Raw genomic sequence first — 43693 nt, 5'->3', positions numbered from 1 at the left:
TGCGGGACTTATCGCCTATCAATTGAAAGACAATAAGCCACAACTGAACATCACTAACGCAGAGTTTAATGCTATTGCAGTTATGGCTTGTTAAACCGATCTCAGGTTAATCAGCATTGGCTCAGTGTGCGCCTATATCGCTGGGCTGCAGGTTATGGCGCCAATGGTATCAGCCAAGAATTTGTGAGTTTCTCCCTTACCGACGGCAAACCTTTCCACCCGTGGCAGTGGTTTCTCGCCGATACTCAACCACAAAGTATGCTCGTGGGTATGAGTCATCCTTTACCCCCAGCATTAAGAGACAAATTGTTTACTGGCAAAGCACCGGACGCAGAATGCCCCACATCAGACGGCTCGGGATATTACCAGCTCACCCTTGAGCCAAAGGGGATCAAATTCTGGGAAACGCCCCGCGGCGATGGCTGTGAAAATGAGTTTATCCTCAGCCCGCAAGAAGCCATGCCCTATGCCACCCAATGGGGACAAACACAGCTTAAGCTGTTGGAATAGCAAGATTAGGATAATGAATATGACACAAGCCCCCAATATCAAAACCAGTGCCAGTATTAGAGCCAGAGTCAGTGCCAGAGAAAGCACACCCGAAGCACTGGTTCAAGCTCAGCTTGAAGCCTATAACCAGCGCGATCTCGCCACTTTTGTCGCCCAGTTTAGTGATGAAGTGTGCATCTATCGCCCACCCGCAACTGAGCCCGTCATTCAAGGTAAAGCCGCTTTTAGCGATTTCTATCAGAATGAACGCTTTAACCTGCCCAACTTACATGCCGAAATCGTTAGCCGCATGGTGGTGGGCAATAAAGTCGTCGACCACGAACGGATCAGCGGCATTAAGGAGCACCCCTTTGAGGTAATGATGGTGTTTGAGGTTTCTGACGGGTTAATTCAAAATATGTGGAGTTTTGCAACTAGCTGATTGATTATTAAGCTTAGCTTGATGAACGATTAAAGAGTTATTCCTACTCTCATCTTTTGTGCATACAATTAATCACTTTCATTCCAGTGACACGCCATAAACTCATCCCTGAGGGCTCGACGACGGCATCCATGCCGCCAACGGTCACTTACATGCAAGTGCTTAATTTCGTCAACACTTGAGTATGTCTGTAGCTAAATGACTCACTGTCACCATAAAGCCCTTAGTAACCAGTCTCATATCGCCTAACGGCTCAGATGGCACATCTATGTGCCCCCGAGCCTGCGCCATCATCCGTGATGTCGCCACGACATTTTTATCTCCGTATTTCGACAACTTCGCAGGGAGTAGGAGTATTACTTTAGCTTTGGTGTTGGCTGTTCATCTGAAAAGAGTTATGTCCCATCTTTTGTCAGTATCAGCATCTAACTTTCATAATAGATTCATAACATTGTCAATTTTTATGTAGGGATAGAGGATAATTGCTTGACTGCAAGCTCACAGGATTTCATCTGACTTAAGTTCTTTTCCCAATCCGAAGCATTCACCTTCATTAACGAGCTCGAAAGGAAAGTTGAGTAAACAACTAGGTTTGTATCAACGACAGAAAAGCCTAAAGATGTCACTTTTCTAGCTATATCTGAACATGCGATGTTCATGTCTTGTATTTTTGATGTGTCTTTATTCGTAAATGCTGATCTATAGCTACCATCAGCGAGTCTTTGTACGCTAGGAAGCTCAGCAATCATGCTGCTAATTGATACTTTTTGACTATCATTTAACTGATAAAGCGAAGTATCTAGGATTCGATAGTAGTCTTTGTTTTTCTTAAACTCTTGATATACCGAAACCTCTGCTTCAACATAGTTCTTGAAGCAATAAGAACTACTTATTCTATTGGTCACTTGAGGATTAGCACCACAGACGTGATATGGATAGAAAGCACTAATTTTAGGTGCTTCAAATGTGATAAGCCATTGACCAACAGTTGATAATTTTTCAGGTTTTGACTCCCAGTCAGTTTTATTTTGCGGCATTTGCATACTTAAAAAGTAAACATCTTTTGCTGACCAGCTATCGAGCCTGAGACTTAATTCAATTGTCTCGAGCAGACTTTCAGAGAAAGCATTCGCAATTGCACTATCGATAGCTTTAGATTTATCTGATACCGACTGCCTATTTAACGAAGTAAGTAAACTAGATGATGGTGAGAGAATATTAATGGCACCGATTGCCACATCGAGTACTTTAGCCGAGTTGAGTTTATTCTCTTCATTTCCTGAAAAGCTATACATAAGCTTGGCTCTGGAGATGTTAGTTGGCACAAGAAATAACGGTTCAGTTTCATGACTATATACTTTTGAACGATCCCAACTTGAGCCGACTTCCGAGGAGCTGGTTTCATCTATAGCCAAGAGCGGTATTGTCGTTTGGTATACACTAGTATCCAGTTTAACATATGAACTTAAAGAGACTCTTTTGGGAAGAAAGAACCTAGGTATTACACCTCTTTTCTCGTATTCTAGGTAGCCATCACTCTCACAGTTAGATTGACACTCATTAAAAGAGGGGAGCTGATTCTGTATTAATATTTTGGTATAAAGTCCATTCAACGGAACCCGCTCTGCCGTTAAATCAATGTCTGCTTTTGCTTGTATGAATTTAATGGTTTCTAGATAGTTAAGTGGACTAGGATAGTAACTTTCTACTTGCTTTTTATGTCTATCACTCTTATTAGAATTCAAGACTATTTCTGTAGTAATAGGCACAGCGGCAGGGGCTGAGACCTGTGTGGATGAAGCACAACTAGTAAGAAGCATGGCAATAAGGAAAGCCGTTAATAGTTTTCTCATTTCTAATTCCCTTTAGTTTTTAAGTATCGAAAAAAATATTATAGACAACAGAATTAACAACCGAAAGTCAGGACACCCATAACTCTTTTTGTGTTTTATTATCAATATTATCAAGACATCCATTGTTAATTTTTTCCCACAACATAAAACATTTTGAAATTAAGGGAGTTTACTCACTAGTTCAGGTAAAAGTTCATCTTAAAAATCCAACAAGAGTTGCTCCTACCCTCTCCAGTTTGTCTTATTAAATCAATATATTTCACTCCATTAGTACAGCTAGGCAGGCTGCCTGAATGTCGATAAATACATGCTAAATGGTGCTTCCTGCTATCACCATTTCATTAAAGAAAACTGATGGGTTCGGCCTCGTAGGCTTCATGGAGTAAGCTGATGAACGATTTTGCTTCTGCGATAATGTTTGAACCAATGGCAGTGACTGCTATCCCCGGTGTCCATGAATTCATGACTGCGGCGCCCGACAGCGCTTTGAGACGTTCAAAGGTGATTGCTTCGTGGCGCTGGGGAATGTGAAGACGGTCCAGTTGGCGCTGAATAATGCTCATCATAGTGCCCTGTAATATTTTCGCCTTTGGCCAGATAACTGTTTCACCATCCCAAAAAACAAGATTCCATATGGTGGCCTCACTCAAGCATCCACGACTGTCAACGAAGGCCGCATCGTCGAAACCTTGGCGAATAGCTTGATGTAGAAAGTAAGTTTTACCGACTTCACCGACATGCTTTATGGCAGCTAGAGGTCTCTCATGGTTCACTGCTGCGAGCCTTAGCGGACCTTTGGGTCCATTAGACGGTGCCCCAGTACGAACCAGTACAGCAGGCTCCACATCCATACTATCTGCGGTAAATTCGCCATTGCGCGAGAAGACAGTGACAGTTAACGATTGGTCCTCTGGGCCCTCGTCAACGACAGTTCTGATATAGGACTGTAATTGGTCATCGGGCATCGCACTCCCGAAAAACTCCACGGATGCTTTACGCAGACGATCGAGATGAAGATCAAGCCCTTTGATCTGGCGATTTCGCACTTGCAGTGCCGTAAAGTGCGCAAACCCCGCAAAGGCTAAAGGGGTAAGCTCAGAAAGGCTAGTCGGGTGCCCATTTATTTGAGCCTGATAAGTGCTGACTGTAGTAGACATGGTATTGACTCCTAGTTGAGTTCACATTAAAGATGTCACTATCCTAAACCCTAACAGTACTGTAAGAGTCAAGAGGGCAAAATGAGAATAGGTGAATTGGCTAAGCGTACTGACGTTAGTATTCGTATGCTGCGCTATTATGAAACTGAAGGGCTGCTAAAACCTAAGCGCATCACAAGTGGGTATCGTGATTACTCTGAAAATGAGCTACAGACTGTCGAGCGAATAAAGCTGCTTGGCTTGGCAGGTATGACCCTTGCGACGATCAAACAATTTTTACCCTGTGTGAGAGGTGAAGGCCCCATTTTTGAACCATGTGATGAGTTGCGCCATGTCCTGCATGAGCAAATTGCGCGGGTAGACCTCAAAACAGCGAAACTTGCCCAAAGCAGGAAGATCCTAGAGAGTTTTCTATACGAGATAGAGCAGAAATAGAATTGACTAAAAGGTCGGGCATAGCTTTATATAGGCGACACAGTAAACGCCCGTGGATTGACTGATATGGTTATCGCCGCGATTAACCACAATCAACACTAACAACCAAACCCAATGGTGTAAAAACCTAATGCTAAAAGCCCTTTAGCATTAGGATTGAAAGGATTTTAGACTATCAAACCACTGATAATAAATGCATTAATAAGCTAGCCAGTTAATGCGTTAATTAAAGGCCACACCCCTTACAGCGGCATTCTGTACTCGATCACTCCCGGCTTTTCACCAATCCAGTTATAGAGTTTTTGTGCGGTTAAATTGGTTTCCTGTGTATGCCAGTACAAGCGCGCACACTTGTGTTCAATGGCCGCTTGCTTTACAAACTCAATCAATTGTTTTCCAACATGTTGACCCCTTGCCGTTGGGGCAACAAACAAGTCTTCAAGATAACAATAATCCGTTTCGGCCCAAGTAGAACGATGAAAAACATAGTGCACAAAACCGAGTAAGTTTTGGCCCTCTCTTGCGACGGCGCAATACATGGGTTCTTGATCATCGAAGAATCGGCGCCACGTGGCTTGGGTGATCGCTTCCGATAACGCCACTTTGTAAAAGGTCTGATAATCACGCCAGTGTGGTAACCAGAGTGAATAGTCCGTTTCTTTAACCATATCAATGGTCACTGTTAGTGATTGGCTGGACATTAGCGCACTCCTTGAAATTAAGTAAATGGTCTCAGTTTTACTGAAGTAAGATTCTAGATTCAATTGCGGTACCGCATAAGGTACACTTTTTGTATTTTTTACAGTACCAGTTAGCAAATGAAAAAACCTCAATCTAATTTCCCTCACTTGCAACTCAAAGATGGCATCCTCAAAGATCAGCTTTATCATGCGTTTAGAGAGGCCATTCTTAATGGACGTTTACATCCGAGAATGAAGATCCCATCCAGCAGAGCCTTGTCGGAAACCATGCAGATTTCACGTAACTCAGTACTGCAAGGGTTTGAGCGCCTGATTGATGAAGGCTATCTGCTGACTAAACCGGGCTCGGGCACTTATGTGTCAGATACCATTCCCGATGAATTGATCGATATTCCACACCGCTCCCAAGAAAGAGCTCAAGCCTTTGATTCAAAATTAGACATTAATCCACAGTTAATAGAAATGGCGCGACTGAAAGCGAAGGGGAATACGGACCACAGCCATAGCATGTTTAATATTGGAGTGGGATGTGTCGATCTTTTCCCGCACCAACTTTGGGGGCGGCTGTTAGGCCGAGTTTGGCGGCAATCCCGTAAAACCTTAGGTAAGTCGCACCCTAGCGCGGGATATTTGCCACTGCGTGAGGCAATAAGTGACTATGCGCGTTCGACCCGCGGGCTCAATTGTACACCTGAGCAAATCATCATAGTCAATGGAACTCAACAGGCGATAAATCTGACAGCACAGGTGCTACTGCAGCAAGGGGATGAGGTTTGGTTAGATGAACCCGGATATGACGGAGCTTTAGGCGCTTTTCTCTCGCAAAATATGCGAGTTTGTCCTGTGAGTGTTGATGATGAGGGCACAAATATTGCCGATGCGATACAGCGGTATCCTGCAGTGAAACTGGCTTTTACCGCGCCATCACACCAATTTCCCCTCGGTGGCATGCTAAGTCTGCCACGGCGATTAGCCTTGCTCGATTGGGCCGCAGAGCATCATAAATGGATTTTAGAGGATGACTATAACGGTGAGTTTCGTTACAGCGCCCGCCCAATACAGGCATTACAAGGGCTCGATAAACATCAAAGGGTGATCTATGCAGGCACCTTTTCCAAGATGCTACTGCCCGAATTGCGACTCGGCTTTCTGGTGGCACCACCCAAACTTGTCAACGCTTTTCAGCTGGCAAAGCACTATGCCGACACGCATACCGCCTATTTAGAGCAAGTTACACTGGCGCTGTTGATTACCGAAGGACATTACGCTCGGCACGTTCGCCGAGTGCGAAAAGCCTGTCATGAACGCCAAACCGCCCTAATCGCCGCTATCGAGCAGTATCTGCCCGACAAATTGTCCGTTCAAACCTCTGACTCAGGTATTCACCTCGTGTGTTGGCTGAAGGGCGACTTGACCGAAGAGGAAGTGATCAACAAATGCCGCCAACTCAGTTTAGGTGCACAGCCTTTGTCTCGATATTGCCAAGCGCCCTATCCAAGGCAAGCTATCTTACTGGGCTATGCCGCTCATACGCCTGATGATCTGCGGGAAAGTATCAAAAAACTGGCGCTGATCCTTTAATATCCAACCTTAAAAAGCCTGAAAGAAAATCCCGAAAGCACTGAAGATGGCAACAAACCATGTAAGGGATCTTAAGGTGCCTTTGTTGGCAAGATAGAGGATGTGATACACAAAGCGGGCGCCGACATGGACGATGGCGAGCCACTCAGTGGTGGGATTCACTTTGCCCGTGGCGATAACCACTAATACGGCTAGGCCAAACACCAGCAATGATTCAAAGGCATTTTGATGTCCCGCTAAAGCGCGAGCGCCAAAACCGGTTAGCTGTGCTTGCTGAGCACGGGGATGATTATTATCGTAACCCCCCGCCTTTGCCATAGCCCAAGCCACTGGACCTTTCGCAAGATATGGCAATAACATAGCGATAAATAAGCAAATAAGTAGGGTGTTCATGGGTGTGCTTCCTTTTTTATAATGCTTGAGCTTTTATACAAATTGGCCAGCAAAATTCACCAGATTATGCGCCAAGATGGGGAAAACTAAGCTCCCCGTTCTTTCCCTTAACCACAGTAAAACCAAGCCATAAAAGCCAGTTAATGACATCGACATCAGAGAGAAATGAAATTCGCCAGCGTTATACATAAGACCATGAATAAGACCGAATAACAGCACTAATAGCAATCCAGCGACATTTATTTGCGCACCCAACAGGTTTATTCGACTCGATACTATGGCTAACGAGACGATATAGAGCAGTACGCCTCGAAACATAGGTTCTTCATCAAGCCCTGGCATTGTCGCCTGGTACCAAAGCTCTTCAGCATCATAATCTGAGCCATTACCCAGGGTGTAAGACAAGAGTAATTGCAGCACGATAAAAAACATAATCACAACAAGGGAGGGAATAACGGCGCCGCGATGTTGCTTAAACGTAAAACCTGCATCGGCAATTTTAAATTGCTTCTGACTCAAACATAATGCGAATAATGCCAGCGCCCATAGTAGGATTGCGGCAATTTTACCGCCCCAATTCCATTGTAAATCAGTGAAGTAATCATTCAATGGGATCCATTTCCCACCATTAAAAAGCGCAACGCCATAAAGAAAGATAAGTGCCAGCGCCACCATAATCCATGCAAAATTAATTTTAACTATGCCTTTACGCTCAAGCACAAACGCTATTAGAGCGACAATAGCGACATTACTCATTATCGAAATCAATAAATCCAAAATATTCTCTCCTTAGTTTTGTTATTGATCATTCTTCATTGGTTCAGAAATTGTGTTCCGTTAGCGGGCGTTAAATACTTGGCCCAATCGCCTAAGAGGCAATATTAAGCAAATAGGCAAGTCGTAGATGAAGCGTAGATAGAAGAGTGCAACTCATTCACTAAGTGCACTCATCAGGGTTAACCACCTAGATGTTTCGAGAAGAAATCTAAACTGCGTGACCAAGCCAATTCGGCGGTGGCTTTATCGTACCGAGCGGTGGAGTCATTATGAAAACCGTGGTTCACCTTAGGGTACAGGTACGCAACATAATCGGCTTTATTGGCTTTTAGCTGAGCCTCATACTCGGCCCAAGTGTCATTAATACGCTGATCGAGCTCAGCAAACTGGAGCATTAACGGCCCCTTTACACGACCACGCAGTTCGGGAGCTGCGGGAGTACCGTAGAAAGAGACTCCTGCATTGAGTTCGTCGGGGATAGTGGCGGCAAGCATATTAACTATATAGCCACCAAAACAGAAACCCACGGCACCGAGTTTGCCACTACTTTGAGGGTGGGATTTTAAAAAGAGTGCAGCGGCAATAAAATCTTGCTCAATTTTGGCGCGATCCAAATTGCTTTGCATCGCACGCCCAGTGTCGTCGTTGCCCGGATAACCGCCGAGGGAATAGAGGGCATCGGGTGCGAAGGCGATATAGCCTTGCGCTGCTAAACGGCGGGCGACATCTTCAATATAGGGGTTAAGACCGCGGTTTTCGTGCACAACTAATACCACTGGGGCTTTTTTATCTGTGTCGTAAATAAGCGTTTCGGCCGGTTTTCCATCCTCGTCGAGCTTAAGCAGGCTGGTGGGTACCACCAAATAACCGCGCCCCTCGCCATAGCCATTTGGAGAAGGAAACTTTACGTAGCTTGCTTTGATACTGGGATCATTAAAGGAAACTTGTTCGGCTAAGGCATAGTTGGGTAGTAATGCACTGGTGAGACTTGTCAGGGTAAAACCGAGTGCCACCAGCCCCGCAAGACGGGCCATAAACTCACGGCGATCGATAATACCGTGGGCGTATTCGTCGTACCAATCGAAGGCTTCTTGCGGAATGGGTTGTAGTGGTTTAGCAGCAATATCATTAGGTTGGCTGGCGATGGCTTGAGGCTGCGTTGGTTGCTGTGTCATAGATGGGTCTCCATTAAACAAGCTAACCGCAGGTATCAATCTTCCCTAGCTTGTGTTTTTAGTGTTAATAGAGAGTAAAGGATGAAACACAACTAAGGCAAGAGTATCAGTGTTATATGGAGGATGGACTTTAGGGCCCAAGTGACTCAAGTGGTTCAAGTGACTTAAGTACAATGCCAATATCATTCGGCTAAAAAGGCCAGATTGCTATCAACCTGGACTTTATTCCGATTAAGTTATCTTGCGAGTGCTTGCTTTATACGCTGACCATAATCTGCATCCGCTTTAGTGAAATGTTCAATCATACGTTGCTGCACATCTAAACTCGTTTGGCTTAACGAACCTGCAATGGTCGCCACTAAACGCGCTTTTTCATCCTCTGAGAAGATGCGATACAGATTACCCGCTTGGGTGTAATCATCTTGGTTATAGCGACTGTAACGCGCGGCTTCACCTTCTAAACGTAGTGGTGGTTCGGCAAAGTTTACCGGTTCAACCAAGGCACCCGCAGTGCTGTTAGGACCGTAGTTTGCCGTCGCATCAGCACCGGTTTGACTACCATGGTAAGGACATTGAGTACCCGCCATAGCGCCGGCACGTTGATGGTGGTTTGCCTTTGCCGCATGGGGGCAGTTTACGGGCAATTGGTTGTAATTAGCCCCAATACGGTAACGTTGGGCATCGGCATAGGCAAATAAACGCGCTTGCAGCATTTTATCGGGGGATGCACCTACGCCCGGAACTAAGTTGCTCGGAGCCAGTGCAACTTGCTCGACTTCGGCAAAGTAATTTTGTGGCAGACGATTGAGTTCTAATATCCCGATCTCAGTCAATGGATAGTCTCCATGCGGCCAAACCTTTGTTAAATCAAATGGATTGATATGGTAAGTGTTGGCATCTGCCTCGGGCATGATCTGCACATTCACAGTCCAGCGCGGGAAGTTACCATCTGTGATTGCCACCACCATATCGCGCTGCGCTGAGTCGGGATCGATGCCCTTTAATTTATCCGCCTGCTCATTGGTTAGGTTCACAACGCCTTGCTGGGATTTAAAATGAAACTTCACCCAAAAACGCTCGCCCTTAGCATTCCAAAACGAGAAAGTGTGCGAACCATAGCCATGCATTTGACGGTAGTTAGCAGGAATGCCGCGATCCGACATCAAAATAGTCACTTGATGCATAGCTTCAGGATTGAGTGACCAAAAGTCCCACATCGCCTGTGGATCTTTCAAGTTAGTCATAGGGTTACGCTTTTGCGTATGAATAAAATCGGGAAACTTAATACCATCACGCAAAAAGAAGGTTGGCGTGTTGTTACCCACGATATCGTGATTACCACGAGTAGTATAAAAACGTAAACCAAAGCCCCGTGGATCACGCTCCGCATCGGCCGAGCCCATTTCGCCGCCTACGGTAGAAAAACGAATAAAGGTTTCGGTTTGCTTGCCAACACCGTTGAAATGGTCAGCTATGGTGTAATCATTTAAATCTTTTGTTAGCGTAAAAGTACCGTATACCCCAGTACCTTTAGCATGCACGATACGCTCAGGAATACGTTCACGGTTAAAATGAGCAAGTTTTTCAATTAGGTGCCAGTCTTGTAGTAATAATGGACCGCGCTCCCCCGCCGATAATGAGTTTTGATCATCGGCCACTGGGGCACCATTTTGACTCGTTAAATACTGTTGACTCATATCCTGTTCCTTAGTCTTGATTGGTGGTTAACCAAGTTTCAATTACATCGTAAATAGTGGCCATGGCTTATCTCCTTGGCTAACGACCTGTTGTCGATGGGAGCAGGATAGGTAAAATTAAACATTTAATAAAACGATTAATATAGATTTTTACAATCTAAAAATAAGGTTAAAAATGATGATAACGGCTTAAACGGTAAAATCGATATACTATTATCCCGCTATCTCAATCAGCAGCCTTCGCACACATAGCCCTTTAGCACCATAGATAGCGCAGGGGAAGTCAAGGGGTGAATTAGGCGTTCTACCTGTTAGGTCTCGACTATTCGGAACCGCAGCCCTAAAGCAGCAATTAAGGCATATAAAAGTCTGATTTAAGGCATGTCGAAGGGCCAGGTAATAGATATTTAAACCTCGCGATAAAGCTTAACTAGATAATAAATGTCAATTAAAACAATAAAAAAGTTAACTAAGGCAACGGGGTAAGCATCAATAGCAACCCCATAAGAGACAAATAATGCAGCGCCAATAAGATTCCACCAACGCAGCTTTTTGATGTTCGACATCATCAATGAGATAGCAACAACAACCGACGCTAAATAGCCTACCCATTCCCAAATTGTGGTGCTTTCCATAGAGACTCCTTATATGCCAACTAATCTTCAACTATGCCCTTAAATCTATACCCTTAAATCTGTGCCCTTAAATCATAGCTTGCTCCCAACTACTGGGCATATAAACACACATTTTATTCATTCAGTATCGATTATTCCGGTGATAAAAGAGCAGGATAATCAGCAAGGAGCTTACCTAAACGCACTGCACCGACATTCAGCGAGTGTGAACAAAGTGAGCTTGGCATCAACTCCTTACCAGAGGAAAAATTATCGTTCCACTATGATATTCAGAGCAATGCATCTTAGCGTTGTACAACAGCCGCCGTCATACGGGAGATACAAGTGAGTTCACCAGCACTGTTGTGAATTAAAATTTCCCATACGGAGCTGCGTTTACCAAGGTGAATAGGTTTAGCCGTTGCGGTTAGTACACCATTGCGGGAAGCCCTAAGGTGGTTAGCATTAATTTCTTGTCCCACACAATAATACTGCTCAAAATCCACCGCAAAATTAGCTGCATAACTGGCAACGGTTTCTGCAAGTGCCACATTTGCCCCACCGTGCACTATCCCTAATGGATTATGTACTGCTGGAGTTGCTGGCATTGTTGCCTTCAAATAATCGTCACCAATTTCGCTTATCTCAATCCCTAGGGTTTGCATTAAGGTGCCTTTTCCCCCCATTCCAGCATCTAAACGTGTGCAATCTTCTAAGGTGATAGGTCTAAACCAAATACTCATTTCAACATCCTAGTTAGAAAAACCAGTAGCTAGTTTACTGGGAAGTGAATGAAGTTCAACTGATTAACAAATACCAAATAAGTAAAATAAAGTAAGGTAAGGTAAAAACCTTTGAGTGCACCTCGCTGTTATAACCCCCAAGCCACTAAAGCGGGCAGAAGCACAATAAAAAAGGGATGGTTATCCATCCCTTTGGTTCGAGTTTAACTCACTGATTACGCTTGATCGCTATTTGCCTAGGCTTGACGGCGACGGCGTTGTAAACCCAATAAGGACATCAGTGCCAATGCTAAATAACCTAGCGCACCGCCATCGTCCTTAGGTTTAGGCTCTGGCTCAGGTTCAGGCGTTGGTGGTTCAATCGGTGCAGGATAGCTTAAGGCGACAATCACAGGATCGTGATCCGATGCAGAGAAGGCACTTTCAGATTTAGCCAAATTACCAGAGTACTTCTTACCGTATTCAAACAGGTTAGATTCGACTGAGTTAATATGCCAATCTTCGATATCCACTAGACGCTTAGCCAAGCTAGTATTTCCCAAGGCATGGTCTAAATTGCCTAGCTCACCGTTATAGCTATAGGAGTAAGTCGCCACACCATGGGCTTGGGTATTTAAATTGATAAGACCATAACCTTTGTCAATCTTACTACCTTGACGCTCAAACACTTTGCCATCGAGTGTTGTCCATGAGGCTGTCACTATGTCGCGATCAGACTTGCTGGCATCAAAATCGGTCAGCACACGGATGGGGTCTTCCATACCGTAGGCATTCATATCGCCGATAACCAGTAAATCGCCCTTCACATCTTTCAAGGATTCACCTAGCACTTTAGCCGCAGATACACGGAAAGCATTACACTTGCCCTGTAGATCGGCTGGATCGACTGATTCCTCAAAATTAATCCAATCCTCTAAACAGCCCGAACCTTTTGATTTTAGATGATTAACAACCACAGTTAATGACTCATCATGGATCTTAAAGGTTTGCGCTAGGCTGTGACGTTGGTAAGCATCGTTGCCAGGGTTAGTCTCAGTCTTATCCGCTTTAGTGCGAGTCACAGAGCCTGCGCTAGCATGCTGCTCTGGTGTCTCGATAACGCGGGCAGCTCCTTCTAGGCTGACTTTATCAGCACGATACAACATACCCACAGTGATAGCATCGCTACCAAAATATTTACCATCATACTTGTCAGCATCGGCCAGTTCGATAAAGCTGTAGGCATTGTCAGCCGTTTGCTTCTCGTTCAGTGCATCGACTAAGTTCTTCAGTGCACTCTTCTCACCAAAACCATTGTTAGCAATTTCCATTAAACCGACGATATCGGCATTCATGGCAGTAATCGCACTCACAATTTTCGTGCGTTGTAACAGCATTTCTTCTTCGGTTAGCGCACCACGATTACTACCAGAAGGATTCGCATCACCACCGACGACATCGTTAAAGAAGTTCAACACGTTAAAGCTGGCGACGCGGATATCACCTTTAGTTGCCACACTTGGCGTATCGGTTCTATCGTCACCACGGATAAAATCACCCGCTGTAATAGTATTAGTCGCCACTAAACGATAAGCGCCGTAGCTATAACCTATTACACCTTGCAGGTTAGTCAGTTGGTCACCCACGCGGATATAACCCGTTTCCACGTTAAAATCAGGGAAGTATGGAATAACACCATTGGCAGGTTTGTAATCCGACTCAATAAACAACTGATTTTCGAGGTTTGATTTAACCAGTGCAGTCGCTTCAGGGGAAAGTGCAGGATACAGCTGTGTAGGTTTCATCAAAGGAGCTTGATAAGACACTAACATATTGTTGCGACTACCTGCATAGTCAAAGCTGAAGGTACGGCTGATCTTAAGATCGCTACCCGCATCCAAAACCACATTCATGCCTTCGTAACGTTCTAAGGCTTGGGCTAGCGTTTCACCATCGGCAACATAGAAAGGCGCAGCAGCAGGGACTTCACCCTTAGCGCCAACTTCAAACTTCTTATCGGCTTTGATGTCGATTTGGGTTAAGCCAAAATATTCTTTAACCTTACCTTGCACACAGACTTCAACCCCAGGTTGAATCGCTTCGGGTGCAGCTTCGCCTAGGAACACAAACACGCCATCAGAGGTATACGGTGAGTTATCGCCTTTAATTTCTTGTAGATAGAAACCTTTAAATAAACTTTCACCACGGGCAGTGACAACACCGCGCACAGTGACTTCGGTTTCAGATTCAAACACACCAGCAGGCACGAATGGGCTAGACTCGCCCGCGCCTTGCACTTGATAAATAGGTACTATTTTAGCGCCGCTGCAGCTAAACACTGGGACTTCAGGTTCTACTGGCTTTTCTAACGACCCTAATCCCGTGAAAGTATCTTTGGGTAATTGTTCCCACTGAGCGGCATTGAATACCGTGTTGGCAACGAGCGCATCGAGTTTACGTTGTAGCGTAACATCGAGTCCCCAACCTGTAGGGGTGGGTACATCACCAATGACATCGACGACAACATCATTTTTTACTAAGGCAACAGCATCGCCACCATTAAAACTTAAGGTACCAGAAATACTGTCTACACCCTGAGCAACTGTAATAGTACCGCTTGAGTTTAAAATCACTTTCGTGGCTTTAGGGCCAATTGTTTGGCCATCTAATGCCTGCATATCCAATGCGACCGTGGCACCATCTTTATAACGTACGAGTTTATAACCCGCCAAATCAATAACCGTATCCCCACTGTTATAAATTTCGATGGCTTTATTATTCGAGCTACCTTCTACATACTCAGTGATCATCACATCGGCGCTTGCCATCATAGGCAAAGCGGCTGCAACAGCTAAAGAAATAGCCGTTAATTTATTAACATTATCCATATTATCAACCCCATTATTATAATATTGCCGCTAACTTCTATTAACGTGCTGGCGGATTATTTCAGAGTTGAAGGCGTAAAAAAAGAGGGGAAGATCTCACATTGCCAATGTAACACATTGATGAACATATAATTCCTTACCTCACATTGTTCTCAGTATCGAACAAGCGAATAAACCGAAAGTATTAGACAAGTAAAAACAATCGGTAAGAGCAATACATATAAACGTAATTTATGATGCTGACGGCAAGATTATCAACAATATTTAAATATTATATTTCAATGAAATTTTTCAGAATGACATACCAAATAAAATATAAAGAACGCAGTCCCTTAAAATACTATCGATTTAATTAAAACTTAATTATTCATTCATCATTTTTTAATAAAAACAAAATTAATAAGATGCTTAATAAAGCGAAATAGCTTATCCAGCTTGAGGCTAAGATAAAAAACAATGGATAATTAAGATAAAAAAATACCGCTCTTTAGGAACGGTATTTTTACTTGAACGATTAGAGAACTAAGAGATTTAAATCAATTACTTCTTAGCAGGCTCTGCATCAGGTGCTGCTTGCGCTTTCTCTATCGATTTCAGTTCAACTTCAAAAATCAGTGTTGAATTTGGTGGAATAGTACCATTATCACGCTCGCCGTAGGCTAGCTCTGCAGGGATAACAAATTTGTACTTAGCACCAACAGACATTAACTGAAGGCCTTCAGTCCAACCTGGGATCACGCGATTGAGTGGAAACTTAATCGTCTGACCACGTTTGTATGAGCTATCAAACTCTTTACCGTCGAGCAGTGTACCAACATAGTCCACTTCAACTGTATCTTCAGCAGCAGGTTTTTCACCTGAACCTGGCGTTAATACTTCGTATTGTAAGCCTGATTCAGTTGTGACTACACCGGGCTTAACCTTGTTTTCTTCGAGGTATTTCTTACTGTCTTCGATATTTTTCGCAGAAATAGCTTTAGCTTGCTCTTGACGTTTATCGTTTAACTTTTTGTCCAAACCTTGAAGAAGGGTTTGCATTTCTTCTTCTGTTAGCTTGAGTTGGTCATTTAAACCATTAGTAAAGCCAGTCACGATCAGAGTGCGATCAACTGGTAGGCCTAATTCTTCTTGCTCTTTAATATGGCCTGACATGTAACGACCGATTGAAGCGCCTACACTGTAAGCTTCTTTTTGAGCTTCTGTCGTTAATTCAACATTTGTGCCTGCGTCTGTTGCTTTTTCTTCTTTATTACAAGCAGATAGGCCAATCACAGCCAATGCAACTAACGATAATTTATAAATCGATTTCATTAAAGCTTCCTCAGCATCCTCAAGCGGTTACAATAACCTAAGCGCGACAACTTTATACTAGTTATCTCAGTTATACCAACTAGATTCTTTATGGGTTAACAGTGATTAATCTCACTCTCTCGAGACTAGAGACATCGACTTTAGGAGCAAGTTCATGAAGAAAATTCTACTGCTGGTTCTTTGCACAACTTTTCTGACTGCTTGTCAGCCTAAAGCTGAAGATATTCAAGTTCTCACTACCGATGCAAGTTATAGCGCCAGCCTTTCAAAAAATGGCAAATTTGCCCTAGTCGCGACCCAAAATAATGGTGTGCAATGCTGGGATCTAACAACTCAGACGCTAAGATATCAGTGGATACATGGTGATATTGATACGGGGGTAACGGGTACGGCCATATCCCCAAATGGACTTTATGGAGCATCATTAAGCCGAGATTCAGTTGCACTATGGACAATAGCCGACGGAAAATCATTCGGTTGGTGGTCATTGCCCTCATCGGGGGAAAGTGTAGCGGTGGCAGATAATGGTACCCTACTGATAGGGTTAAATGATGGTACTGTCATGTCGCTAAATGCCAGCAAAACCGCGCTGATTAAATTTCTTGGGCATACTGAGCGGGTGAACAGTGTTGCATTGTCAGCCGATGGCAGTATAGCCTTGACCGGCTCGAACGATATGCAGGCCATCCTATGGCAAGCCCAAACGGGACAGCCAATTCACACTTGGAACTTAGGTAGCAGACTCACAAAAGTGGCATTAAATGACAGTGGTAGCCTCAGTTTTACCAATGGCAGTACCAACGAAGCTAAAATTTGGGATAACACCAGCGGTAAACTGCTTAATCAACTGGATATTAACCGTCGTCAAATGAATTTCTCTGCGGTACGCTTTATTGAGCAGGACAATCAAATATTGACGGGCACTCCGGCCCGGGAAGTCATATTATGGCAGCGAGATACAGGCAAGCAAATTGGTAAATGGCAGGTTGCGCTCACTAAAAACAGCCAAACACGAGGAGCCGTTGTATACTCTGTGGCAATTCGAGATACCAATAAAGTCGTTAGTATCAGTAGCCAAGGCTTAGCTGAAACTTGGCAAAAATAGAGGTTAGTCATGCAAGGCGTACCAGAACAGATTGAAGAGCTACAAACTAAATTGGCTTTTCAGGAACTCACTGTCGAAGAATTAAACCAAGAAGTGATAAAACTCAATAGACTCGTGGCCTATCAACAGCATCAAATTCAACTGTTAGTGGGTAAGTTACAGGCAATGGAGCCGAGTAACATTGCCACTCCAGCAGAAGAAACTCCGCCACCACACTATTAATTTACACAAAATTTATTCACCCTAAATAGCAAACGAATATCCAGGGATATGCGATGTTTAGAGATGAGAAGTTAAAAGATGCGCCAGCCCCGCTCCCAATAGCGCTGCATGGCGAAGCCATATTAAGGCAAACCGCCATCGAAGTCCGTCAATTTGACGCAGAACTGACTCACTTAGCCGAACAAATGTCCGCCAGTATGCTGGCAGCTAAAGGTGTGGGTATCGCCGCTCCTCAGATACATAGTCCGCTGGCGATGTTTATTATGGCTTCTCGCCCTAATGACCGTTATCCAGATGCACCCCATATGGCGCCTGTCGTTGTTGTTAATCCACAAATCCTCAACGCATCGAGCGAACTCAATGCTGGGGAAGAAGGCTGTTTATCGGTTCCTGGACAACGATTTGTAATCCAACGGCATGAAAAAATTGAAGTACGCTATCAAAATTTACAAGGCGAATGGCAGCAAGGCGAGCTATCTGGATTTATTGCGCGCATTTTTCAGCACGAATTTGATCATCTGCAGGGCATAACCCTACTTGAGCGTTCACAAATGCCCGAGCAACAGCCAAACTTACGCAAGGAAGTCGTGCAAAATCAGGTAAGTTTAAAACACACAGCAAAAGAAGGTAATGCTCAATAATGAAACCAACCTTCAGCGCATCCTTCGCTAAGCCTGTGATTACCTCCATACTTGCAATTAGTTTTGCATTAGGTGCCAGTGGCTGCGCCTACAACAGTATTTTTATCAACTATCCGTCGCAACTAGCGCCCATTAAACAAGGGCTAAATAGCGCAACGCCCATGGCTGATATAGATAAACTCGCGAGCAATATTCAGGGCAACGACGGTTTACTCTACGCCCAAGAAGCGGGCCGAGTTGCACAGGTCGCGGGGGATTTTACCAACAGTAAAAAATACTATCAGCAAGCGATTAGTGCCTATACCACCTTCGATGATAAAGCCAAAATTAGCGCCACTGGCTTAGGTGCGACTGCCAGTAGCTTAGTATTAAATGATAATGCGATCCCCTACCGTGGTCCGGGTTATGAGCGCATTATGCTCCATCAATATCAAGCACTTAACTATTTATTTAGTGGTGATTTTCAAGGTGCACTGGTCGAAGTTCGCCGCAGTAATGAGCTACAAGGCTCCGAACAAGAACGCTATGAAAAATCACAAAAATCGGTACAAGCTATGGCCAATGGCACTGTGGATGCTGAGGTCAATCGCCTTGGGCAAGCTGCAGGAACCGTCACAAGCTCTTTCTTAAATGCCTATAGTTATTACACTACAGGTGTACTCCATGAAGTATTAGGCGAACCCAATGATGCCTTTATTGATTACCGAAAAGCGGCTCAAATCTCCCCTGATAACACCTATTTACAACAGGATTTAGTTCGCCTCGCCAAACAGCTTGGTATGCCACAATACGATGAGTTTAAACGGCGTTGGGGTGAAGTTAAGTTACCCAAACCGAATGAAGGACAAGTGATATTAATGGTTGAGCGCGGATTTGTACCCGAGAAGCAAGCGCTTACTGTACCGTTTACCATACACGGCAACTGGCAAACTGTGTCGCTTGCAACCTATGGTCCAAACAATACCTTAATGTCAGAGACACAAATACAAGGTTTAGGTGCTGTGCTGACAACGGAACCCATCGCGAATATTGATGCCTTAGCCATCACAGCATTAAAAGAAGATTTACCCGCAACACTTGTTCGCCAAGTTGCCCGGGTCTATGCAAAATCAGAGATGGCCTATCAGGTAGAAAGAAGCGGTAAACCGGGGAATAATGCCGCCGATATTGGCAGCATAGCGATGCAAATCTTTAACGTAGTAACTGAACAAGCGGATCGTCGCAGTTGGTTGACGCTTCCTAAACAAGCACAAATTGGCAGACGTTATCTCAATGCAGGGGAATATACTTTGCAATTAGATAAAGCCCCGCCGGCCAAAATTGACATTGCAGCAGGCAAAACCACTTTAGTCTGGGCAATTGATACTGGTAATTACACTCGAATTTATTCAATAATCATTTAACCTAGCGGTGAATACTTTTGCATAAAACGAGTGTCATTAAGTTTATACAATCACAAAATGGAACTGACTATGAAACAATTTAAACTGATTTTTGTGCTGGCTGCCGTAATGGGCCTAGCTGCATGTCAATCTAAAGTCGAATATGGCGATGCCACTGAAGTTGAAACCGTCAACGCAAACTTTGGCTCAACCGATCTACAGGCCATCACGGCTAAAATGGTCGATAGCATGATGACTTTCCCTCCTGTCGTGGCTATTACGGCTAATAACCGCCCGATTTTATTTGTCGATAGCATCAAGAACAAAACCTCTGAGCATATTGATACTGAGTCAGTGACTGACTCTATCAGTAACAAACTACTGCGCTCTGGCAAGTTCCGCTTTATCGATATGACTAAAGTTGACTCAGTTCGTAAACAACTGGATTACCAAAACAATACTGGCATGGTTGACCCATCCACAGCCATTAAGTTTGGTCGCCAAATCGGTGCTCAATATATGCTGTACGGCAACCTATCGAGCATAGTGAAACAAGACGGCAGCACCAAAGACGTTTACTATAAAATGACCATGCGTTTAATGGATTTAGAAACGGGCCTGATCGAATGGTCCGATGAAAAAGAAATCCGTAAAACTAAGTCTAAGTCTTTCTTAGGTATGTAATTACCGCGCTAGGCACACAGCAGTGCCTAAAATTTAAATAGAAGCCAGCATAATTGCTGGCTTTTTTTACATTTTTAACATTGGTTATCCAAGGTAAATAAGGTAGTGTACTCGGCCAAAATACACTGCGATCACAGTGCCCAAACCCGCTCTGGCGTGAGCTATTATTGACCGCCAAAGTAACAGGCGCTATTCACTATGAATCGCACCGATCAAACGCAAACAAGAAAAACAAATCGTTGAAGGATTTATGTTGTGAATTTGTTCAAAACTAGCCTAATTGCCCTAACCTGTGGTGCATTAATGTCGTGTGCCACCCAAAGCACACTCGGTACAGGCCCTAGGGATGCCAGCCCATATATCAGCCAGTATCAGGCGAGTCTGCGATCGCAGATCATTTCTGATGTCCGCTATGAACTGGATTTTCAACTGACGGGTGAAACTGAATTCACCGCCAGCACTAAGGTCACTTTTCGCTTAAGCGAAGTGCCAAAACAACTGAGTTTAGATTTAAGCAAAGCACAAATAAAACGCTTTACTATCAACGGCACCGCAGTTTACCCCAACTACAATGGCGCCTATATCAACCTAAATCCACGTTTGCTCACCTCGGGCGAGAACACGGTGGAAGTACAATTTACCCGCGCACACAGCACCAATGGCGAAGGCTTACACCGTTTCCAAGATCCTGTCGATGGAAAGGTCTATCTTTATTCCCATTTTGAACCCGCGGCCGCCCAACAAATGTTCGCCGTATTTGACCAGCCCGATCTCAAAGCCAATTATCAAATTACCGTCACGGCCCCCAAAGATTGGCAAGTGATAAGCACGATGCGTGAAACTAACGTCACCCCAGCGGGCGCCTTTAATCGCTGGGAGTTTCCGCAAACCCCAAAATTAAGCCCGTATAATTTTTCTATGCATGCGGGGCCTTACCATATGTGGCAAGACAACTCTGGCCGCTATCCCATGCGATTATTTGCGAGGGAATCGGTTGCTAGCCAAGTGACACCAGAGGATTGGTTTACCTACACTAAGCAAGGGTTAACCTTCTTCGATAACTACTTTGGCATCCCTTATCCATTTAAAAAGTATGATCAACTTCTGGTACCTGATTTTCTCTACGGCGCAATGGAAAATGCAGGCGCGGTGACCTTTGCCGAAGGGCATTTCCTTTACAAAGCGGCGATGACAGCGGATCAAAAACAAAGCTTGGCTAGCGTTATCATGCACGAAATGGCACACCAATGGTTTGGCGATCTCGTCACCATGAAATGGTGGAATGGCCTGTGGTTAAACGAAAGCTTTGCTTCTTTTATGGGTATGCTCGCCACCCAAGAAGCCACAGAATTCACCAACACTTGGCGCAGTTTTTATGCTCAAGGTAAGCAAAAAGCCTATGAACAAGACAGCTTAGTCACCACACATCCCATTGAAGTCCCTGTGGCCACAACTCAAAACGCCTTCGACAATATCGATGCTATCACCTACCAAAAAGGTGCCTCAACCCTAAAACAATTACGCCATTTATTGGGTGATATGGTATTTCGACGTGGCGTGAGTAATTACTTAAAAGAGTACAGCTATCAAAATGCGCAACTAGACGATTTTATCAATAGCTTAGGTAAAGCTGCGGGTCGTGATTTAAAAGTATGGACACAGGAATGGCTCTATAGTGCAGGGGTTAATACCATCAAGGCAGACTATCGCTGCGAAGGTAATCGCATCAGCGAATTTAGTCTATTGCAGCTTCCAGCCAGCGCGGAACTGCCAACACTGCGTGAACAAAAGGTTCAGGTCGCTTTATTTACCCAAGGCCGATACGACCTCAGAAATGACATTACAATCCCCGTCACCTATAAAGGGGCTCGTACCGAAGTAAAACAACTGGTCGGCGAACGTTGTCCCGATTTAGTGTATCCAAACTTTGATGATTGGGGCTTTGTAAAAGTTGAGCTGGATGACAAGTCATTTACCACAGCAAAACAACAGCTAAGTAATGTGTCCGATCCCCTGCTACGCTCTATGCTCTGGCAGAGTCTCTGGGACAGTGTGCGCGAAGGCAACCTGAGCTTAGAGCAATACCTTAGCACAGTGTTTGTTAACGCACCTGCAGAAGCGGATTACACCGTTGTCGGTCAAATTATTTCGAGTCTATTGCGTTCAAAGGAATACCTAGCGCAAATCGCGCCTATTCAACAGAATTATGCCGAAAATGCCGTGAAAGGCTTAACTCAAATGAGCCTCAGAAAAACCATGGAAAGCAGAGGTGATAATGATTTCCAACGCCGTTGGTTCAATGCCTATATACAACTGGCAAGCGATCGCGATGCACTGCGCCATCTTGCTCAACTTTTGGATGGTACGGCAAAAATTAAAGGCATAACCCTGGATCAAGATTTACGCTGGGCAATTATTACTCAGCTTAATCGCTACGACTTCCCTAATGCCCTGCAACGTTTAACACAAGAAGCGGCAAAGGATAACTCAGACTCAGGCCAGAAAGCCGCCCTCGCAGCACAGGTGATCCGTCCAGAAGCGACTGCCAAACGTCGCTGGTTAAGTAAAATCCACTTAGATGCCTTACCTTTTGCTAAGCAGCGCATTGTGATGGAAAACTTGTATCCCGCAGAGCAAAAACTGCTCAGCGCCGCCAGTGCGGAAGAGCGCTTAGCAAGCCTTGGGGATATGGATAAAAAAGGCCCTGTCTTTATGCGTAGCTACAGTCATAACTTGATCCCGACCGACTGTAACTACACCAGTATTGCCGCATTGGATAAAGTGCTGGATAGCCAAACAGGTTTGACTAACCTCACCCGCCGTGCCTTGCTCGAAACCCGCCAAGCGGAACAGCGTTGTGTGTTAATCAAAAACAAAATGACCCATTGATCTCCATTAATTAAAGCACCATCAAGAGGCTCCTAGGAGCCTCTTTTTATACTTGCAGTAAAAGCACATCAGTACTTAAGCCAACATAAGACTAATAACCAGTACAGAGATCAAATAACCTTAGAATTATTTCGTTACCTATTAAGGCGTTGATAGTTTCAGCCGCTATACTCAATAGACGTTAGAGTGCTAACGAAATATTAAGGAATGAAATATGCGATCCACACTTAAAACTCGCCTACTTTTCAGTAGTCTCTCTGCCGTTTTGATAACTGTCGCTGTGTTAGTGAGTATTTCAAGTTACTTTATTCGCAATCATGCATTAGAAAATACCCGCCATGAAATCGATCAACTGGCAAACACTTTTGCCCAAGGTATTGGTTTATGGATGCAAGATAGAAAAACAGCCATTAATAGCCTTAAACAAACCATAGAGGCCGATCCCAGTGCTCAAGTGACGCCATATTTACTACAAGCCCACAATGCAATGGGGTTTGCGCTCACTTATTTTGGGGATGAACAAGGTAATATGTACCGCCAAGATCCTGCGCTCAATACCGCGAATTACGATCCTAGAATTCGTCCTTGGTATATGGACGCTAAAGCAGCCAATGCCATGGTGATGACGGCACCTTACGTCAGTGCAACCCTGAAAAAACAAGTGGTGACCATTGCAGAGCCCGTTATGGTATCAGGGCGACTTTTCGGTGTTGCCGCTGCGAACTTAACCATAGATCAGCTAACAGATGCTGTGCAGCGCTTACAAGTGCCAGGCAAGGGTTACACTGTCATGGTCGATAATGCAGGGCTGATTATTAGTCACCCCAATAGCCAGTTTAATACTCAACAACTCGATAAAATTGATAGCGATTTAACCACTGGCTGGTTATCGAAAAACTCAAATGCCAATACGATGGAAGAGCGCTACTTAGATGGCGCGACTAAACTCGTTTACGTTGCGACCGTACCTTCGACCAATTGGGCGCTGATTTTCGTGATGGATAAGCAAGAGATCATGTCACAGGCAACGTATCTCGCATGGTGGATGTCAGTCATGGGCATCGCACTCTTAGTTCTATTTGGTTTGATCTTAATCGCTATTTTTAAAATTCAATTTAAGGATCTTGAACGCGTTGCCCAAGCCCTCAATGACATTGCCGAAGGCGATGGTGACTTAACAGTGCGTATTCATACAGCCAATACTCACGATGAGATTGGCATGCTCGCATCGGGGTTTAATCGCTTTGTTGAGCGTCTGCACGGCATGATCTCCCGCATGCATAAAATTGCGGGCCAACTCGAATATCAGGCAAAAGGCAGTAGCACTTCAGCCACGGACAACAGTCAGCGTATCGAAGTGCAGCAGGATGAAGTGACTATGGTGGCAACTGCCGTCACTGAAATGGCAAGTGCGACCGAAGAGATTGCCAGCAATGCGGAACATACGGCGCAAACGGCGCAGAATGCGGTGAGTCTTTCTAATCATGGCCAAAAACAAGTGATGCAAAGCCAGCAATCCATTCGCAATTTAGCTAACGAGGTGGAAACTGCGGGCCGTATCATTGGTGAACTCAATGAGCACTCGCAGAAGATCAACAGTATTTTGTTAACTATCAGTGGCATTGCAGAGCAAACCAACCTGCTAGCCTTAAACGCGGCGATTGAAGCGGCACGAGCCGGCGAACAAGGCCGTGGCTTTGCCGTGGTTGCCGATGAAGTGCGCGTATTATCACAACGAACCCATTCATCAACCCAAGAAATTCAAGCCATGATCGAAACCCTACAACAAACCGCGGCCAAGGCAGTAAAATCGATGACACAAAGCCATGGAATGGCAGAAACCAGTGTTGCCGATGCCAATTCTGCCAGTGAAAGTCTGTTGCAGATCAGTAAAGCGATTAATGATATTTCAGATATGGCGAGCCAAATTGCGACTGCCGCAGAGGAACAAACTTCAGTAACCAGCGAGATAAATCGCAATACTGAATCCATCCGTGAAGTCTCTGAAAATCTGTCTATTGAGGCACAAACCTCTATGGTTCAGGCACAAGAGCTCGCCCATTTAGCGGCCTCGCTCCAACAGGAAGTGAATCGCTTTAAGTTATAAAAAGGGTTGCATCAACCCATAGCATAATGCCCGCTAATGTCAGTACATTAGCGGGCATTTCATTATTCACTAACCAATCATTTATCTTTTAAAATCAAAATTAGATTACTTTTTTAGCATCGGGCGGTTGATGCTCAAACAGGGGTAAAGGATCAACATGGATGGATCTTAAACCTTGATATCCCATCTCAATACGGTTGCCACCGTTCTTTTTGGCCTTATACATGGCCGCATCCGCACAGGAAATCAATTGCTTTTCATCGATGCCATGCTCTGGATACATAGCAATACCGATACTCGGTAATACTCGAACTTGCTGGTCAATAAGCTCAAAAGGTCGATTAAGCACTTGTAAGATCTTTTGGGCCGCTAATAGGGTATTTTCAACCGAATCAACCCTTTCTAGCAAAATTACAAATTCATCGCCCCCAAAGCGTGCGACAGTATCAGATGACCTCACACACCCAAGTATGCGCTGTGCTGTGATTTGTAATAATAAATCCCCAACATTATGCCCATAGGTATCATTCACCCACTTAAACTTATCTAGATCCAAATAAAGTAAGGAGAAATAACTTCCTTCTCGGTGAGCCCGAGATAACGCTTTCTGGAATCTGTCGTAAAACAACTCTCGATTCGGTAATTGAGTCAACTGATCATACAAAGCAATATGTTCTAAACGAGCCAGCATCTGCCGACGCTCTATCGCAAAGGCAATTTGTGTTGAAACAAACTCCACTAGCTCACAATCTTGGTATGTGTAGGGTGCTGAAGTCGGAGCGGTATGCATCATTAGGGCACCAATGACCCCCTTTTGCAGCTTAAGCGGCACGCCAAGCCAGCTTAAACGGCCATTACCCAGCTCGGTGCGGATCCCCTTTGGATACTCGTTTAAAGTAATGGGGCAAAGTAATATCGACTCCGCACTTTGGATCACTTGCTCTGTAAACACGCGAAAACTTTCAATATCTACAGCAGAGTTTTCTTGGGTAGTAACGCGATAGGGAAAACTTAATTCATGTAAATCTTGATCATAAAGTGCTATGGCAAAATTTGCTGCGGGGAGTAGCTTCGCCATAATTTGATGGATATGACGGTATAGTGCCAGTAAATCCTCAGTAACGTGCACCGCCTCTGAGATTTCATACAATGCAGCTTGTCTACGCTCAGCATTTTTTCTCTTAGTGATATCTCGAGCAACGGCTACACGCTGCTGGTGATCCTCAGACCAGCGAGCAGACCAAAGAATGTCTACTATCGAACCATCTTTTCGCACATAACGATTTTCAAAATCAACCTTAAAACGACCATCCATAATCTCTTTAGCGGTAGCTAATGTTCGCTCTCGATCCTCTGGTAATACAAGCTCTAGCATCTGCATACCAATCATTTCTTCTGGGGTATAACCAAAAATCCGCTCTGCACCAGCACTGACAAATTCAAACCTCCCTGTTTTATCGACAACACAGATCGCATCCAATAGCAGATCGATAAATTTACTCAGGGAAGTGTATTCATCGTTATTCACACAGTTCTCCAATTACATCCATAAAATAAGTGTATTTCAATTGGCTACAAAAACTAACAATGACATCAGCTTAGTTAAAAAACAGTATGTCGATGAACCAGATAATATCCGTTTCAGTATAGAGTGACTTATCATCTTTCTGCATGTTGCAACAAATAGTAACACACTAGTTAGAGTAGGTTAATTTGCTAAACCAATCCATCCCCTATCGGTTTTAGGGACATAATTCGCGTATTCTGTACAAATAAGATAGAGAGCTTACACAGAATTTAGTACAAAACGGCTGACATCAGCACAATACACGCCCTTTTTGGGTATGCTAAGTTGTATATACCCAGCGACCTCAAGAGGTAAGTTTCAATATATTGAGGTTGTTTAGGTATAAATAGACGATCAATCCATTTAGATGATGCAAGAGATTTACTATTGAATTCATTAACCTCACCGCTTTATCGCCCCAAACAGCTACGTCTTGGGCTAGCCATGTGGTCACATCAAAGTTGGCAAGAGAGTGTTTATGGCCGTGAAACCAAACAAGCGGAGCGGCTCGCTCGTTACGCAACTATATTCAATACTGTCGAAGGAAACACTAGCTTCTACGCGACACCCGCACCGCAAACCGTTTTAAATTGGCACAGCGCTACACCCGATGATTTTCGTTTTACGTTTAAATTGCCTCAAAGCATTACCCATCAGAAACAACTACAAGATTGTAACCAAGAGCTGAGTGATTTCTTTCGCATCATGGCGCCATTAATCGATAAAACCGGCATATGGAAAATCCAACTCCCCGCACACTTTGGCCCTGAACAGCTTCCAGTATTGGCACGGTTTTTAGATCAAGTTCCCCAGGGATTAACCTATGGCGTCGAAGTCAGGCATCTCGCATTTTTTGCCAAGGGTGATGCCGAGCGAGCACTGAATCGATTGTTAATAGATAAAAAAGTCAATCGCATTATTATGGATAGCCGACCAGTGTTCGCCCTACCGCCCTGTAATGAAGCCATTATTGATGCCCACAAGAAAAAACCACGAGTGCCTGTACACCCAATAGCCACGGCGAATAATCCGGTTGTGCGCTTTATCGGCCAAGCCGACGGTACAATAACGCAACTCACACAACAAGGAACCGCAGCTTTACCTAAGGATAACGATGCCTTTTTTACCCATTGGCTAGCCCAGCTCTCGCAGTGGTTAGAGGAAGGTCGAGAGCCCTATTTGTTTATTCATACTCCCGATAATCAAACCGCACCCGAACTCGCCATTCGCCTATATCAAAAGCTGCACAACCAAATTGCCGACCGAATTCAACTCGCCGACATCAAACTGCTTGAGAAAAAACCACCGGAAACAAGCACCCAAATGGGGTTAAATTGGTAAAGCCTCACAGTCAAAATGACAGTGAGGCTACTGAATATGCCCCCTAAAGAGAAGCAAATAAGTTATCCACTTGCTCAAAATCAAGTTGAGAGGCTTCAAATATGGACAACTTCCCATGGGAAACCGCAGGTGAATTCAACAAAGAACTGTAGGCTTGTAAAAACGAAGTCGGCCCTGTTGAAAAACGACAAATACCAGCCTTAAATAAAGCATCAATATCCATTTGCTCATTCAACAACATAAAATTCAATGGCATCCCCACAGCAGCGGACAATTGCTTAGCGATCGCGACAGTTGTTGCTCCGGGAATAAAGCCACCATCGGCACCCGCCGCCTGATACTGAGTTAATCGATTAATCGTCATAGCGACGGCAGCGTCACCACTGGCTAGACCCCGTAAATAAACATCGGTTCGAGCATTAATAAATAGCTCTTGGCAACTTGAGCATGCTCGAATAGCTTGGATTTTTGCAACCATCTCTGAAACAGGCGCCTCGCCATCCTCAATATTAATACCTGCCACACCAAGCTCTGCGAGCTGTGCTACAAAAGCAGCAACCTCATTAGGGTCTTGGCTGTAACCAGATTCAACATCTATCGTCACAGGTATTCGACTCACTCGCAGGATTTGGTTAACTACGCGCAATAATGCGTCTTTCGGTATTGCTTGCCCATCAACATATCCGAGCGACCACGCTAATGCTGCGCTACTGGTGGCTATCGCACGCACGCCAGATAATTGGATAATGGCTGCACTCGCAGCATCCCAAGCATTGGTTAAGATCAGAGGCTCTGATTGTTGGTGTAGTGCTTTGAAAAGTATCTTAGATTGTTCAGCCATCTTATTTCCTTGTTTGTATTGAAGGCTCAACTTTAACAAGATGACTTAGTTTATTATCGCGGTAAACGGCACTGAACCTTAATGGCAAAGTGGCCTTTCTAAGTGGATAGTGGCACTTGTCGTAATTAATACCAATCACATTAACCAAAGAGCGCATTAGCAAGGATAAACATCCCGCCGGAGAGCAGGATGGTAATCGGCAAGGTAAGCACCCAAGCAAGCATGATTTGCTTAATAGTCTGGCTTTGTAAGCCCGAACGATTCGCCACCATAGTGCCCGCCACTGCGGAAGATAAAATATGGGTCGTAGATACTGGCATACCTGTAAGACTCGCCACTCCGATGGATGCAGCAGCCGTCACTTGCGCCGCGATACCTTGACTGTAGGTCATGTCAGATGAACCAATCTTTTCGCCAACAGTATGCACAATTCGGCGCCAGCCCACTAAGGTACCGCAACCCAATGCGGTAGCAATCGCGATAATGACCCACAAGGGAGCATATTCAGTGATAATAGTCAGATCTTTACGCCACTTGGCGAGTAAGGTCAGCTCTTTTTTAGGCAGATCGAGCTTGGATACTTTACGGGCGGTATCGTCTATACATAGCAATAAACGGCGTACTTCGCGGCGCTCTCCTACCCCCATCTCTTTGAATGTCGGCACTTTGCCTAGATGACGATCAAGTTGCGACATTGCAGGTAACACTGTTTCTGCCGAACAATGGGTCAATATATTATCGGCAACATGGATATCTGCCTTAAAATCAACCAGCTCACCAATAGCGGTTCTATTACGATCATAAATAGCCATAATGCGTCGATTCGCATCCTGCGTTCTTTCTAAATCGTAGGGTTGGCTAGTCATATCGAGGGCAAAATATGCCGGAGCCATGCAGATCAGCACTAACATAACAAGGCCAATGCCCTTCTGCCCGTCGTTAGAACCATGGGCAAAACTGACACCCATGGCGGAGGCAATTAAGCTGACTCTCGCCCAAAATGGCGGATGCTTTTTGCCATTAATCTGCATTTGTTGATCGGGCGTACGGTGGATTTTATGCTTCTGCCAAATGTATTTCATGATCAGCATAAAAACCGCCGCCATCACGAAACCTAATGTGGGGGAAATGATCAAGGACAGCATGATCTGCGCGGCTTTAGTGGTGTTTATTCCTTGTAAGATAGGCTGTTCGTGTAGCCATGCAAATGCACCACCTACCCCCATTATCGAGCCTATCAAGGTATGGGAACTCGATGCCGGAATACCAAAATACCAAGTGCCTAAGTTCCAGATAATCGCCGAAACCAATAGGGAGAACACCATTAATAAACCTTGGGTGGAATCCATACCTAATAAGGAATCAACGGGTAACAAATGCACTATCGCATAGGCTACACCTAGGCCACCTAACAACACGCCGGCAAAATTAAAGAGTGCAGAGGTAACGACCGCAAGGTTAGCGGGCATAGCCTTGGTATAGATCACCGTCGCCACCGCATTTGCCGTATCATGGAAACCATTGATGAATTCGTATGCCAAGACAAACAGTACCGCTAGCACTAAACCGACAGCCCCAGCAAAACCTAACGTTGTGAACATTTCAAACATAAATAGCTAACCTATGACAAGGACGCCACAGGTTACGCCTAAATTACACGCTATTTACAGTGAAAAAATATTTAGATAATTAAACAGTGAATTAACCCTCAATAACACTTAACTGCTCTTGCAATTAAAGCCGTTTTATTTTCCTTCTATAATGCTTAATTGCACGAACAAAAACGCCAGCTAAGTTAGCTGGCGTTTTAGATTAATGACTTGCTAATAGGTTATTGCAGATGACCCGCATTGTGCAATTCACGATCATCCTTAGCTGGCGGATTCCACTGATACATCCAAGTCTCAGACAATGGCTGACCATCGACTTCCAAATAGACTCTCAGATTAATCGGCTCAGTACCCTCTCCTGGTGGCACTACGTCAAACATAGCGCGGTAACCATTAATCGAGGCTAAAGGACGTGCTGATTCAATTTCCACTCTGCCTTCAGATGCAGTGATCACAGCTTTAACTTGGGTGTCTTTACCTATCATAGGTAAAGTGCCGCCCGCGAAATCCACTACAAAACGCTTACTGTAGTATTTGCGTTTCTGACCAACTACGCCGCCAATCCCAGTGAAGGTATCAACAACACGAGCACGGGGTGATTGAACTGGTGGAATACCGCCCCAGTACATGTTGTAGCTATACAGCAGCTCTTGACCCGGAACAATTGGCTCAGCAGGATTCCAGAAAGCCACTATGTTATCGAAAGTTTCATCCAGTGTTGGTATTTCAACTAACTGAACCGAACCTTTGCCCCAACTGCTTGTAGGTTCAATCCATAGGCTTGGGCGTTTATCATAAAACACGCCATCGTCCTGATAGTGATCGAAGTTACGGTCACGTTGCAGTAAACCAAAACCTTTTGGATTTTCATCGCTATAGGCGTTGAAGCGCAAATTCTCAGGGTTGGCCAGCGGACGCCAAATCCACTCACCATTACCCGTGTGCATTGCTAAACCATCGGTATCATGGATTTCTGGGCGCCAGTCGTAACCAGTACGGCGATCGTTTTCACCCACCATGAACATACTGGTCAGTGGAGCCACCCCTAAACGTTCAATGGCTTTACGTGGATAAACGGCCACATCCACTTTCATTTTTAAACGTTCACCCGGCTCGATATCGAAACGGTAAGCCCCCGTCACACTCGGAGAGTCTAACAAGGCATACACTGTGGTGATATTCGATCCTGGCTTAGGCTTTTCTAACCAGAAGTTGGTAAATATCGGAAACTCTTCAGGTTTTGGCAGCGCAGTATCAACCGCTAAGCCACGAGCCGATAGACCGTATTGCATTTCTTGACCCACAGCGCGGAAGTAACTGGCGCCGAGGAAAGCAACAATGTCACGCTGCCAATCGGTATTAAATTGCATACGGAAACCAGCAAAACCAAGATCCTTAGGCAACTGACTGCCTTTGACCTTTGACTTGCCGTAATCGAACATAGATGGCGAATATTCGATTAACTTAGCCTTGCCTTCATTTAGCTCATAGATGTGTATTGGGGTATCGAAAAACAGCCCAAGATGAAACAGTTCGGCACGAAACTCCGAATCTTGATCGCGCCACAGTGCGGCTTTCTTCTTGAAGTGGAATTGTTGGTAATCATCCCAGCTCATGCCCTGAAGGCTTTTAGGCAATTCGCCTTTATGGCTCTCATAGGGTTGCGCAGCCATAGTACGGGCATGCCCCTTAAGCCAAGCATAGCTAAACTCTTCGCCCTCTTGCGGCGCGCTGGCCTTACCCGCTGCGCAGGCGGAAAGACTTAGCAATACACTACAGGTCAGCAATACACTGCCAACCATACGTTGCAAACGTCCACGGCTAGATTGAACTTCAACTGATGACGGCATAGCCATCAATTCACGGTTAACATTTCTTTGTTCGGGAAATAAATTGGGTTGCATAAGCAGGCTCTGAATTGGTGTAACTTCCTGACACTTCTCTGCATAAGCAATATGCAGTGACTGCCCTGTGGAGAACTGTTGATGACAATGGTAACCATACCTTTATCTCCATCAGTTCGCCAGAATCTAACATAATTTCAGCACAATGGAATACGGCACGGCGGCTATTTTCAATAGTGCCGCCAGTTTATGAAAATAGTATTAAAAAGGGCCACATTATGTGGCCCTTGATAAACACTTACTCACAAACTTAATTACTTCACATCTACGACCACTTTACGTCTGTTATGGGCAATGATAAGCGCCACTAGACAGATAACACCCACAGCAATTCCCACAGGCTGACTCAAGGACTGAGGTAAACCAAGCCCAATGCCCGCCGTTACAATATAGGAAATGGTCACAGAGGTTCCAGCAATCGCAGGCAAGCTCACTATCCAATGGAAAGTGCCTCTATCGAATAAATATTTAGTTGCTAGCCACAATACACTGGTCGATAACAGCATGTTTGAGAAGGCAAAGTAGCGCCAAATCAATGAGAAATCGATCTTAGTCATAAAGTAAGCAATGGTAAGGATAGGTACTGCAACTAATAAACGATTACGCATACTCTGCGGAATATTAAACGCATCAATAATCGTTAAACGTAATGATCTAAAAGCGGTATCACCCGAAGTAATGGGGAATACAGCTACGGCAATAATCGCCATCACGCCACCGAGTACACCAAGATATGTCGTCGCCACTTGGTTAACCACTAAGCCTGGGCCACCTTGATCGAGCAGACTCTTGAGTTCGACATACCCACCAGGGAAAGCTGCAATACCCGCAGTTGCCCAAACACATGCCACAATACCTTCAGCAACCATAGCGCCATAATAAACGGGACGAACATATTTCTCGTTTGTTAAACAACGGGCCATAATGGGTGCTTGAGTCGAATGGAAACCACTAATTGCACCACAGGTAATAGTCACAAATAGTAGTGGCCATACTGGTAAACCATCAGGGTTGGGCTCAAGTAAGTCATTGTTATAGTGACTATGGTCAAAATAAGCGAACACATCACCCATTTCTGGTAACTGCGGGGCATGGATCATCAGCGCAACCGCAATTGAAGTGGTCATAACGACCATTAACAAGCCAAATGCGGGATATAGCTTAGTAATGATTTTATCAATCGGCAGCATAGTAGCAAAAAAGTAATAAGCTAAAATGACTAATACCCAGAAGGTGTTATTGCCAAAAATAGTGTCTTTAAAATAATCGAGATTACTCAAAAGTCCCGCAGGACTCATGATAAACACCACCCCTACAAAGAACAGCAACATAGCGGTAAACAGCAGCATCACGCCTTTAAAATAAATATTAAAGTAATGACCAGCGATCTCCGGCAGACTCTTACCATCTTCTTTAATACTGAGGACACCCGAAAAATAATCGTGTACAGCCCCACCAATAATATTACCAAGCACAATCCAAACTAAGGCAATAGGACCATATAGTGCACCAAGAATAGGGCCAAAAATCGGTCCAACCCCGGCCACATTGAGGAACTGGATCAAAAACGCTTTGACAGGGTGAACAGGGACATAATCCACACCATCTTTAAATCTTGCTTGAGGAGTGAGCGCCTTAGGATCTATACCCGCTTGGCGTTCAACGAACGGACTGTAAAACTTGTATGCAAGCGCTAACAGCGCAAGACAGATGAAGAAAATTAACATTATTTAATTACCCATACTTTAGTGGGAGATGATTTGATAACGAGTTTCATTGAGTTCTGCCGTGAGGTCAAGCAACTAAGCATTAGACTAAGGTAGAGTTGCTAATACAAAATCAGCTTAACTTCAATTCAATCAAGGCTTGAGTATCTTCGCTTTCTTTGATTTGCTTACCCGTCAATACAAACCCCTGTCTAAGAAGTACCCGTAACGAGGCATGATTGTGCTTGGCAACATGGGCAAATAAAGGTCGAGCTGAAGTTAAGGGCAAAAATACCTTCAACGCCTGAGTCGCTATCCCCTTTCCCCAATACTCACGGCCTATCCAGTAACCGACTAGCGACTGACCGTTATATTGAAAACTCACGATATTACCGACGAGCACACCATTAACCATAATCGCGCGAGACAGCACTTGCTTGTTATACAGAATATTCTGTTGCCAATGCGTAAAAAATGCCTCGCGCTCCCGAGGTGGAAACTGAGCAAGTTGATGGGCGATGGGATCGCTTTGATGGCTAAAAAATACCTCAAGATCACTGATTTCGATGGCTCGCAGATTGACGCTTTGCGTTGTTACCGAATGCATTTCTGGATCCGTTTGTGCACTATCTCCCATTGCTTTACCTCCCTTTCTATCTCAATAAAAGACAGCATGCCACATTCTAGGTGATTAAGCTCAAGCAAAAAAATAGACGCATAACCGAGAATAAGTTAGCGTCCGAAGAGGCAAAATTGCCGAAATTGAGTTTTAAAATTGACAGACTAAATAAAAATCAGCGCAAAAACAGGCGCCCCTAATACCATAGCAATACCGATAAAGATCATGGTTAAACTGGCAATCACGCCCTCTTGCTGACCAAGCTCAGTCGCTTTAGCAGCGCCTGCACCATGGGCGGAAGCTCCCAGCGCAACGCCCTTACCTAAAGAGGTACGAATACGCATCAGTTTAAATAAGGGTTCGCACACTAACATCCCAATGATCCCAGTGATCAGTACCATCATAGCGGTCAGCTCTGGCACACCACCAAAGGCGCCCGTGGCTTCCATCGCAAAGGGCGTTGAGACCGAACGCACTAATAGACTTTTAGAAAGCTCCGCAGGTAGGGGAATAAATTTTACCAGTAACCAAGTTGATATCATTCCAAGGAATAATCCTGCAACAACACCAAGGGTGATAGTGAGTGGATACTGACAGATCAATTTGCGCTCACGGTAGATGGGCAATGCAAAGGCGATCGTTGCTGGGGCTAGCATCGCCATAAGCCAATGGGTGTATTCAAAATAGGTTGGTAGTGGAATATCTAGATTAAACACCAGCAAAATAATCATCACTGGCGCAAATAGGATTGGTGCTAACCACCATACTTTATGGCGCTTGTATAAACCTTTAGCCCCGAAATAACAAAATACAGTTAACAATAAACTGATTAAGGCTAAGCTGGTTTGTGACATTATAAAATCCATCACTTTTGAGTCAGCCATAACTAAGCCACCTTAACATGGCGACGAGCATGCTTTTTGATATTCAACTGACGTTCAAAACGAAACACCCTATCCACGACAAAACCCGTTCCCACCATCACGCATATACTCCCAATGACCAGAGTAAACATGATATTGACACCATACTGCTCAAACAGCCCTTCGTACTTGATAATCGATATCACAGGTGGAATAAAAAACAGTAATAACTCACCAATTAACCAAGCAGCACCAAGCTGTACTGCACGCTCAGGTATCAACTTTGATATTAGTAAAATCAGTAAGATACCTAATCCAAGCACACTACCAGGTATGGGTAAGTGCGCCCAAGTAGCAAACCAATGACAAACAAGAGACAGTAAACAAAAGAGGCCTATTTGAATTAACAGTAAAGCCCCATGACGACATCGACGTATTGCGGCTTGTAGGAATGGCATGATTTTCTCAACTAACACTAAATTTCTATAACGCTATTTTAGCGCTTGTCTATTTGATAAAAAAAATGAATATTAAGAATGTAATCCATGAATTTAACGAATGTAGTTAAGGATCAGGAACAATGGATCTTAAAGTTATCCGCTATTTTATTGAAATCGTCGATGCGGGTGGTTTCGGTAAAGCCTGCGAAAAAGTGCACCTAACTCAGCCAGCGCTTTCTAAAGCCGTGCGTCAGTTAGAGGAAGAACTCGATCTCACCTTGCTTGAACGTGGCAAACGTGGCACCCAAGTTAAACTCACCCCAGCAGGAGAAGTTGTCTATCGCCACGGAAAAGACTTACTCGATGGCCGCAAACGCATGTTAGCGGAGCTTGCAGCACAACGTAATTTAAGCGCAGGAGAGCTCAACCTCGGTTTAGCGCCTCTAGGCAGCGCCGAAATCTTTGCGCCTATCATTGCCAAATACCGCCAGCAATACCCGCAGATAGAAATGCACCTGCTAGTACGTGGTGGTGTAGAACAAACTTCGGCGATTCAAAAGGGCGAGATAGAACTGGCAACAGGTATTATTAACTTCGATGACGGCTATGATGGTATCCGTGTGTTTAACGACCCTATGGTTGTGGTACTGCCTAAGGAAAACCCATTAGCCTCCAGAGAGAGACTATTAATCACAGACTTAAGCCATGAACCCCAAGTCATGTTTGAAACCGAATATACACTTTATCAATTAGTCTTAAATGCTTGCCAAGCTGCGGGATTTACCCCAAAAAATATTACCCGAGTCAGCCAGGCAGATTTCGGTATTGCTTTGGTCGCGGCGGGAACGGGCATTATGGTGCTGCCACGCTCAATTGCGCGGCGCTACAGTATCCCAGGGGTAGTCAATATTCCCCTAGCGAGTGACGAATTACGCTGGGAACTATCACTCTTCTGGCGTAAGGAGCAAGTCCTATCCTTTGCAGCCCAAGCCATGATCAACTTGGTTAAGAAACATTTGGCTCGAAAATAATCCCTCACAAAAAGTATTCCCATCTCGTTTTATTTAGGCTAGGCCATTAGGGTACTACTTGCATAAATTCACTAAAAACTTAATAAAAGGCACCATCAAAACAGGTCTGTTTTTACCGCGATAAAAGATAAATATAGATAGAAAGACCTATCTCACCAAAGGCTAGATAAAAATGCTGAACTAAATAGTCGTTTGAAAAATATAAACTAAAACCAAGCCAACACTCGATAACAACCACTCAACCTCTAGAGTACAATTTAAATACAGCCTCTAGAGGCTAAACAGTTTCTACGATACTCTGATGGGGCACGCCTCTTAAAAAATGAATTTATAGTCACATTTAAAGCATAATTATTGACACAATAATGGCTTATGCCTATAGTCGCCACACTGCACACTAATAGTGAAATCGATAAGAGAGTCTTAAATGAAAAAATCCATGTTATTAGGCGGCCTGACATTAACTGCCACCTTGTTGTTAGCTGGATGCGGAAAAAGCGATGACGTATTAATCGTAGGTACTAACGCCTCCTTCCCTCCTTTTGAATATGTTGGCGGCCAAAGTGGTGATGAAATCAAAGGCTTTGATATCGATCTGGCCAAACAAATCGCCAAAGATGCGGGGAAAACACTGAAAGTCGAAAATATGAAATTCGATTCGCTGATCGTCGCACTTAATTCGGGCAAGATTGATTTTATCGCCTCTGGTATGACAATTACTGCCGAACGTCAGGCAAACGTAAACTTCTCTGACCCTTACTACGAAGCGACCCAAGTCGTGCTGGTTAATAAAGATAACGATAGTATTCATACGCTTGAAGATATTAAGGACAAACACTTTGCGGTGCAGTTAGGCACGACCGCCGATATTATGTCGAAAAAGTACACCCAGAATGTCACCGCCTTTAATACGGGGTTTGAAGCCATTATGGAGCTTAAAAATGCCAAGGTGGATTTAGTGTTATTCGATAGCGAACCTGCCGCTAACTATCTGGCTAAAAACCCTGAATTAAAACTGATTAAACTGGATTTTCCTGCTGAGTTTTATGGTTTTGCCGTGTCGAAAGAGCAGCCAGAACTGCTGGCGAGCATCAATAAAACACTGGCTAAAATGAAAGCCGACGGCCAATATCAGACGCTCGTTTCTGCCCATATAAAGTGATATCAGCATGATAGACGCAATTAATACCTCGCTGTTTAGCCCGATTGGCGAAGATGGCATGATAGGCATACTGCTGATATTAAATGGTTTGAAGGTGACATTAATCGTCACTTTCTTCGCCATGTTATTAGGCGCAGTGTTAGGCATTGGCACCACCTTTATGAAGATGTCGTCTAAGTGGTATATCCGCTTCCCCGCCAATCTTTATGTCGGTGTGATCCGTGGTACGCCTGTGGTCGTGCAGTTAGTGATCCTTTACTTTATCGTACTCTCAGCCTTAGATGTCGATAAGATCACCGCCGCCATTATCGCTTTTGGGCTCAATAGTGGTGCCTATATTTCTGAAATTATCCGCGCGGGTATTCAAGCCGTCGATAAAGGCCAAACCGAAGCGGCGCGTTCACTCGGTTTATCCCAAGCCATAACCATGAAGTCGATTATTCTGCCCCAAGCGATTAAGAATATTCTGCCTGCCCTTGGTAATGAATTTATCGTGCTGCTAAAAGAAACCGCCGTAATAGGCTTTATCGGTGGCGTCGACCTTATGCGCGCCGGTGAAATTATTCGTAGTCGGACCTTCGAGGACAGCGTGCCACTGTTTACCTGCGCCCTCATCTATCTATTCCTGACCTACAGCTTCACCTTTATGCTGTCGAAATTTGAAAAGAGGTTGAAACAAAGTGATTAAGATAACCAACCTGCATAAAAACTTCGGCGATAACCAAGTGCTTAAGGGGATTAACGAGCATATTCGTCAGGGTGAAGTGGTGAGCGTAATTGGCCCAAGCGGCAGTGGCAAGAGTACCTTTTTGCGCTGTATCAATCTGTTAGAGCAGCCAAGCCAAGGCGATATCGAGATTGAAGGTCAATCCATTACTGCGCCAGGCGCTTGTGTGGATAAGTTGCGCCAAAAAGTGGGCATGGTGTTTCAAAACTTTAACCTGTTCCCACATAAAACGGTCATTCAAAACATTACCTTAGCGCCCATTAGTCTAAAACTGATGACGCCAGCTCAGGCAGAGGAAAAAGCCCTCGCCCTGCTCGCTCAAGTGGGATTAAGTGATAAGGCTAACGCCTATCCCGCCAGTTTATCGGGGGGCCAAAAGCAAAGGGTCGCCATTGCCCGCGCATTAGCGATGGAGCCAGACTTGATGTTGTTTGATGAGCCCACATCGGCACTCGATCCAGAAATGGTCGGCGATGTGCTCGACGTGATGAAAGACTTAGCGCTCAAGGGCATGACCATGGTCATTGTCACCCACGAAATGGGATTCGCAAAGGATGTATCCGATCGAGTGATCTTTATGGATGGCGGTTATGTGGTTGAATCGAGCCCACCCGATGAACTATTTAGCCACCCCAAAGAAGCCCGCACCCAAGCGTTTTTAAGCAAAGTGTTGCGCTAGTTTAAGCCGATTAAGTTCAATCCCTCACGCTCACTGTCGTTACCTTTATAAGTATATACAGTGAGCGAAGGATTCAAATTGAGGCACCAAGGTTGAGGGTCTATAACAAAAACCAAATTAGACGAGTCAGGATACAAGCATCTTTCACAACACAATAATAATTATATCTTTGAATTAACAGGAATTGAACAAAAGCTAAATAGCCTTTTATCTGTTCAGGAAGTTTATTGTCATTGTTTCTCCAGCGACACGCCGTGTATATGTCCTTATAGGCTCGACGGCGACATCCATGTCGCCAACGGTCACTGGTGCCCCAATGCCAATTTAACTACCAGTTTTGCTATATGTACGTAAAAAGCTAAGGGACGTGCGACGTGAAGTCGTATGAAGCGCTGTTCACCGCTTAACGAGTGAACCATCTGTATCACCAGATGAACCTAGGAGCCTGAATAAAGTAGCGGCTCTGACAATGTAACGAAGATTGGTCTTTGACCAATCGGGATATGAACCGCGAGGGGATGATCCTCCTGATAACCACAAATCGGGTGAGTGCTAGGTAATCAGTATGATGAATGTAAGTGAATCCGCGTAAGGTGCGTTATGCGATGAAACAGCGGAAGTGGTTAACACGCTGTAGCCAAAAGGCACGAGAGTCGGAAAGAGATTGTCCCATGCTCTTTCGTGATCATTGTACTCTCCGCACCATAGCGGGCATCTAACCTGACATTGCGTAACATCAGGAATACAGCCATGCCTGCTGAAAGATGTAGGAATGCTCGTGCGGCCTTTAGAATCCACATAATGCTTTACTTGTCCGCGAAATAAATACCCGTTGTTATATTTTGAAAAATGAGTCTCTAGCTCATCCACGCTTTTAATAAAAGTAGGCATAGAACTCAACCTCCACGGCCTAACGATTAAGCTAAGGGGCGGGCTTTAGCCCGTCCCAGCGAACGAAGTGAGCGATTTGAGCGCATTGTTAGCGGTCTACACCAAAGTCTTGATGAAGCTTGGCAAGGTCATTCCATTCGTTATCTTCGTAGAAGTTTATTTCGATGGGGTAAGCCGGATGGCCATGCAAGGCGTGATTGAAGTTGACCATAAAGTGTTCGCGATCAGCTATGTAAAAAGCGAACTCCTTCAGATTGTTTCCTGTCGCAGAGTAGACATCAAGGTAAAGTGTTTCTCTCCCGTCTATTGTTTCGAGAGCATCTTCGAGCTTGACATTGCCTGATTGATTATTTTTGGAGGCATGCCGTTATTTTCTGAACCATCATATTTCCAAGATATAACGGTGAGCCAAGGTAGTTTTTGACGGATGCTTGCAGGCGGAGCGGTGTTGATAAATTTATAAACAACCGGTTTGCCTTGGATTTTCGCCTCTCCAACTGACCAAGTGTCTTCAGCAAATGCCATACAAGATGCTCCGAATGCGAATATTAGTGCTAAGAGGATGCGCATAACTTCTTAAGACCGCTAACGCCTCAATCAGCCGACGCGTCAGCGGTCGGCTGCATTGAATTGTTAGCTGCTGATTGTTCATGAAGTTTCGGAGCTAGCTGGCGCAAATGATAGAAATATTCAACGGCTTCCTTCATAGACGGAAGCGCATAGTCGGAATCATGAGTTAGCTCATTTCTTCTATTTGTGAGTTCACTGACTAAGTTAAGAACGCCTTGTTCGATACGACCTTCCCACGCTTTGCATCTCTTCTTATTAAATGGCCCGTCAAAATTAATTAAGAACTCTTTAAATAATTCGAACTGCTCAATAATTGCGAGCTTCGCGATTACTGGCTCAACTCTTGAGTCATGTATGTCTTTAGGTGGAAGAGGAATTTGAACGCCTCCATTTTCGGATTTTGCTGGATTTGGACCCATCACAATTCCAGCGACAGCACCAAACTCGTCACTTGTTCTGAAGCAATAAGGATGGCTTCTATCTAATTGCTTCTGGTTTGCACCAGATGATAAATATGGTCCTTCTTTCCATGCATCATTGTCTTCGCCAACGCAGTGCCAATCAGCCATTTTTTCAGCTGCTCTTGCATGATCGAAGGTTAAGCATGCGGCCAACATAGCCTTACCTGATTTATCTAAGTAATCTTCCATAACTATCCTTGCGGCTAACGCTCAAAGCAGCTGCGCGGTACGCGTCGGCTGGCTTTGCTTGTTAGCAGCCCAAACCGAACTTGCGCGGCTTGCCGCACTGGCAAACCTGAGCAACGGCACGGCTGCTGTTATTAAAAACTACACCGGCCAGCTGCGATACGGCGAGCCAACCGGAACCTTTAAAACTGTTAAGCGAAGCCACGAAGAACAACGCTACCGCTACAACCGTTTGCAGCAAACCTGCAAACAGATGAACTTTACCTTTTGGCGCCGTCGCTAAGAACACGAAACGCGAGCAAAGCCGGAATAAAACTACTGACTAAAACCGTTAAAGCCCGAACACCTGCTAACGCTTCAATAACCGGCGCAGCTTTGCTGCGTCCGGCGCTGAAGGCGCGAAGTTGATTGACTTGTTAGGGTTACCTTAACCACTAAATTCGACAGAGCATGCGAACTCATTATGCCTTCGATAATTTAAATTTTTTATTTCCTCTTCGGGAATATTCGTATTTCTAAGGTCAAAATTCAATTCACTGGTTACAACGGCAATTGTATTTCCTTCGTATGACTGAGATATTAGAAAATATTTATAAAAATTAGGGGTGTATGATGTAATGCGCTGCTTGTAAACTAAATATGAGTATGACTTTTTATTTTCACAGTTTAAGACGGACTCAAACAATTTTTCGGCTTTACTCCCCCAACGCTCCTCAGTTGAGGAAATTACACGAGAAAGGTTATCGCTTTTCACAAGTGAAAACATTTCGTCATTTAGTGTTCTCTTATTAAGAAGCTGAACAATTTCTACGGAATAAAAGTGGCTATCATATGGCGTTTTAAAGCTAACCAATCTGGAGTTTTGATCTGGATGCTGTTCTGAATGCTCTTTAACCACGGTATATGTCCATTCACCTCTTTCTTCGCTAGCTGGTGCTACTACTTTCAATACGCTATCTGGAGAGGAGTACTTTCTGCCATCCAACTTACCATCTAAAATTTTAGGCGCTGGCAATAACCCTCCTATGGTTCCTCCAGCGCAAGCAGTAAGAAGAATTGATAATAAGACAATACTTAATTTTTTCTTCATGACTTTCCTTGTAGCCCTAACGATTAAGCTAAGGGGCCGCGGTACGCGGTCCCAGCGAACGAAGTGAGCGCTTTGAGCGACTTGTTAGGCATGCGGTGATTGGCCTTCTGCTTCAGAGGTTATAACCCCAGGATCTGTGCATCGTTTTACAGACAGGTGGAGCACCAGAAATGTTGAAGGTGGATTTATGCCGCCCTCCATTCTTTGCTTTTCCGTTGCAGCAAATACAAAGAAACCCCTGGACGATAGTTCTTTAATTTGCTCGTCAAGCTCTTTTGCGGCGCGTATTCGCTCAATTAGTTCTAGCTCGCTAGCAATATCGCCCCAATCAGATACGTTCTGAATGAAACCGCCTACCAAATCGACTTCTTCATTGTTAAGATCGTCGCTGTAATCGGAGTATGTGCCATGGCATGCCATGGCGAGATTCAGTATTTCTTTACCTGAGTAAATAACTGGGAGCTGAGTTGGTATTTCGGTTTTAATTCGCCGAATCCTGACTGGGGAGTTTTGGGGCTGATCATTTAGCTTGTCTGCAACCCATTTTTCATGATTCGACTTTATACTGTGAAGCAAGCTTGCTGTGTATGTTTCTTCTTGGTCGTCAATCATTTTATGGTGAACTCGGCATAACGTAACCGTCTAGCGAACCACACCTCGCATCATTAATCTGCCTATTTGAAAATACCTGCTCAATGATAAATTTGGAGCAGGTGATGAAAACATACAGAACAACTACT

40 protein-coding genes and 2 pseudogenes are annotated in these 43693 nt (G+C 44.5%); 18 read left to right on the top strand and 24 right to left on the bottom strand.

Going from position 1 to position 43693, the window contains the following annotated elements; genetic code table 11:
- The 3 genes and pseudogenes from L2744_RS16760 to L2744_RS16750 all read left to right on the top strand — a co-directional run.
- Positions 1-94, top strand: a pseudogene (locus tag L2744_RS16760) (IS982 family transposase); the annotation flags it as partial.
- Between the two features lie 11 nt (positions 95-105).
- A pseudogene (locus L2744_RS16755) lies at positions 106-510 on the top strand (hypothetical protein); the annotation flags it as partial.
- Between the two features lie 19 nt (positions 511-529).
- Positions 530-931, top strand: coding sequence for a nuclear transport factor 2 family protein (locus tag L2744_RS16750; RefSeq protein WP_248992999.1), 402 nt, complete (start codon positions 530-532; stop codon positions 929-931).
- 461 nt (positions 932-1392) lie between these two features.
- On the opposite strand, the gene L2744_RS16745 is transcribed toward L2744_RS16750, so the two are convergent.
- Both L2744_RS16745 and L2744_RS16740 read right to left on the bottom strand, forming a co-directional pair.
- Positions 1393-2784 (bottom strand): hypothetical protein, encoded by a 1392-nt coding sequence (locus tag L2744_RS16745; protein WP_248992998.1) that lies wholly within the window; start codon positions 2782-2784, stop codon positions 1393-1395.
- A 341-nt stretch (positions 2785-3125) separates the two neighbouring features.
- Complete coding sequence (locus L2744_RS16740) at positions 3126-3941, bottom strand: aminotransferase class IV family protein (RefSeq protein ID WP_248992997.1); 816 nt, start codon at positions 3939-3941, stop codon at positions 3126-3128.
- Positions 3942-4022: 81 nt separating this feature from the next.
- Here L2744_RS16740 and L2744_RS16735 point away from each other — a divergent pair, with 81 nt between their 5' ends.
- Entirely contained in the window at positions 4023-4376 is a 354-nt protein-coding gene (locus tag L2744_RS16735; RefSeq protein ID WP_248992996.1) for a MerR family transcriptional regulator, read from the top strand.
- 242 nt (positions 4377-4618) lie between these two features.
- On the opposite strand, the gene L2744_RS16730 is transcribed toward L2744_RS16735, so the two are convergent.
- A complete protein-coding gene (locus L2744_RS16730) occupies positions 4619-5077 on the bottom strand; it encodes a GNAT family N-acetyltransferase (RefSeq protein ID WP_248992995.1) in 459 nt (152 codons plus the stop codon).
- Positions 5078-5194: 117 nt separating this feature from the next.
- Here L2744_RS16730 and pdxR point away from each other — a divergent pair, with 117 nt between their 5' ends.
- Positions 5195-6658, top strand: coding sequence for a MocR-like pyridoxine biosynthesis transcription factor PdxR (gene pdxR, locus L2744_RS16725; protein ID WP_248992994.1), 1464 nt, complete (start codon positions 5195-5197; stop codon positions 6656-6658).
- 9 nt (positions 6659-6667) lie between these two features.
- Here pdxR and L2744_RS16720 read toward each other — a convergent pair whose 3' ends face one another.
- From L2744_RS16720 to fkpA, 8 genes are all read right to left on the bottom strand, one after another.
- Entirely contained in the window at positions 6668-7051 is a 384-nt protein-coding gene (locus tag L2744_RS16720; RefSeq protein ID WP_011788321.1) for an MAPEG family protein, read from the bottom strand.
- Between the two features lie 33 nt (positions 7052-7084).
- Positions 7085-7828 (bottom strand): CPBP family glutamic-type intramembrane protease, encoded by a 744-nt coding sequence (locus L2744_RS16715; RefSeq protein WP_248992993.1) that lies wholly within the window; start codon positions 7826-7828, stop codon positions 7085-7087.
- Positions 7829-8007: 179 nt separating this feature from the next.
- On the bottom strand, positions 8008-9003 hold the full coding sequence (locus L2744_RS16710) for a dienelactone hydrolase family protein (protein ID WP_248992992.1): 996 nt from the start codon (positions 9001-9003) through the stop codon (positions 8008-8010).
- Between the two features lie 236 nt (positions 9004-9239).
- Positions 9240-10700, bottom strand: a complete 1461-nt coding sequence (katB, locus tag L2744_RS16705; RefSeq protein ID WP_248992991.1) for a catalase KatB — start codon at positions 10698-10700, stop codon at positions 9240-9242.
- Positions 10701-11107: 407 nt separating this feature from the next.
- Positions 11108-11335 (bottom strand): hypothetical protein, encoded by a 228-nt coding sequence (locus L2744_RS16700; protein WP_248992990.1) that lies wholly within the window; start codon positions 11333-11335, stop codon positions 11108-11110.
- A 284-nt stretch (positions 11336-11619) separates the two neighbouring features.
- Entirely contained in the window at positions 11620-12057 is a 438-nt protein-coding gene (locus tag L2744_RS16695) for a PaaI family thioesterase (protein WP_248992989.1), read from the bottom strand.
- Positions 12058-12293: 236 nt separating this feature from the next.
- On the bottom strand, positions 12294-14924 hold the full coding sequence (gene exeM / locus L2744_RS16690; protein ID WP_248992988.1) for an extracellular exonuclease ExeM: 2631 nt from the start codon (positions 14922-14924) through the stop codon (positions 12294-12296).
- 540 nt (positions 14925-15464) lie between these two features.
- Positions 15465-16235, bottom strand: a complete 771-nt coding sequence (fkpA, locus tag L2744_RS16685) for an FKBP-type peptidyl-prolyl cis-trans isomerase (RefSeq protein WP_248992987.1) — start codon at positions 16233-16235, stop codon at positions 15465-15467.
- A gap of 154 nt (positions 16236-16389) precedes the next feature.
- On the opposite strand from fkpA, the gene L2744_RS16680 reads away from it, so the two are divergent.
- The 7 genes from L2744_RS16680 to L2744_RS16650 all read left to right on the top strand — a co-directional run bounded on the left by L2744_RS16680 (position 16390) and on the right by L2744_RS16650 (position 25265).
- Positions 16390-17340: a WD40 repeat domain-containing protein gene (locus tag L2744_RS16680; RefSeq protein ID WP_248992986.1), complete on the top strand. Its 951-nt coding sequence runs from the start codon at positions 16390-16392 to the stop codon at positions 17338-17340.
- A 9-nt stretch (positions 17341-17349) separates the two neighbouring features.
- Positions 17350-17562 (top strand): SlyX family protein, encoded by a 213-nt coding sequence (locus tag L2744_RS16675; protein ID WP_248992985.1) that lies wholly within the window; start codon positions 17350-17352, stop codon positions 17560-17562.
- 53 nt (positions 17563-17615) lie between these two features.
- Positions 17616-18203, top strand: a complete 588-nt coding sequence (def, locus tag L2744_RS16670) for a peptide deformylase (protein WP_248992984.1) — start codon at positions 17616-17618, stop codon at positions 18201-18203.
- Positions 18203-19606, top strand: a complete 1404-nt coding sequence (locus L2744_RS16665) for a COG3014 family protein (protein WP_248992983.1) — start codon at positions 18203-18205, stop codon at positions 19604-19606. The genes def and L2744_RS16665 overlap by 1 nt, the downstream gene beginning before the upstream one ends.
- A gap of 69 nt (positions 19607-19675) precedes the next feature.
- On the top strand, positions 19676-20269 hold the full coding sequence (gene lpoB, locus L2744_RS16660; RefSeq protein WP_248992982.1) for a penicillin-binding protein activator LpoB: 594 nt from the start codon (positions 19676-19678) through the stop codon (positions 20267-20269).
- A gap of 255 nt (positions 20270-20524) precedes the next feature.
- Positions 20525-23158 (top strand): aminopeptidase N, encoded by a 2634-nt coding sequence (gene pepN / locus L2744_RS16655; RefSeq protein ID WP_248992981.1) that lies wholly within the window; start codon positions 20525-20527, stop codon positions 23156-23158.
- A 214-nt stretch (positions 23159-23372) separates the two neighbouring features.
- On the top strand, positions 23373-25265 hold the full coding sequence (locus L2744_RS16650) for a methyl-accepting chemotaxis protein (RefSeq protein WP_248992980.1): 1893 nt from the start codon (positions 23373-23375) through the stop codon (positions 25263-25265).
- Between the two features lie 100 nt (positions 25266-25365).
- Here the strand turns inward: L2744_RS16650 and L2744_RS16645 are convergent, their stop codons facing one another.
- The gene (locus L2744_RS16645) at positions 25366-26793 is read right to left on the bottom strand and encodes a sensor domain-containing protein (protein ID WP_248992979.1); all 1428 of its coding nucleotides are present in this window, start codon (positions 26791-26793) and stop codon (positions 25366-25368) included.
- A gap of 426 nt (positions 26794-27219) precedes the next feature.
- Here L2744_RS16645 and L2744_RS16640 point away from each other — a divergent pair, with 426 nt between their 5' ends.
- Complete coding sequence (locus L2744_RS16640) at positions 27220-28173, top strand: DUF72 domain-containing protein (protein WP_512700983.1); 954 nt, start codon at positions 27220-27222, stop codon at positions 28171-28173.
- A gap of 43 nt (positions 28174-28216) precedes the next feature.
- On the opposite strand, the gene L2744_RS16635 is transcribed toward L2744_RS16640, so the two are convergent.
- From L2744_RS16635 to L2744_RS16605, 7 genes are all read right to left on the bottom strand, one after another.
- Positions 28217-29014 (bottom strand): isocitrate lyase/PEP mutase family protein, encoded by a 798-nt coding sequence (locus L2744_RS16635; RefSeq protein WP_248992978.1) that lies wholly within the window; start codon positions 29012-29014, stop codon positions 28217-28219.
- A 140-nt stretch (positions 29015-29154) separates the two neighbouring features.
- Positions 29155-30624, bottom strand: a complete 1470-nt coding sequence (locus L2744_RS16630; RefSeq protein WP_248992977.1) for an inorganic phosphate transporter — start codon at positions 30622-30624, stop codon at positions 29155-29157.
- A 221-nt stretch (positions 30625-30845) separates the two neighbouring features.
- Positions 30846-32528 carry an OpgD/OpgG family glucan biosynthesis protein gene (locus tag L2744_RS16625; RefSeq protein ID WP_248992976.1) on the bottom strand — a complete coding sequence of 561 codons (1683 nt, stop codon included), beginning with the start codon at positions 32526-32528 and terminating at the stop codon, positions 30846-30848.
- Positions 32529-32782: 254 nt separating this feature from the next.
- On the bottom strand, positions 32783-34255 hold the full coding sequence (locus tag L2744_RS16620) for a carbon starvation CstA family protein (protein ID WP_248992975.1): 1473 nt from the start codon (positions 34253-34255) through the stop codon (positions 32783-32785).
- A 112-nt stretch (positions 34256-34367) separates the two neighbouring features.
- Positions 34368-34871: a GNAT family N-acetyltransferase gene (locus L2744_RS16615; RefSeq protein WP_248992974.1), complete on the bottom strand. Its 504-nt coding sequence runs from the start codon at positions 34869-34871 to the stop codon at positions 34368-34370.
- A gap of 146 nt (positions 34872-35017) precedes the next feature.
- Positions 35018-35737: an LrgB family protein gene (locus L2744_RS16610; protein ID WP_248992973.1), complete on the bottom strand. Its 720-nt coding sequence runs from the start codon at positions 35735-35737 to the stop codon at positions 35018-35020.
- A gap of 2 nt (positions 35738-35739) precedes the next feature.
- Positions 35740-36174, bottom strand: a complete 435-nt coding sequence (locus L2744_RS16605) for a CidA/LrgA family protein (protein WP_248992972.1) — start codon at positions 36172-36174, stop codon at positions 35740-35742.
- A 122-nt stretch (positions 36175-36296) separates the two neighbouring features.
- On the opposite strand from L2744_RS16605, the gene L2744_RS16600 reads away from it, so the two are divergent.
- The 4 genes from L2744_RS16600 to L2744_RS16585 all read left to right on the top strand — a co-directional run bounded on the left by L2744_RS16600 (position 36297) and on the right by L2744_RS16585 (position 39755).
- Positions 36297-37187, top strand: coding sequence for a LysR family transcriptional regulator (locus tag L2744_RS16600; RefSeq protein WP_248992971.1), 891 nt, complete (start codon positions 36297-36299; stop codon positions 37185-37187).
- 427 nt (positions 37188-37614) lie between these two features.
- Positions 37615-38349: a basic amino acid ABC transporter substrate-binding protein gene (locus L2744_RS16595; RefSeq protein ID WP_248992970.1), complete on the top strand. Its 735-nt coding sequence runs from the start codon at positions 37615-37617 to the stop codon at positions 38347-38349.
- Positions 38350-38356: 7 nt separating this feature from the next.
- Entirely contained in the window at positions 38357-39037 is a 681-nt protein-coding gene (locus tag L2744_RS16590) for an amino acid ABC transporter permease (RefSeq protein WP_011919874.1), read from the top strand.
- Positions 39030-39755, top strand: a complete 726-nt coding sequence (locus L2744_RS16585) for an amino acid ABC transporter ATP-binding protein (protein ID WP_248992969.1) — start codon at positions 39030-39032, stop codon at positions 39753-39755. Before L2744_RS16590 ends, L2744_RS16585 begins: the two co-directional genes overlap by 8 nt.
- 979 nt (positions 39756-40734) lie before the next feature.
- On the opposite strand, the gene L2744_RS21740 is transcribed toward L2744_RS16585, so the two are convergent.
- From L2744_RS21740 to L2744_RS16575, 3 genes are all read right to left on the bottom strand, one after another.
- Positions 40735-40953: a DUF695 domain-containing protein gene (locus L2744_RS21740; RefSeq protein WP_376711953.1), complete on the bottom strand. Its 219-nt coding sequence runs from the start codon at positions 40951-40953 to the stop codon at positions 40735-40737.
- The gene (locus tag L2744_RS16580) at positions 40950-41171 is read right to left on the bottom strand and encodes a hypothetical protein (RefSeq protein WP_248992968.1); all 222 of its coding nucleotides are present in this window, start codon (positions 41169-41171) and stop codon (positions 40950-40952) included. The genes L2744_RS21740 and L2744_RS16580 overlap by 4 nt, the downstream gene beginning before the upstream one ends.
- Positions 41172-41239: 68 nt before the next feature.
- Positions 41240-41866, bottom strand: coding sequence for a hypothetical protein (locus tag L2744_RS16575; RefSeq protein WP_248992967.1), 627 nt, complete (start codon positions 41864-41866; stop codon positions 41240-41242).
- Positions 41867-41924: 58 nt separating this feature from the next.
- On the opposite strand from L2744_RS16575, the gene L2744_RS16570 reads away from it, so the two are divergent.
- Positions 41925-42146 carry a hypothetical protein gene (locus L2744_RS16570; RefSeq protein WP_248992966.1) on the top strand — a complete coding sequence of 74 codons (222 nt, stop codon included), beginning with the start codon at positions 41925-41927 and terminating at the stop codon, positions 42144-42146.
- 144 nt (positions 42147-42290) lie between these two features.
- On the opposite strand, the gene L2744_RS16565 is transcribed toward L2744_RS16570, so the two are convergent.
- Both L2744_RS16565 and L2744_RS16560 read right to left on the bottom strand, forming a co-directional pair.
- Entirely contained in the window at positions 42291-42953 is a 663-nt protein-coding gene (locus tag L2744_RS16565) for a hypothetical protein (protein ID WP_248992965.1), read from the bottom strand.
- Between the two features lie 84 nt (positions 42954-43037).
- Complete coding sequence (locus L2744_RS16560) at positions 43038-43565, bottom strand: hypothetical protein (RefSeq protein ID WP_248992964.1); 528 nt, start codon at positions 43563-43565, stop codon at positions 43038-43040.
- Between the last annotated feature and the right edge of the window lie 128 nt (positions 43566-43693).

The organism is Shewanella profunda (assembly GCF_023283765.1).
Classification (GTDB): Bacteria; Pseudomonadota; Gammaproteobacteria; order Enterobacterales; family Shewanellaceae; genus Shewanella; species Shewanella profunda.
This window is presented reverse-complemented; position numbering and strand designations above follow the sequence as displayed.

Excerpts from the sequence above, each read along its gene's own strand:
- L2744_RS16750 (WP_248992999.1), top strand. The coding sequence starts at position 530 with ATGACACAAGCCCCCAATATCAAAACCAGTGCCAGTATTAGAGCCAGA.
- L2744_RS16745 (WP_248992998.1), bottom strand. The coding sequence starts at position 2,784 with ATGAGAAAACTATTAACGGCTTTCCTTATTGCCATGCTTCTTACTAGT.
- L2744_RS16740 (WP_248992997.1), bottom strand. The coding sequence starts at position 3,941 with ATGTCTACTACAGTCAGCACTTATCAGGCTCAAATAAATGGGCACCCG.
- L2744_RS16735 (WP_248992996.1), top strand. The coding sequence starts at position 4,023 with ATGAGAATAGGTGAATTGGCTAAGCGTACTGACGTTAGTATTCGTATG.
- L2744_RS16730 (WP_248992995.1), bottom strand. The coding sequence starts at position 5,077 with ATGTCCAGCCAATCACTAACAGTGACCATTGATATGGTTAAAGAAACG.
- pdxR (WP_248992994.1), top strand. The coding sequence starts at position 5,195 with ATGAAAAAACCTCAATCTAATTTCCCTCACTTGCAACTCAAAGATGGC.
- L2744_RS16720 (WP_011788321.1), bottom strand. The coding sequence starts at position 7,051 with ATGAACACCCTACTTATTTGCTTATTTATCGCTATGTTATTGCCATAT.
- L2744_RS16710 (WP_248992992.1), bottom strand. The coding sequence starts at position 9,003 with ATGACACAGCAACCAACGCAGCCTCAAGCCATCGCCAGCCAACCTAAT.
- katB (WP_248992991.1), bottom strand. The coding sequence starts at position 10,700 with ATGAGTCAACAGTATTTAACGAGTCAAAATGGTGCCCCAGTGGCCGAT.
- L2744_RS16700 (WP_248992990.1), bottom strand. The coding sequence starts at position 11,335 with ATGGAAAGCACCACAATTTGGGAATGGGTAGGCTATTTAGCGTCGGTT.
- L2744_RS16695 (WP_248992989.1), bottom strand. The coding sequence starts at position 12,057 with ATGAGTATTTGGTTTAGACCTATCACCTTAGAAGATTGCACACGTTTA.
- exeM (WP_248992988.1), bottom strand. The coding sequence starts at position 14,924 with ATGGATAATGTTAATAAATTAACGGCTATTTCTTTAGCTGTTGCAGCC.
- fkpA (WP_248992987.1), bottom strand. The coding sequence starts at position 16,235 with ATGAAATCGATTTATAAATTATCGTTAGTTGCATTGGCTGTGATTGGC.
- L2744_RS16680 (WP_248992986.1), top strand. The coding sequence starts at position 16,390 with ATGAAGAAAATTCTACTGCTGGTTCTTTGCACAACTTTTCTGACTGCT.
- L2744_RS16675 (WP_248992985.1), top strand. The coding sequence starts at position 17,350 with ATGCAAGGCGTACCAGAACAGATTGAAGAGCTACAAACTAAATTGGCT.
- def (WP_248992984.1), top strand. The coding sequence starts at position 17,616 with ATGTTTAGAGATGAGAAGTTAAAAGATGCGCCAGCCCCGCTCCCAATA.
- L2744_RS16665 (WP_248992983.1), top strand. The coding sequence starts at position 18,203 with ATGAAACCAACCTTCAGCGCATCCTTCGCTAAGCCTGTGATTACCTCC.
- lpoB (WP_248992982.1), top strand. The coding sequence starts at position 19,676 with ATGAAACAATTTAAACTGATTTTTGTGCTGGCTGCCGTAATGGGCCTA.
- L2744_RS16650 (WP_248992980.1), top strand. The coding sequence starts at position 23,373 with ATGCGATCCACACTTAAAACTCGCCTACTTTTCAGTAGTCTCTCTGCC.
- L2744_RS16635 (WP_248992978.1), bottom strand. The coding sequence starts at position 29,014 with ATGGCTGAACAATCTAAGATACTTTTCAAAGCACTACACCAACAATCA.
- L2744_RS16630 (WP_248992977.1), bottom strand. The coding sequence starts at position 30,624 with ATGTTTGAAATGTTCACAACGTTAGGTTTTGCTGGGGCTGTCGGTTTA.
- L2744_RS16625 (WP_248992976.1), bottom strand. The coding sequence starts at position 32,528 with ATGCAACCCAATTTATTTCCCGAACAAAGAAATGTTAACCGTGAATTG.
- L2744_RS16620 (WP_248992975.1), bottom strand. The coding sequence starts at position 34,255 with ATGTTAATTTTCTTCATCTGTCTTGCGCTGTTAGCGCTTGCATACAAG.
- L2744_RS16615 (WP_248992974.1), bottom strand. The coding sequence starts at position 34,871 with ATGGGAGATAGTGCACAAACGGATCCAGAAATGCATTCGGTAACAACG.
- L2744_RS16610 (WP_248992973.1), bottom strand. The coding sequence starts at position 35,737 with ATGGCTGACTCAAAAGTGATGGATTTTATAATGTCACAAACCAGCTTA.
- L2744_RS16605 (WP_248992972.1), bottom strand. The coding sequence starts at position 36,174 with ATGCCATTCCTACAAGCCGCAATACGTCGATGTCGTCATGGGGCTTTA.
- L2744_RS16600 (WP_248992971.1), top strand. The coding sequence starts at position 36,297 with ATGGATCTTAAAGTTATCCGCTATTTTATTGAAATCGTCGATGCGGGT.
- L2744_RS16595 (WP_248992970.1), top strand. The coding sequence starts at position 37,615 with ATGAAAAAATCCATGTTATTAGGCGGCCTGACATTAACTGCCACCTTG.
- L2744_RS16590 (WP_011919874.1), top strand. The coding sequence starts at position 38,357 with ATGATAGACGCAATTAATACCTCGCTGTTTAGCCCGATTGGCGAAGAT.
- L2744_RS16580 (WP_248992968.1), bottom strand. The coding sequence starts at position 41,171 with ATGGCATTTGCTGAAGACACTTGGTCAGTTGGAGAGGCGAAAATCCAA.
- L2744_RS16575 (WP_248992967.1), bottom strand. The coding sequence starts at position 41,866 with ATGGAAGATTACTTAGATAAATCAGGTAAGGCTATGTTGGCCGCATGC.
- L2744_RS16565 (WP_248992965.1), bottom strand. The coding sequence starts at position 42,953 with ATGAAGAAAAAATTAAGTATTGTCTTATTATCAATTCTTCTTACTGCT.
- L2744_RS16560 (WP_248992964.1), bottom strand. The coding sequence starts at position 43,565 with ATGATTGACGACCAAGAAGAAACATACACAGCAAGCTTGCTTCACAGT.